The organism is Sphingomicrobium clamense, assembly GCF_019264355.1.
GTDB classification, from domain to species: domain Bacteria; phylum Pseudomonadota; class Alphaproteobacteria; order Sphingomonadales; family Sphingomonadaceae; genus Sphingomicrobium; species Sphingomicrobium clamense.
On record NZ_JAHVAH010000001.1, the window covers coordinates 724,358 to 780,139 of the forward strand.

Sequence of the window (55,782 nt, forward strand, 5' to 3'; positions counted from 1 at the left end):
ATTATCCTTTCTGGATCGCCCGCAAGTGTTCCTGCCGCGGAGAGCCCTAGGGCTCCGCAGATGTTGTTCGACAGCGGGCTGCCGATCCTGGGCATCTGTTACGGACAACAGGTGATGAGCCACCAGCTGGGCGGCGAAGTGCGCCCCGGCCACGAGACGGGCGAGGGCGGCGAATTCGGCCGCGCTTTCCTGACCGTGACCGAGGACTGCGCGCTGTTCGACGGGCTGTGGAAGAAAGGCGAGCGGCACCAGGTGTGGATGAGCCACGGCGACAAGGTTACGCAGTTTGCTGACGGGTTCGAGATCGTCGCGGTGAGCGACGGCGCGCCCTTCGCGGTGATCGCCGATGAAAGCCGCAAATATTACGGCACGCAATTCCACCCCGAGGTCCACCACACGCCCGACGGGGCCAAGCTGATCGCCAACTTCGTGCGGCATGTTTGCGGGCTCAAGGGCGACTGGACCATGGGCGCCTATCGCGATGCCAAGATCGCCGAGATCCGCGAACAGGTGGGCGACGGCAAGGTCATTTGCGGGCTGTCGGGCGGGGTCGACAGCAGTGTCGCTGCGATCCTCATCCACGAGGCGATCGGCGACCAGCTGACCTGCGTGTTCGTCGATCACGGGCTGCTGCGCCTCAACGAGCGCGAACAGGTCGAGACGCTGTTTCGCGATCACTACAACATCCCGCTGGTGGTGGTGGACGCCGAAGAGCGCTTCATGAACGGGCTCGAGGGCGTCACCGATCCCGAGAAAAAGCGCAAGTTCATCGGCGCCGAATTCATCGCGGTGTTCGAGGAAGAGGCGAAGAAGCTGGGCGGGGCAGATTTCCTCGCGCAGGGCACACTCTATCCCGACGTGATCGAAAGTGTGAGTTTTACCGGCGGGCCGTCGGTGACGATCAAGAGCCACCACAATGTCGGTGGCCTCCCCGAGCGGATGAACATGAAGTTGGTCGAGCCGCTGCGCGAACTGTTCAAGGACGAGGTGCGCGACCTGGGGCGCGAGCTGGGACTAAACGACCAGTTCGTCGGGCGTCATCCCTTCCCCGGCCCGGGACTTGCGATCCGCATCCCGGGCGAGGTGACCAAGAAGCGTTGCGACATCTTGCGCAAGGCGGACGCCATCTATCTCGACGAAATCCGCAAGGCGGGGCTGTACGATGCTATCTGGCAGGCGTTCGCGGTGCTGCTGCCCGTGCGTACGGTGGGCGTGATGGGAGATTACCGCACCTATGACAGCGTCTGCGGCCTGCGCGCGGTGACCAGCGTCGATGGCATGACCGCCGACGTTTACCCGTTCGAAAGTCAGTTCCTGCAGGACGTCGCGACGCGCATCGTCAACGAGGTGCAGGGGGTCAATCGCGTCGTCTACGACTATACTTCGAAACCGCCGGGCACGATCGAGTGGGAGTAAGCGGGAAGCGCTTCGAGGGGCGGCGCCATAGCGGTCCGCGGCGGCTGGCGGCGATGCTGGTCAATCGCGTCAATCATGGACGCGCGGCACGCCACCTCAAATCCCGTCCGCAACTTGCCATATTCGCGTTCGATCATATCGGGCTGCGCATCAACCTGTTCGGTCGCTACGAGGCGGATATCCTCGAACTGGTCGGCGACTTCCTGCGCGAGGGGGTGAAGGTCGATCGCTCCACGACCGCGCTCGATATCGGCGCGAATATCGGCAACCACAGCGTCTTCCTGTCGGAGATTTTCGCGCGCGTGCTGGCGTTCGAACCCAATCCGCGCACGTTCAAGCTGCTCGATTTCAATGCCGAAGGGCGGGCGATCGAGGCGTTCAACTTCGGAGCCAGCGACGCGGATGGCCGCGCTGGGCTGGCCGTCGACGAGGACAATGTCGGCGGCGCGCATGTTACGCGAGAGGGGGAGGCGGCCAACGTCGCGATCGAGCTGCGCCGGCTGGACGACGTCGCAGCGGTGCGCGAGGCGCGCATCGGCTTCATCAAGATCGATGTCGAAGGGCATGAGTTGGCCGCGCTGCGCGGGGCGGAGCGGGTCATCGACACGCAGCGCCCGATCGTGATGTTCGAGCAGGACGAAGGTGAGATCGCGGGCGGCACGTCGCCCGTGATCGAATATCTGAGGTCCAAGGACTATCGCTTCATGACGGTCGAGGATGTGGTGCCCAGGGTGCCGCGCGCGATCCGGCGCGGGTTCAATGCGGCGTGGCAGGGCCTGTTCGGCTTCCGCAAGGCGCTGGTCCCCGCCGAGACGTTCGAGAAGCGCTTCCATTACGCTATCCTCGCCATTCCGGATGAGCGCTAGGACCTGATGGCCACTTCCCCCGCCAAGCTGGTGACCGGGTCGATCCCGGGGCATCTGGTCAGCCAGACGCTGCCGATGATGATCGGCGGAGCGGCGCTCATGAGCATCGGCATCATCGACGCCTATTTCGTCGGGCAGCTGGGCGCGGATGCGCTGGCGGCGATCAGCTTCATCTTCCCGATCACGGTCGCATTGTCCTCGCTCGGCGTCGGCGTGATCGCGGGCATTTCGAGCGTGGTCAGCCGCGCACTGGGCGAAGGCGACGAGGAGCGCGCGCGCCGACGCGGCAATATGGGCATCGTGCTCGCCGCAAGCTTCGGGCTGGTGGCAGGACTGGCGCTGTGGGCGCTGCGCATCCCGCTGTTCCGGCTGATGCAGGCGGACGAGGCGCTGCTGCCGCTGATCGACGCCTATATGGGACCATTTGCGCTCGGCTTTCCGCTGCTGCTGGTCGGCATGGGCATCAATGGCTGCCTACGCGGGCAGGGGCTGGCGAAACGGTCCTCGAGCGTGCTGATCGCGATGGCGGCGGCCAACTGGGTGCTCGACCCGATCCTGATCACCGGCGCGTTCGGCTTTCCCGGCTTGGGGATTTCGGGCGCGGCGTGGGCGACGGTTGGCGGCTGGGCGGTGGCGCTGGTCGCGGGCTTTACCTTCCTGCAGAAAAGCGACCTGCCGTTCGCGGCACGAACGCTGCCCGAATGCAATTGGCGCGAGGGAACGCGGGCGATCGCCAAGGTCGCGGGGCCGGCGGCTTTTTCCAACTCGATCAACCCGATCGGCCTGTCGGTGCTGACCGCTTTCCTGGCCGCGCAGGCTGGCGAGGCGGCGGTCGCGGGCTTCGGGACTGGCGGGCGGCTGCAAAGCTTTGCGGTTGTGCCGCTGCTTGGCCTGTCGGCATCGATCGGCGCGATCGTCGGGCAGAATTGGGGTGCGAAGGAGTATGGCCGCGTGCGCCAGGCATTGCTCTACGCGGGCGGCTTATGCGTGGTCTACGGGCTTGGCATAGGCGCCTTGCTGGTGCTGTTCCGCGAGCCCCTGGGCGGGCTATTCACCGAGGAGCCACAGGTGATCGAGGCGATGTCGCGCTACCTGATGATCGCGGCGTGGGGCTATGCCGGATACGGCGTGCTGATCGTTGCCAACGGGGCCTTGAACGCGCTCGACTTTGCCGGCAACGCGCTGGTCCAAAGCGTGGTGCGCGTGCTGCTGGTGATGGTGCCGGTGGCGTGGCTGCTGGGCGATGCGTGGGGCGCGGATGCGATCTACGCGGCGGAGCTGGCCGCGAACCTTGCGGGTGGTCTCATTGCGGCCGGGATGATCTGGTGGGTGGTGCTTCGTCGGGGTACGTCGCAGGACGCTTGATCGACTACGCGCGCCGTGCTTAAGAGCGAGCCGAAATTCTCACCTATTTTCACGGAGTAAAGGCCATGGCTGCCACGTTGTACGGCATCCCCAACTGCGACACGGTCAAAAAGGCCCGCCAGTGGTTCGAAAAGCGCCAGATCCCCTACGCCTTCCACGACTATAAGAAGTCCGGGATCGACAAGGAAAAGCTCGAGATGTGGGTGCTCGAAAAGGGCTGGGAGCCGCTCTTGAACAAGCGCGGCACGACCTTCCGCCAGCTGCCCGACGTGCTCAAGCAGGATATCGATGCGGACAAGGCGATCATGCTGATGGTTGCACATCCCGAGATGATCAAGCGCCCGGTGGTCGAGCCCAATGACGGCACCGACCTCGTGATCGGTTACGACAGCACCGCCTACGAGACGCTGTTCACCTAAGCGGCGACCAGGTTCACCTGACGCCAAGGAACCATGACGCCTTCGCCGCGCTGGTGCGGCGAAGGAGACACTCATGGTCAAGGCAACATGGCACGGCGAGACTTTCGCCGAGAGCGACGACACGGTGGTCGTCGAAGGCAATCACTATTTCCCCCGCGATGCGGTGAAGATGGACCGGCTGGTGCCGTCCGACACGACCTCGCACTGCCCCTGGAAGGGCGATGCGAGCTATTTCAGCCTGCGCGCGGAGGGCATCACCAATGCCGACGCGGCGTGGACCTATGAAGACCCCAAGGACGAGGCCGCCGAAATCAAGGGCCGCATCGCCTTCTGGAAGGGCGTCGAGGTCGGCTAGGTCGCCTAGCTTTCGATCACCATGAACGGCGGTGGCGCGGCGACGGGCGCGACCGGGCGAAGCCGGATGCGATAGTCGCCAGGTTCGAGGTAGAGCGTGAAGTCGCCGTTGTCGGTGGCGTGGATGAGGAGGTGGTCGGCGGGGATGGCGCTGTCGGGCTCGCCCGCGCGGATCGCCTCGACCAGCGTCCAACCCTCGCCATGACGCCAGCTATCGGGAACGTTCACCGCCACCGCGCCTTCCGGACGGACGCGATAGTCGGCCGCGGGTGCGGTTTCGATGACCAGGTCGGTGCCTGTTTCGGCCCGGTGGCTGTCGGGCACGGGAATGACGCGAGGCGACCCGTCGGGGCCGCCGGTGCAGACAATCTGGCTGATCGTGAGCGGATCGATGCCGGTCGTCTCCTTAAGACGCGCGGCCATCCAGAGTTGCCCGTCGGCGGCGGGCTCTTCGCGCACATGGCTATGGCCGACATGGACGAGGATCTTGGCACTCGGATCGGCCTCGAGAATGGCCGCCAAATTGCTTGCCTGTGACGTCTCGCGCTTGGCGATGGCTTCGCGGCGCGGCAGTTGCATGTCGGCAGCGGTCGTGAACGCCTCATAGGCTGCGAGCGTGAAGCCGAGCCGCTTGGCCTGGCGCACCAATTGGCCGAAAACGGGCTCGAAATAGCTGCCGTCGGTGCGGCGGGCATAGGGCTCGTCGGCGTGAGCGACGATCGGATCGACGCCCTGATCCTCGCGCAGGTTCGCGAAGGCTTCGGCGGCGAAATGTGTGTAGCCGAGGTCGCGCAGCGGGGCGAGCATCGCCGCCGTCGTCGCGCGATGCCACGGGCTGACATGCGCTTCGTTGACGATGACGACGCGGGTCGAGGCTGCCCGTTCAAGCAGTGCCTCCCAGCTAAGCCTATTCGCGTCGGGTGCCTTGCAAGGCTTTCGCGCGTGAAAGCTTGAGGTGGCGGCGATCAGGTCGCTCCGCCCGTAATGGGCCAGTGGCTGGTGCATCATGTCGTCGGCCGCCGCGTCGCTTGCCGAAACCGGAGCGAGCTGGTTCAGGAAAAATTCGTTGGGCGCGGGACCCGACACGTCCCATTCGATATCGGTCAACGTGACGTTGTCCGGCGCCGCGGTCATCGCGGCAAGCATGGTCAGCAGCATCGGAAAGTCCCCCAGTTCAAATCCAGCGTCGTGTCGTCCGGCGGTAGTCGTCGTAATCGTCGCCGAACTTTGCCGAGAGATATTTCTCCTCGCGCAGGATGACTCCGCGATGAATTGTCACGAGCACGGGGACGAAGAGGCCGAGCAAGAGCAGGCAGCCGGCGATGACAGTGATGCCGGCGTAGATGCTGGCCATGCCCAGATACATCGGGTTGCGGGTAAGGCGGTAGACGCCGCTTTTGACGAAGGCGGTGGTTTCCTTCCACGGCTCGGGCGGGGTCTCGGCGGCGCGGAATCTGAGGATGGCGAGCATGATCAGCGTCGCGCCGAAGATGCACAGGATGGCGCCGCCGAACGCGCGGCCGGGCCAGTCCTGCGTGATGTCGAGCCCGAGGTTCTGCGCGTGGAGGACAAGCCCCACGACCAGCGTCACGCCGAAGATCAGCGGCGGTGGGGCAATGACGCCGGCGGTTTTCCCGTCTCCCATGGCGCGAGCCTAGCGCGGCGTCGCGCACCCCGCTAGAAGCTTGGCCCATGTCCAAGATCACCATCGATACCAATACCAGCCGCGCCCATCCCAACCCGGCCCCCGGCAAGCGCATGACCGTGCCCAAGATCCGCTCGATGAAGCGGGGCGAGGGCATCGCCATGGAGCCGCTGGTGATGCTCACCGCCTACACCACGCGCATGGCGCAGCTGATCGACCGCCACTGCGACATGATCCTGGTTGGCGACAGCCTGGGCAACGTCATCTACGGTCTTGACAGCACCGTGCCGGTGACGCTCGACATGATGATCGCGCATGGCGCTGCGGTGGTGCGCGGGAGCTGGCACGCGCAGGTCACGGTGGACATGCCCTTCGGCAGTTACGAACAGAGCCCCGAGCAGGCGTTCGCGTCGGCGAGCCGCATCCTGAAGGAAACGGGCGCTTCCGCGGTGAAGCTGGAGGGCGGCGAGGCGATGGCCGAGACCATCCACTTCCTCAATTCGCGCGGCGTTCCGGTGATCGGCCATGTCGGGCTGACCCCGCAGGCGATCAACGTGCTGGGCAGTTACCGCGCGCGCGGCCGCGACGACGCGGAAGCCGACAAGGTGATGAAGGATGCCAAAGCGGTCGCCGATGCCGGTGCCTTCTGCCTCGTCATCGAGGGGGTGATGGAGGACATTGCGACCGACATCACGCGGTCCGTGCCGATCCCGACCATCGGCATCGGCGCATCGGCCGAATGCGACGGACAGGTGCTGGTGACCGAAGACATGCTCGGCCTGTTCGAGCGGGTGCCGCGCTTCGTGAAGAAGTATCACGATCTCGCCGACCAGATCAGCGCGGCGGTCGAAGAATATGCCAACGAAGTGCGTTCGAACAGCTTCCCGCGCGAGGAGCAAATGTACCGTCCCAAGACGTGAGCTTTGCCTTTCCCAAAGGGGCGCGCTAGGGGGTGATCATCCACCGTTCAGGGAGGGAGCGGCAGGCTCCTTCGACCACAAGTTTTTCAGAGGTAACCCTTGGCCCTACCGCCCAATGAAATCGGCAGCTTCGAACGCGAAGTCGACGAGAATTACCGCCGCGACCGTGCCGCGGATTTCGCCAGGACCTATGGCAAGTGGATCGCGATCGGCGTGATCGCCATCCTCGCGGTCGTCGCGGCCTTCCTCTTCTGGCAGAACCAGCAGGCGCAGAAGGCCGGCGAACAGGTCGAGGAACTGGCCAAGGTCATGACCGACTTCGTCGACGGCGAGCGCGTCGGCCTCGACGAGCGGCTCCAGGCGGTCGCGAGCGACAGCGACGGGGCGACCAAGGCCGCCGCGCTGATGACCGAAGCGGCGCTGGCGATGGATGCGGGGGACCGCACCAAGGCGACCGAAATCTATCGCGCGGTCGCTGCCGACGGCGACCTGCCGCAGCCGTTCCGCGACGTGGCGGTGATCCGCGACGTCCAGCTGACCTTCGACACCGCCGAGCCTGCCGACATCATCGCCAAGCTCCAGCCGCTCGCCCAGCCGGGCAAACCCTTTTACGGCAGCGCGGGCGAACTGACCGCCGCCGCCATGCTCAAGATGGGACGCGAACAGGAAGCCGGGCAGATCTTCGCCCAGCTCGCCAATGACAGCGTCGTCCCGCAAACCATCCAGACGCGCGCCGCGCAGATGGCGTCGTCGCTGGGGGTCGAAACCCCCGCGACCGTGACGGACCAGGAAGAAGAATAGGATGACGATGACCCTTCGCACGTTGCTTGTCGCGGCCGTTGCCGCCACCGCGCTTTCGGGCTGCGGCCTGATTAAGAAGAGCACCAAGACGACGCCGGTGCTGGGCGACCGGATCGCGGTCCTCAACGCCGAGAGCGAGATCGGGATCGACGCGACGACCGCGACGCTGCCGCTGGCGCTGCCTGCGCCGTCGGTCAACGCCGAGTGGGGCCAGTCGGGCGGTAACGCGCAGAAGTCGATGGGGCACCCCGCGCTGGCGTCGAACCTCTCGCTCGCCTGGTCGCGATCGATCGGCGAAGGATCGAGCGAAAGCGCACGCCTCACCAGCTCCCCGATCATCACCGGCGGCAAGGTCTACACGATCGACACGCAGGCGGTGGTGCGCAGCTTCGACGCGGCGACCGGCGCACCCGGCTGGTCGACGTCGGTGACCGGCACCAATGACGGCGAAGTGGTCGACCGCAACGCGCTCTACGGCGGCGGCGTCGCCTCGGGCGCGGGTCGCATCTATGCCTCCAACGGGCTCGGCTACGTCTATGCGCTCGACCCGACCAACGGCGGCATCCTGTGGCAGGTCAAACCGCTCGGTCCGATCCGCGGTGCGCCCAGCTATGCCAACGGCAATGTCTACGTGATGACGCAGGACAACCAGGTCGCGGCGCTCGACGCGGCGACCGGGGCGACGCAGTGGACTGCCGCTGCGGCGATGGAGATTGCCGGCGTGTTCGGCGCGGCCTCGCCTGCCGTGGGACGCGGGACGGTGATCGCGGGCTTCAGCTCGGGCGAGCTGGCCGCCTATCGCTACGAAAACGGGCGCGGCGTGTGGCAGGATACGCTCACGCGCACGCGCATCTCGACCTCGGTCTCCTCGCTGTCGGACATCGACGCCGACCCGGTGATCGACAATAACCAGGTCATCGCCATCGGGCAGGGCGGGCGCATGGTCGCGCTCGACATTCTCTCGGGCCAGCGCATGTGGGAACTCAACATCGCCGGCATGTCGACCCCGTGGGTCGCGGGCGAATGGGTGTTCGTGGTGACCGACGATGCGCAGGCGCTCGCGATCAGCCGCACGACCGGCCGCATCCGCTGGATCAACCAGCTGCCGCGCTGGGAGAATGAAAAGAAGAAGAAGGACCCAATCTTCTACGAGGGTCCGGTGCTCGCCAGCGGGCGGCTCGTCTTCGTCGGCTCGAATGGCGCGATGGTGGAGATCGATGCCGATACGGGCAGCTACATCACCCAGCGCAGCGTCGGCGACAGCGTGACGCTGCAGCCGGTGATCGCGAACCAGACCCTCTATCTCATCACCGACAGCGGGCAATTGCAGGCTTACAGGTAGAGCGCGCGCGCGCGACTCTTCTTGACGGGAACCTTTGGTGCGGGCAGGGCGCTGCCCGATCATGGGAAAACCTGTCGTTGCCATTGTCGGACGCCCCAATGTGGGCAAGTCCACCCTGTTCAACCGTCTCGTCGGCAAGCGCGTTGCGCTGGTCGATGACCGGCCGGGGGTGACGCGCGACCGGCGCGAGGGCGACGCGCACCTGCTGGGGCTCGACTTCAAGCTGATCGACACGGCCGGCTTCGAGGACGAGGACGAGCAGTCGCTGCCAGGGCGCATGCGCAAGCAGACCGAGGCCGCAGTGGCCGAGGCCGATGTCGCCTTGTTCGTGGTCGATGCCAAATCGGGCATCACCCCGCTCGACGAGGAAATTGCGCGCTGGCTGCGCGGAAGCGACACGCCGATCGTGGTCGCCGCCAACAAGGCCGAGGGCAAGCTCGGCATGGAAGGCGCGATGGAAGCCTACACGCTGGGGCTGGGCGACCCGTTCGCGCTGTCGGCCGAGCATGGCGAGGGCATCGTCGACCTGTTCGACGCGCTGCGCCCGCATATCGAGCGTGACGAGGATGCCGAGCCCGAACGGCAAGAAGAGGAAGATCCCTTCAAGCCGGCGACGGGTCCGCTCAAGCTGGCGATCGTGGGTCGCCCCAATGCGGGCAAGTCGACGCTGGTCAATCAGATGATCGGCGAGGACCGGCTGATTACCGGACCCGAAGCTGGGATTACCCGCGACAGCATCACGCTCAACTGGGAGTGGCAGGGGCACAAGGTCGAGCTGGTCGATACGGCGGGCCTTCGCAAACGTGCCAAGGTCGACGACAAGCTGGAAAAGCTGTCGGCGATGGACACCAAGCGGTCGATCGACATGGCCGAAGTCGTGATCCTGCTGCTCGACGCGACCCGCGGGCTCGAGGCGCAGGACCTGCGCATTGCCGACCAGGTGATCCAGGAGGGTCGCGCGCTGATGATCGCGATCAACAAGTGGGACATTGCCGAGGGCGCGAGCGCGCTGTTCAACGGGGTCAAGGCGGCGCTCGAAGAGGGGCTCAGCCAGATCAAGAATATCCCGCTCTTCGCCGTGTCGGCCAAGACCGGCAAGGGCATCGACCAGATGATCGAGGCGGCGTTCTTGCTGCGCGAACAATGGTCGCGGCGCGTGTCGACGGGCGAGCTCAACCGCTGGTTCGACGATGCGATCGACGCGCACAACCCGCCTGCGCCCAAGGGGCAGCGGATCAAGCTGCGCTACATCACGCAGGTGAAGTCGCGCCCGCCGACCTTCGTCATCTTCGGCAACCGGCTCGACATGCTGCCCGCCAGCTACGTCCGCTATCTCGAAAACAGCCTGCGCAAGGACCTCAAGATGGGGCCGGTGCCGCTGCGCATCAATCTGCGCATGCAGTCCAACCCCTATCACCAGCGCGCCCGCAAGGCGGGGCCGCCCCGGAGCGAACGGTCAACCTAATCTTTACGCTTCGCGCATAATCCGGGTGGGGTAGATTGGCCCTTCGCGTCGAAGGGCGCTGGAGACGGGTGAACGGGTGGATCAAGGCCACGACATCATCGACTGGGCGTATTTCGAGGAAACGCGCAACACGCTGGGGCCCGGCTTTATCCGGATTCTCGGCTATTTTCGCGAGGACGGGCAGGAAAGCCTGCGCAAGATCGAAGAAGCGATGCACAGCCATGACACGGCGGCGCTGGTGATCCCGGCGCATACGCTGAAAGGCGAGTCGCGCCAGTTCGGCGCAGAGCCGCTGGCCGAAGTCGCCGAGAAGATCGAAATGACCGCGCGCCACTGCATCGAGGTCGGGCGCTTTCCCGACGAGCTGATCCCCGACGTCGTGGAGCTCAAGAAACTGTTCAGGGACACGATCGCCGCCTTCGACGCTGCGGTCAGCCCCCTGAAGCAGCGCCAGAAGCCCGGCGGCTTCGGCAACAAGGTCGCCAACACCGGTTTCGGTCGCGCGGGAAGTTGACGCGGGGCGTCATTGCGAGGAGCGCAGCGACGCGGCAATCCACCGCACTGCCATGGACTGCCGCGCTACGATCGCAGTGACGAAAGAAAAAGGGCGCCTCGCGGGGCGCCCTTTCCTTTATGCGGCTTCGAGAGCCGGTGCTTGTCGCTTGAGCATCGGCTGCGGCTTGAGCCGTGCGAGGCTGCGCCAGAGCCATTCGAGCGGGCCGTAATGGAAGCGTTCGAGCCATGGTTTCGACCAGAGCAGGATCGCGATCCACATGCCGATCACGAAAATGTTGAGCGCGAACCGCTCATACTCGGCATATTGGTTGAGGCCGTAGCCGTAAAAGATCGTGGTCATCACGATCGACGTGCCCAGATAGTTGGTGAAGGCCATGCGCCCCGCAGCCGCGAGACGGGTGGCGAGCGCGCCATCCATCCCCTTCTTGGCGAAGAGGATGATCAGCGCCGCCCAGCCGACCGCACTGACGATCTGGAAGGGGCCGTTGGCGGTCATCGCGAGCGCCATCGCGCCAAACGAGAAGTCCGAGCTCATGATGTAATAAGCGAGCAGCGCCGAACCGAGCGAGCCGATGCCAAGGCACCACATGGCGACCTTCTTGTAGCGCGCGCTTTCCCATGCGCCGGTCAGGAAGCCATTGCGGAACAGCCACATGCCGATGAGCATGATGCCGATCGACATGGGCAGGCCCTGCGCCGAGAAGCCGAGCATCTTCCAGCGATGCTCGTTGAAGCGCCAATCCATGATGCCGGCATAGTCGCCCTTGTGGCGCGCGATTTCTGCCGCGACGCCCGACGTGTCGGTGCCCATGAACACCTTCATGACCTGCATCTGCTCCATCAGATCGGCATATTCGTCGGCAGGCATCATCGAGGGGTTGCTCATCACCGCCATCAGGCCGCCCATCTGGACGAGGCCGAAGAGCGTCATGATCGTGAGCAAGGCGATGCCCCAGTTTCGCAACACCTTCGCGCTATTCTTGCGCCAGAGGAACAGGAATAGGCCGCTCATCGCGTAAAGCGCGAGAATGTCGCCCCACCAGATGAACCAGTAGTGGATCATCCCGAAGGCGAAGAGCCACAGCATGCGGCTGTAATGGGTGAAGGCCGGGCTCTTTTCCTTGGCCATTGCGCGTTCGACCACGAGCAGCGCCGAGGCACCGAACAGGATCGAGAAGAGGCCGCGCATCTTGCCGTCGACCAGCACATAGTCGACGAACCAGGTGGCAAGGTTGATGCCACTATCGCCGCCATAGACGGTCGGGTTGAAATAGGCACCGAGCGGCAGCCCGAATGCGTAGATATTCATTGCCAGGATGCCCATCACCGCGACACCGCGAACGATGTCGAGGGTCAGGATCCGGGTCCGTGTCGTGGTCGCCATGGTGGCGTTCCCCCCCCTTGCTGAAATGTTTCCCCTATGACGCCACCGACGCCGTCTTGCGCATCGGTTGGACCTGCCAGCGCGACAGCGAGCGCCAGACCCACTCTAGCGGGCCATAGCGGTAGCGGTCGAGCCACCATTTGCTGAACAGCAGCATGGCGAGCCACATGGCGGGTACAAAGTAGAGCCAGGCCGTGCCGCGGGTCAGTTCCCCGAACAGCCCGAAACCGAAGCCGAACATGATCGGCGTCATGATCAGCGTCATGCCGAGATAGTTGGTGAAGGCCATCCGCCCCGCCGCGGCGATGCGCGTCGAGAGCCAATTCATGCCGCCGCGCGACCACAGGATCAGGATCGCGGCATAGCCCATCGCCATCAGCGCCCGCGTCCATGGCGTCAGCGCGTTGCGCGCCATGCCGGCATACATGAAGTCGTAATTGCCCGAGACCACCCAGGCAGCGACCGCGGCCGAATAGAGCGCCAGTGCGCCAAAGCCCCAGATCGCCCACTTGCGATAGGTGGCGTGCGATTCTTCGCCGGTCAGGAAGCCCGAGCGATAAAGCCCCATGCCGAGCAACATCAGCCCGAGCGTTTCGGGCAGCAGGAAGACCGAGACCATGAAAGGCTGGAACGGGTTGTTGGACAGCTGCGCCTGAAGGTGCGTCATCGGCGTTTGATGCTTGGCCTTGGCCTGCTCGAACACTTCGGGCGGGGGACCTCGGCGTTCGGGCTCGGCCTCGACCACCGCATCGGGATCGGCGGTGGCGGCGGCATCGCCGTCGGTCGCTTCGGCGGCGGCTTCGGCTTCGGCAGCGGCTTCCTCGGCCGCCTCTGCCTCTTGCTGTTGCTGCTGCTGATACTGGCCGTAGGCCTGGCTCACCGGCATCGCGATATAAGCGATGAAGAGGAGGATGGCCGACCAGATGAAGAGCACCTTGACGCTGCGCTTCCACCACAGATAGGCGAGCGCGCCGATCATGGCGTAGTGCGAGAGGATGTCGCCCCACCACAGGATGTAATAATGGGCGAGGCCGATCACGAGCAGCCAGAAGATGCGCGGGTAATGGACGCGCCACCCGGCCTTGCCTGCCGCGACCGCGCGGTCGACGACCAGCAGCATCGAGGCGCCGAAGAGCATCGAGAAGAGCGCGCGCAGCTTGCCGTCGACGAGGATGAGGTTGGCAAGATACATGACCTTGTCTCCCAGCCCGTCGAAGCCCTGCAGGATCGGCTGGAAGTAGACGCCCTGCATAAAAGACATGCCGATGATGTTGACCGAAAAGATGCCGAGCACGGCAAAGCCGCGGATCAGATCGAGGCTGACGATCCGGTCGGGTGATGTGGTGGCCATGGGTCGCGTCCCTCCCCCAGAGTAGGTGTATTAGACGCGCATAACACTGAAACAGGGAAAGTAAAGATCGTTTCGACGGCAGGACGAACGGCGGAATGTCACAGCCAGGTGGTGATCTGCTCGAGCGGCTTCTTGATCGTGGCGTGGACGGGCACGGTGGCATCGTCGGTGGGCAGGCCTGCCACGATGATCATCACCGGCTTCTCGTCCGCGGGGCGACCGCAAATCTCGCGCAGGAAACCCATGGGCGAGGGCGTGTGGGTGAGGGTCGCCAGCCCGGCCTTGTGGAGTGCGGTCAGCAGCATGCCGCAGGCGATGCCGCAGCTTTCGGTGACGTAGTAATTCTGCTTCCTGTCGCCCAGTTCGATCCCGCCCTTGCGCTGGCCGAAGACGACGATGTGCCACGGCGCGACGTCGAGATAGGATTTGTCGTCGTCGGTGCCGATGGGGGCGAGCGCCTCGAGCCATTCCTGGCCCGCCTTGCCCGCATAGAACTCCTGCTCTTCCTTTTCCGCCGCTAGCCGGATGCGGTGCTTGATGTCGGGATCGGAGACGACGACGAAGTGCCACGGCTGGTGGTTTGCGCCGTTAGGCGCGGTGCCGGCGGCAAGGATCGCTTTCTCGATCACTTCGCGCGGCACGGGCTTGTCGGAGAACATGCGGCAGGAGCGACGCTCCTTGATTTCCTCGTAGAACTTTTGTGCGGCTGCAACTCTTTCCTCGTCGGAAAGATCGGGCAGGTCCGTGTAGGGGACCGAAGGCACATCCTTCATGGGGCTCGACTACTCCTCGTCGGCGGGCTTGGACTGGAGCTGGATGTAATTTTGCAGCCCCATCGATGCGATCATGTCGAGCTGGGTTTCGATCTCGTCGACATGATTCTCTTCGCTTTCGAGGATTTCGGCGAAAAGGTTACGGCTGACATAGTCGCGGACTTCCTCGCAGTGCGCGATCGCGACGCGCAGCTGGTCGAGCGCTTCCATTTCGAGCGCGAGGTCGGCCTTGAGGACTTCCTCGACATTCTCGCCGATGCGCAGCTGGCCGATCGCCTGGAAGTTGGGGAGCCCGTCGAGCATCAGGATGCGCTCGGCAAGCTGGTCGGCATGCTTCATCTCGTCGATCGACTCTTCGCGCTCGTGCGCGGCGAGGCGGGCCATGCCCCAATTGTCGAGCATGCGGTAATGCAGCCAATACTGGTTGGTCGCGGTCAGCTCGTTACGAAGCGTTTCGTTGAGCAGTTCGATGACGCGCGCGTCGCCCTTCATCATGGTCTCCCTTTGGTGTGGGGACCTCATAAGCGTGCGACTCCGGCCAAGGCCAGTGAAAGCGACTCGCAATTAGGGAAGGGGGCTTTACGCAGCGCGAACGTCGCGCGGGGCGAGCAGCTTCTCGCGCTCCTCGGCGACGAGATCGTCGGCATGATCCTCACAGCTGCCGCAGTCGAACGTGCAACCCATCGAGCGATAGGCGGTCTCGGCATCCGGACACCCACGACGCGCCGCGGCGCGGATGTCACGCTCCCGAATCACATTACAGCTGCATACGATCATGGGCTGATTGTACGCTAATGCGAATGATTTGCAATTAGAAAGTGTAGGAGCGGCTATAGCTCGCCCTGCATGAGCTCGGGGAAGAAGCTCTCATGGGCCTCGCGCAGCGCCGCAAGCGTGACCTTGCCGCCGGCAATGTCGATGCTCGGATCGGGCGAAACGGTGCCGCACACGTCGTAGCTCGCGCCGGCCTCGGCCAGCTTGCCCTTCACCTGTTCGAGCAGCCCGGTCGAGACGACATAGCAGGCCTGGCTCTCGGCGAACCAGTCGGCGGGCGTGTCGCCGATATCGGGCTGGAGCCGGGCGCCGCGACCTGCGGCGAGCGCCATCTCGGCGATCGCGACCAGCGGGCCGCCGTCGGAGATATCGTGCACGCCCGAGACGAGACCGTGGTCGATGAGATCGCGGATCAGTGAAGCGTTGCGCTTCTCCGCGTCGAGGTCGACGCGCGGCGGCAGGCCGTCGCGGCGGTCGTGGCAGACGCGCAGCCATTCGCTCTGGCCGAGATCTTCGTGGCGGCGGGTGCCGATGATGACGATGTCCTCGCCGATCGCGCCCAGTGCCGAGCCCATCGAGTGGCTCCATTCCTTGAGCAGGCCGACGCCGCCGATGGCGGGGGTGGGGAGGATCGCGCTGCCGCCGCCGGTCGCCTTGCTCTCGTTGTAGAGCGAGACGTTGCCCGAGACGATCGGGAAATCGAGCGCGCGGCAGGCTTCGCCCATGCCCTCGAGACAGCCGACGAACTGCGCCATGATTTCGGGGCGCTCGGGATTGCCGAAATTGAGGCAGTTGGTGACCGCGAGCGGGGTGCCGCCGACCGCGGAAATGTTGCGATAGGCCTCGGCGATGGCCTGCTTGCCGCCCTCGACCGGGTCGGCATAGCAATAGCGCGGGGTGCAGTCGGTCGAGATGGCGATCGCTTTCTCGGTGCCGTGGATACGTACCACCGCAGCGTCGCCGCCGGGCTTCTGCACCGTATTGCCGCCGACCTGGCTGTCATACTGCTCGTAGATCCAGCGGCGCGAGGCGATGTTGGGCGAGCCGATCAGTTTGAGGAGGTCGCCGGTGAGGTCGACATCGCCCGGCAGGTCGCCGAGCGGCTCGATGCCCGCCCAGGCGCGATACTCGTCCTGATTCAGATGCGGGCGCTGATATTCGGGCGCGTCGTCGGCGAGGGGCCCGAGCGGGATATCGCACACGACGTCGCCCTGCCATTCGAGGATCATGCGCTGCGTGTCGGTGACCTCGCCGATGACCGCGAAGTCGAGCTCCCACTTGGTGAAGATCTCTTCCGCCATCTTCTCCTTGCCGGGCTTCAAGACCATGAGCATGCGCTCCTGGCTTTCGCTCAGCATCATCTCGTAGGGCGTCATGCCCTCTTCGCGCTGCGGCACCTTGTCCATGTCGATGCGCAGGCCCGTCTCGCCATTGGTCGCCATTTCGACCGAGGAAGAGGTAAGACCCGCCGCGCCCATGTCCTGAATCGCGACGATCGCGTCGGTCGCCATCAATTCGAGGCAGGCCTCGATCAGCAGCTTTTCGGTGAAGGGATCGCCGACCTGGACGGTGGGGCGTTTTTCCTCCGTGTCGTCGGAGAAATCGGTCGAGGCCATGGTCGCGCCGTGAATGCCGTCGCGCCCGGTTTTCGACCCGACATAGACGATCGGATTGCCGACGCCGGTGGCGGCCGAATAGAAGATCTTGTCGCTGCGCGCGTGGCCGACAGTCATCGCGTTGACGAGGATGTTGCCGTCATAGGCCTTGTCGAAATTCACTTCGCCGCCGACAGTCGGCACGCCGACGCAATTGCCGTAGCCGCCGATGCCGGCGACCACGCCCGCGATCAGGTGGCGCATCTTGGGATGGTCGGGACGGCCGAAGCGCAGCGCGTTCATGTTGGCGATCGGGCGCGCGCCCATGGTGAAGACGTCGCGCAGGATGCCGCCCACGCCCGTCGCTGCGCCCTGGTAGGGTTCGATATAGGACGGGTGGTTGTGGCTCTCCATCTTGAACACGGCGGCATCGCCGTCACCGATGTCGATCACGCCGGCATTCTCGCCCGGGCCCTGGATCACCCACTCGGCCTCGGTCGGCAGCTTCTTCAGGTGAAAGCGCGAGCTCTTGTAGGAGCAATGCTCCGACCACATCACCGAGAAGATGCCGAGTTCGACGAGGTTGGGCTCACGGCCCAGCGCGGCGAGGATGCGGTCATACTCCTCGGGGGAGAGACCATGTTCGGCGACGGTTTCCTGGGTGATGGGCTGGTCGGTCATGAGGCACGCTCTAGAGGGCAATGGGGGATAAAAAAAGCCCCCGCTGGCGTGATGCTGCGGGGGCTGTGAAATTCAGTTCTTCGTCGGCGCTTACTTGCGGCAGGTCGCCCCGTTGAAGGTGACGCTGTCGCTGGTCGGCGAACCGGTCAGCGTGTTGTCGCCGCCATCGGTATAGGCTCCGCCATCGCCCTGGATGAGGGTGACGCCAGCCTCACCCTGCGGGGTGACGCGCGCACTCATCTGTTCGCCGGTCTTGATCCAGTCGATCACAAGCAGCAGGTTCGAGCCCGAGCAGCGATAATCGTCGCCGCCCACGCGCATCGGCACGGTCGCGGGATCGATCGGTTCGGCTTCGGCGAGTTCCTTTGCCTGCGGATCGACGACGCCGCCGACCACTTCGGGTTCCTTCTGCGGCCCGCAGGCCGAAAGCGCGAGCGCCGCAAGCGCGGCAGGAGCAAAAATCTTGTAGGTCATGATGGGGGCGTCCTTTCGCTTTTGTGCAACGCAAGGTCAAGGGATGATTGCGAGATTTCGACCAACTGCCTACACTCCGACGAATGCAGATTATCGGACCAGGACGCGGGCGCGGCGAAGGAATGCAGCGCATTCGCATCGGGGTGACGGGGCTCGCCTTCGTCTTCCTGCTGGTCCTGCTCGGCACCGCGATCGGCACCCAGCGCGCGGACCAGCCGGAGGTCGAGGACGATCTTTCCGTGTTCGTCGAAGAGGCTCCTTCCGAACCCGCAGAGCCGCTCGCCGAGCTCGGCGCGGCGCCCGGCCAGGCGTCGAGCGAGCCCGAGGCCGACGTCCCGCCCGATCCCTCGATCGACAGTGAGAGCGACGTCATCCTCGACGAACTGGCGAGGCCGTCGGGCGGCTGATGCGAATGCTCGTCGGGCCTGTCGCCCTCCTCCTTAGCGCCTGCGCGCCCGCGCCCGAGGCGACGACCGCCGACAAGCCGGTGCTGGGACTGGTCACCACCCTGCCGCTGATGTTCGCGCCGACCTTTTCGCTCGAGGGTGGGTCGCTGCTCGTGAGCGCGCTCGAGGAGCGTTACGAAGTGCGCGGGGTCGCGGCCACCGACGCGGACAGCCTCGCCGGGATCGACCAGCTGCTGATGGCGCACGCGCTGCCGCAGACGGCGGAAAATCTCGTCGCGCTCGACGAATGGGTGCGCGGCGGGGGCGAGGTCGTGCTGCTCGCCGATCCGCAGCTCGAATGGAATGTCGGACTGCCGCTCGGCCATCCGCAGGCACCGCCATATTATTTCGGCGACACCGGGCTGCTCGCCCATTGGGGGCTGTCGCTCGAAGGGCCCTTCGACGGCGAGGAGGTTGGCGGGGTCGCGGTGCGCGGCGCCGGTCGCCTGTCGAGCAATAGTGAGAATTGCGCCATCGAGGCGGCCGGGCTGGCGGCGATGTGCAGCGTGGGCGAGGGGCGCGCCTTCGTCATCGCAGACGCCGACTTTCTCGACGCCGATCCCGAACAAGCCAACGTGCTAATCATGGACGCGCTCGAGCGGCTCGCGCGCTAATAACCCTTTAACCTCAAGGGACTCGGCACAAGTCCGGGATGCCCACAAACTTATCCACAGGCTTACCCACCCATCGTTTCGGAGGGCATACCCATCCGATCCCGTCCAAGATTCCGCCTATTTCCGCGAAAACCCATTGAAACCCATGAAATGGCATGAAAACCCATTGTATCCCTGTCTGACATAGGTTACTCACAATGAAATGGAGCGCGGGGGCATCCCCCCGAGTCGGGACGAATCTTCAAGGCCGAGCGAAGGGAAGCGCACAGGCCATTGGGAAGATGGGATTTTTCGCCACCGCGCACGTGAGGTGGGCTGAAACGAACCGTGACGCTAGAGCATCTATTTCAGGGAAGCGCGCTCAACGCGGTAGACGCGAAGGGTCGCGTCTCTGTGCCCGCTTTCCTGCGCTCGGTGATCGAACGGCGCGGCGATGCCCGCACCATCGTCCTCGCCAAGAACGCGATCTTCCCCTGTCTCGACGCCTATGACCCGGCCTACGCCGCGCTGAAGCATAGCAAGATGGAGCGCCGCGCGGAGAAGAACGAGACCGCGATCGGCTCCGACCTCGATTACATGCAGGCCAATCTGATGGCCTTCGCCGCCACCGAAGAAGTGCCCTACGACAAGTCGGGGCGCATCGTGCTGCCGCCGATGATGCGCATGAAGGGCAAGATCGAGGAGCTCGCATTGTTCCTTGGCACCGGCGAGACCTTCCAGGTCTGGAACCCCGAACTCTTCCTCGCCGAGGAGCGCATCCCCGAGGATCTCAAGGACATCGCCCGCTATCGTCTCAACGAGCGGGGGATTACGCTATGAGCGCGTCCATCGTTCCCCCCACCAGCGATCATATTCCTGTGCTGATCGATGAGGTGGTGGACGCGCTCGCTATTTCCGAAGACGACGTGATCGTCGACGGCACATTCGGGGCCGGCGGTTATACGTCGGCAATCTTTTCAGCGGGGGCGGGGCGCGTGATCGGCTTCGATCGCGATCCGGACGCGGTGCGCGCCGGGCCGGCACGCGTCCCCCATGCTGGGCTGACCCTCATCGAGGCACCTTTCTCGACCATGGATGACGAGCTCGAAGCGCGTGACCTCGCTCCGGTCGACGGGGTGGTGCTCGATATCGGCGTCTCCTCGATGCAGCTCGACCAGGCCGAGCGCGGCTTCTCCTTCCGCGAGGACGGACCGCTCGACATGCGCATGAGCCAGGCAGGCGAGACCGCCGCCGACTTCCTCAACGAAGCGCCCGAGGCCGAGATTGCCCGCGTCATCAAGACCTATGGCGAAGAGCCGCGCGCCCGCCGCGTCGCCGCCGCCATCGTCAAGGCGCGCCCGCTCACGCGGACCAGCGAGTTGGCCGACGTGGTGCGCGGGGCGCTTGGCTACCACAGGGGCATGAAGACCGATCCGTCGACCAAGACGTTCCAGGCGATCCGCATCCATCTCAACGCCGAGCTCGACGAGCTTGAGGCAGGGCTGCGCGCGGCCGAAAAAGTCTTGAAGCCCGGCGGGCGCCTCGCGGTCGTGACCTTTCATTCGCTCGAGGATCGCATCGTCAAGCGCTTCCTGCGCGACCGGTCGGGCAATCGCCCGGGCACGTCGCGCCACCTTCCCGAGCGTCATGACGGTCCCGAGCCGACCTTCGAAAATGTCTCCAAGCCGGTATCGCCCAGCGAGGCCGAGCTTGCCCGTAACCCGCGCGCGCGTTCGGCGCGCCTCCGCATGGGAGTGCGCACCGCGGCGCCCGCGTGGGACCAGGAGATGGCGGCATGAGCGCGCGTACCCGCAGCTTCCGCCCGATCATTCTCGCGGCCCTCGTGCTGGTCGCGAGCCTGTCCTGCTACCTCATCTCGCTGCGCGTCGCCTCCGAACGCGCGGCGCTGGAAGGGGTCGAACGCGACATCGCCATGGTCACCCGCGACATCCGCACGCTCGAGACCGAAATCGGCACGCGTGGACGCCTCGCGCAGCTCGAGCGCTGGAATGCGCGCTTCCTGCGGCTCAGCGCGCCGCGCGCCGACCAGTTCGTCGACACCGGCTTCCACCTCGCCAACCTCGTGACGCCGCAAGAGCAGCCCGCGCTCGAAGCGCCGGTGGTGCTGGCCTCGGCCGATGCGCCCGCGCGCGAAGACGTGATCGAAACGCCCGCGACCAAGCCGGCGGCCGAGATGCTGCAGCTGGCCTCGCTCGAGCGCACCGTCGCGCCCAAGCCGGCGGCAAAACCAGCCAAGCCGGTCGTCGACAGCCTCGCACCGCAAGGCGGCGACGATGACGTGCGCGATCCGCTCGCTCCAATCGAGGTCGGCGCCTCCCGATGAACGCGCATAGTCCCGACCTCGTCACCCACGAACGCGTGAGACTGGTCGGTGAGAAGCGTCGCCTGCTGGCGATTACCCACCAGCGTCTGATGCTCGGCCTGCTGCTGTTCGTCGGCGGCATCGCGCTGATCACGCTGCGTATCGGCTGGCTCACCGCGTTCGGCGATGAAAGCGACGGCGGGCGGCTGGCGGCTTCCTATCTTCCCTCGCGCGGGGACATCGTCGATCGCGAGGGCGAAACGCTCGCCCGCACGATCGACGCCTGGACCATCGCGCTTCAGCCCAAGAAGGTGATCGGCAACAAGCTCGACCTCGCGCGCAAGCTCGCCTCGCTCATGCCCGAAAAGGACGAGGCCGATTATCTGGAGATGCTCCAGGGCGACAAGAACTTCATCTACCTGCGCCGCCGTGCATCGCCGCGACTGGTCGAAGCGGTCAACGCCATTGGCGAACCCGGCATCAACTTGAGCCGTGAACCCGACCGGCTCTACCCGCAGCTGAGCCTCGGCGCGCACGTCATCGGCTATACCGATGTCGACGGCAAAGGCGTGGCCGGGGCCGAGCGCGCCTTCCAGGGCCGCCTTGCCGACAGCGCGATGCGCGGCGAGCCGGTGCAACTTTCCATCTCCAGCCGGATCCAGCAGGCGCTAGAGCATGAGCTGCAGGCGGCGGTCGACGAATTCTCCGCGATTGGCGCGGCGGGCGTCATCATGGACATCCATACCGGCGAAGTGCTGGCGATGACCTCGCTGCCGCAGCTCAATCCGAACGTGGCGGGCGAAGGGAGCGTCGAGCAGCGCTTTAACCGCGCCGCGCTCGGCGTCTACGAACTGGGCTCGACCTTCAAGCCGTTCACCGTCGCGATGGCGATGGACGCGGGGCATATCCGCTCGATGGGGCAGATGTACGCCTGTCCCGAGAAGCTCAAGGTCGGCAATCGCACGATCAGCGACACGCATCCCTTCGGGCGCGCCTGCTCGGTCGCCGAAATCATGATGGAAAGCTCCAACATTGGCACCGCGCAGATCGCGATGGAGCTGGGGGCGGAGAAGCAGCGCGAGTTTCTCGAGGCGATGGGCTTCATGAAGCGCTCCGAACTCGAACTGCTCGAACGCGCACGTCCGCTCACTCCGCCGGGCAATCCGTGGAGCGAAATCTCGACCGTGACGGTAGGCTATGGCCACGGCATCGCGGTGACCCCGCTGCACCTCGCAAGCGGTTACGCGACGCTGCTCAATGGCGGGCTCTATCGTCCTCCGACCATCCTCAAGATCCCCGAGGGCCAAGCTGCACCGGCGGGCGAGCGGGTGTTCAGCGAACAGACCAGCTACCGCATGCGCTCGCTGCTGCGGCTGGTAGTGACCGAAGGCACGGGTCGCAAGGCCGATGCGCCGGGTTACCGCGTGGGCGGCAAGACGGGCACGGCGGAAAAACTGGTCAACGGGCGCTATTCCAAGCGGCTGGTCACCAATAGCTTTGCAGGGGTGTTCCCGATGGACGAGCCTCGCTATGTCGCGGTCGTGATGCTCGATGAACCCAAAGGGACCAAGGAAACGTTCGGTTTTCGAACGGCAGGCTGGAACGTGGCCCCGGTGGTCTCGCGTACCATCTCGCGCATAGCGCCCATGCTGGGCGTGCGGCCGAACATGGGACGCGAACCCGACATGAGCGAAGTCCTGCCCTACGTGTTCGAAGACGAATAGGAATTTTCATGCGCCTGTCCGAACTCACCTCGCGCGGGAGCGAGGTCGAAGTCACCGGATTCTCGATCGACAATCGCAAGGTCGAACCCGGCCACGTGTTCGGCGCCTTTCGCGGTGCGGTCCATAATGGCGAGGACTTTATCGAGGACGCGGTCGAACGCGGCGCGGTCGCGGTCGTGTGCCGTGACGGAATCGGCACCTTCAAGGCGCAGCGCATCGCCTCCGACAATCCGCGCGAGACCTTTGCCGAAATGGCGGCGAAATTTTACGGACCCTATCCCGAAAATGTCGTCGCGGTCACCGGTACCAACGGCAAGACCTCGACCGTCGAGATGTGCCGCCAGATGTGGCGCATGATGGGCAAGCGCTCGGCCTCGATCGGGACGCTGGGCGTGACGACGTCGGACGACCAGGTGAAAACCGGGTTGACCACGCCCGACATCGTCACCTTCCTCAACAATATGGCCGGCCTCAAACGCATGGGGATCAGCCATGTCGCTTACGAGACTTCCAGCCACGGGCTCGACCAGCATCGCGCCGAGGGCGTGCCGCTGAAAGCTGCTGCTTTCACCAATTTCTCGCGCGACCATCTCGACTATCACGAGACGATGGAGGCCTATTTCGAGGCCAAGATGCGGTTGTTCGATGAGCTTTTGCCCGAGGACGGCACCGCGGTGGTGTGGACCGACGACGAATATTCCGATGCGGTGATCGCGCGGGTCAAGCAGCGCGGCCTCAAGCTGCTGACGGTGGGAGAGCGGGGCGAGACGATCCGGCTCGGCGACCGTCGCTCGACCGCGCTCGGCCAGGCGATGGCGATCACGCACGATGGCGAGACGCACCTGCTCAAGCTGCCGTTGATCGGCGGCTACCAGGCGGCCAACGTGATGACCGCGGCGGGGCTGATGCTCGCCACCGGCAGCGGGTTTGGCGACGTCTTCGCCGCGATGGGGCGGGTCAGTCCGGTACGCGGGCGGCTCGAACGCGCGGTGATCACCAAGAAGGGTGCGCCCATCTATGTCGACTATGCCCACACGCCCGACGCGCTGGTCGCGGCGATCGAGGCGCTGCGCCCGCATGTCGAGAAGAAGCTGATCACCGTGTTCGGCGCTGGCGGCGACCGCGACCGCGGTAAGCGCGCCCCGATGGGCATGGTCGCTGCCGAGGCAAGCGACATCGTCATCGTCACCGACGACAATCCTCGTAGCGAGGACCCGGCCACGATCCGCGCCGAAATCCTCGAAGGCGCGCCCGATGCCATCGAGGTCGAAGGCCGCCGCGCCGCGATCGAAAAGGCGATCGCGCTGGCCGAGGCGGGTGACATCGTCCTTCTGGCGGGCAAGGGCCACGAGCAGGGCCAGATCATCGGCGACGTCACCCATCCCTTCGACGACGGCGAAGTCGCTCGGGAGTGCGCCGCGTGAGCCTGTGGACCTCCGACGAAATCGCCGCCGCGACCGGCGGCACGGCGAGCGCCGAATTCGAGGTTAGCGGCGTCGCCTTCGACAGCCGCGAGATCGAGCCCGGCCACCTGTTCGTCGCGATGCCCGGGACGCAGTTTGACGGGCACGATTTTGTAGGAAAGGCGATCGAAAACGGCGCAACCGCGCTGCTCGTCAGCAAACCGCAGCAGCATCCGCACGTCCTCGTCGACGACGTCGCCGCCGCGCTCGAAGCGCTGGCCAAGGCGGCGCGCGCGCGGCTGTCGGACGAGGCGGTGGTCATCGGCGTGACCGGGTCGGTGGGAAAGACCTCGACCAAGGAAGCGCTCTACGCAGCGCTCGACCGCGCAAGCCTCGGCAAGGCGCACCGCTCGGTGAAGAGCTACAACAACCATACGGGCGTCCCGCTCAGCCTCGCGCGCATGCCCCGCGACACCAGATATGGCGTGTTCGAGATGGGGATGAACCATGCCGGCGAAATCGCTGCGCTGACCAAGCTCGTGCGCCCGCACATCGCGATGGTCACCACCATCGCCCCCGCGCATATCGAAAATCTGGGCACCATCGAAGCGATCGCCGATGCCAAGGCGGAAATCTTCGAGGGTCTCGAAGAGGGCGGCACCGCGATCGTTCCCGAGGACGTCCACCAGCGCGACCAGCTGGTGAAGGCGGCGCGCAAGCATGCGGCGCGCACGCTGACCTTCGGCTCGGGCGAGGCGGATGCGGCGGTGATCCACTCGGTCCCGGCGCGCGCGGGCGGCTCGCTGGTGACCGCGCGGCTGCCGGGGCGCGAGGTGACCTTCACCATCGCGCAACCGGGCGCGCACTGGGTCATGAACGCGCTCGCCGTGCTGGCGGCGGTCGGCGAGGCGGGCGCGGACGTCGCGGTCGCGGGGCTCGCGCTGGCCGATATGGGCGGACTTGCGGGACGCGGCGCGCGCCACCGGATCAAGGTCAATGGCGGCGAAGCGCTGCTGATCGATGAAAGCTACAACGCCAACTCGGCCTCGATGGCGGCGACGCTGGCAACCTTGGGCGCCGAGAAGGGCCGCAAGGTCGCGGTGCTGGGCGCGATGAAGGAGCTGGGCGAGGAAAGCGAGCGACTTCACGCCGAGCTGGCGGGCCCGGTGCGCGAGGCAGGGGTCGAACAGCTGATCCTCGTGGGCGACGAGATGGCCGCGCTCGAGGCGGCGCTGCTCGGCGAAATCCCGATCACGCGGGTCGAGAATGTCGAGCTCGCCACGCAGGCGCTGCAGCAGACCATCCGCATGGGCGACGCGGTGCTGGTCAAGGCGTCGAACAGCGTCGGGCTTGCAAAGCTGGTGAGCGCGATGGCAGGGGGGCGCTGATGTTATATCTGATTGCCGAATGGCTCGACTTTGCGGGGCCTTTGAACCTCATTCGCTACATCACCTTCCGTGCTGGCGCGACGACTGCGACGGCGCTGCTCATCGGGCTGCTGCTCGGCCCCAAATTCATCAACTGGCTGCGCAAGACGCAGGGCAAGGGCCAGCCGATCCGTGCCGACGGGCCGCAGAGCCATCTCGCCAAGCGCGGGACGCCGACGATGGGCGGACTGCTGATCCTCGTGTCGCTGGGCATTTCGGTGCTGCTGTGGATGGACCTTACCAACGTCTATGTCTGGTCGGTGCTGCTGGTCATCGCGGGCTTCGGGCTGATCGGATTTCTCGACGATTACGACAAGGTGAAGAAGGCGCATCATGCGGGGCTTTCGGCCAAATTCCGCCTGCTGCTCGAGTTCGCGATCGGCGGGCTCGCGACCTGGCTGATGGTGCGCGTGAGCGGGACCGATCTGCACCTGCCCTTCATCCAGGGGTCGGTGATCGATCTCGGCTGGCTCTACATCCCCTTCGGCGCGTTCGTGATCGTCGCGTTCGGCAATGCGGTAAACCTTACTGACGGGCTTGACGGGCTGGCGACCATGCCGGTGATCATCGCCAGCGTGGCCTTCGCGCTGATTGCCTACCTCGTCGGCAACGCGGTGTTCGCGGAATATCTCGGCATCCCCCACGTGCTGGGGGTGGGCGACCTTACCGTCGTGCTGCTCGGCATCGTCGGGGCGGGGCTCGCCTTCCTGTGGTTCAACGCGCCGCCCGCCGCCGTGTTCATGGGCGACACGGGCAGTCTCGCGCTGGGCGGCGGACTGGGCGCGATCGCGGTCGCGACGCACCATGAATTCGTGCTGGCGATCATCGGTGGGCTGTTCGTGCTCGAAGCGGTCAGCGTGATCGTGCAGGTCTTCTTCTACAAACGCACGGGCAAGCGCGTCTTCAAGATGGCGCCGATCCACCATCATTTCGAACATCTCGGCTGGAGCGAGCCGACGGTGGTGATCCGCTTCTGGATCATCAGCTTCGTGCTGGCGCTCGCGGGCCTTTCGACGCTCAAACTGCGGTGATCCTCTCCGAAGCCTGGCAGGGAAAGCGTTACGCCGTCTACGGCCTCGCCCGCTCCGGCCTGGCGAGCGTCGAAGCGCTGGTGCGCTCGGGCGCGAAGGTCGCCTGCTGGGACGACAAGGAAGAGGCAAGGAACGCCGCGTCGCCCTTTGCCGAGCGGATCGATTTTCTCGAGGCGGGGCTGGAAGGCTTCGACGCGCTGGTCGTCTCGCCGGGCGTGCCGCTCAACCGCCATCCGATCCGTGAGCTGGCCGAGAAGGCCGGGTGCGAGATCATCGGCGACGTAGAGCTGTTCGCGCGAGCGCGGGGGACGCTGCCCGAGCATAGTGTGGTCGGCATCACCGGCACCAACGGCAAGTCGACCACGACCGCGCTGATCACGCATATCCTGAAAGAGTCGGGCGTGCCGGCGACGATGAGCGGGAATATCGGCGTGCCGATCCTGTCGCAGGATCCGCTGCCCGCAGGCGGGGTCTATGTGCTCGAACTATCGAGTTACCAGATCGACATTACGAAAAGCCTCGATTGCGAGGTTGCCGTGCTACTCAACGTAACGCCCGATCATCTCGATCGCTATGACGGGTTCGAGGCCTATCGCGACAGCAAGCTCCGGCTGTTCGAGATGCAGGGCGAGACCCGGGTCGAGATCGACATGCGCGACATGAAACTGGCCTTTGACGGGACGCCCGGGGGGTGGAGCGCTTCCTTGGCAGGGCCGCACAATTTCGAGAACGCCACTGCAGCCATTTTGGCCTGCTCTGCGCTGGGGCTGGAGCGTGACCAGATCGAAACGGGCCTCGCCAGCTTTGCCGGCCTCCCGCACCGGATGGAGCAGGTGGCGGAGAAAGACGGCGTCCGCTTCGTCAACGACAGCAAGGCGACCAACCCGGCATCCGCCGCCCCCGCGCTGGCGGCCTACGACAAGGTGCGCTGGATCGTGGGCGGGCAGGCGAAGACCGAGAGCCTCGACGAGCTCGAGCCGCAGTTGGGGCATGTCGTCAAAGCCTATCTGATCGGCGAGAGCGAAGACTTGTGGGCGCGGCTGCTCGACGGGAAGGTCGAAACGGTGCGCTGCGGGACGCTCGAAGAGGCCGTGAAGGTTGCCGCTGCAGACGCGAGCGCAGGAGAAGTCGTGCTTTTGTCGCCGGCTTGTGCTTCTTTCGACCAGTTCGCGCATTTCGAGGCGCGCGGGGACGCATTTCGGGAGGCGGTCGAGCGACTGTGAGCAAGGCAAAGGGGCAGGTCTCCACGCGTTACGGCCGCGCCGACCGCTCGGCGCTCGGGCGCTGGTTCTGGGAAGTCGACAAGGTGCTGATGCTGCTGGTCGCGGTGCTGATCGGCTTCGGCCTGATCGCGGTCGCGGCGGCGAGCCCGGCGGCGGCGCAGCGCTATTCGGGTGCGGCCTTCACCTTCCCCGAACTCTATTTCTTCACCCGCCAGCTCTTCTGGATCGCGCTGAGCGTACCGCTCATCGTGCTGATCTCGATGCTCGACCGCAAGACTGCGCTGCGCCTGTCGCTGATCGGCGGGGCGATCACCCTCTTCGCGCTGTCGCTGGTGCCGCTGGTCGGGTTCGAGCGGAACGGCGCGCAGCGCTGGATCGATCTCGGTATCGCCGGCTTCCAGCCGTCCGAATTTTTGAAGCCCTTCTACATCATCGTGCTGGCCTGGCTGCTGACCGAGAAGAAGGGGCCGGGCGCGGTCGTCGTCTCGGGGCTGCTGGTCGCGCTCATCTCCGCCTTGCTGATGCTCCAGCCCGACTTCGGATCGACCATCATCTTCGTCGCCATGTGGGTGGTGATGCTGGCGCTGTCGGGGGTCAATATCCGCATCCTCGCGGGGCTGGGCGTCGCGGGGATCGTCGGGATCATCGCCGCCTATTTTCTCTACGATGTCGCGACGGTGCGCATCGACGCCTTCCTGTTCGGCGAAGGCGACAATTTCCAGACCGAGAATGCGATGCGGACGCTGACCGCGGGTGGACTGTTCGGGGTCGGGCCGGGGGCGGGGACGCGCAAATTCTCGCTGCCTGAGCCGCATACGGATTATATCTATTCGGTGATCGGGGAGGAGTTCGGGCTGGTCGCCTGCCTCGTTATCGCCATCCTCTATCTCGTGATTGTCGCGCGCGTGCTGATCCGCTTGCTCGACGAGGAAAATCGCATGGCGATCCTGGCCGGTGCGGGGCTGGTGCTGATGTTCGGGCTGCAGGCCTTAATCAACATGGCGGTGAACGTGCAGATCGCGCCGTCGAAAGGCATGACGCTGCCCTTCATTTCCTATGGCGGTTCGTCCATGATCGCGCTGTCGATCACGATGGGATTGCTGCTCGCCTTCACGCGCGCCAACCCCTATCTCAATCGCAGTCCGTACGTCGTTCGCTGGAGCCGCCGATGAACATCACCCTCGCCGCAGGAGGCACCGGAGGTCACATGACCCCCGCGCAGGCGCTCGCCGACGAGCTGAAGCGGCGCGGTCATGGCGTGATGCTGGTGACCGACGCGCGCGGCGCGGCCTATCCGGCATTGTTTGAAGAGTTTCCGGTCGAGCAGCTGCCCGCGGGGCGCATGGGCGGTGGGCTGTTCGGGATGATCCGCGCCTTTTTCAGCGTGCTCAAAGGGCGCAAGGCGGCGCGCGAACTGTATCGCGACTTTACTCCCGACGTGGTGGTGGGTTTTGGCGGTTATCCCGCATTCCCCGCGTTGCTCGCGGCGCGCGCGGAGGGCATTCCGACCGTGCTGCACGAACAGAATGCGGTGCTGGGGCGGGTCAATCGCCTGCTCGCGGGCAAGGCCAAGGCGGTGGCGACCAGCTACAAACATGTCGCGCGGCTCAAGGACACATCAAAGGCGGTGCATGTCGGCAATCCGGTGCGCGACGAGGTCAAGAGGCTGGGCGAGATGCCTTTCCCGAGCTTCGACGACAGCGCGCCGCTCAACATTCTGGTCACCGGCGGCAGCCAAGGGGCGACCATCCTTGCCGACGTCGTGCCCGAGGGCATGGCGCTGCTTGAACCGTCGCTGCGCCACCGGCTCAACATGGTCCAGCAGTGCCGCGAGGGCGATATCGAGCGGGTGCGTGCGCGCTATGCCGAGCTCGACATCCCGGCCAAGGTCACGACCTATATCGAGGACATGGCGAGCGAGCTGGCCGAGGCGCATCTTTTCATCGGGCGCGCGGGTGCGTCGACCATTGCCGAACTGACTGCGGCGGGGCGTCCGGCGATCCTCGTGCCGTTGCCGATCGCGACCGACGATCACCAGACTGCCAATGCGCGCGAGCTGCACGAGGCAGGCGGCGGACGCTCGATCCCGCAGGGTAATTTTACCGCGCAAGAACTGGCGGCGCAGGTCGAAGCGATCTGCAGCGATCCCGAAGCGTTGAGCAATGCGGCCAATCGCGCGTTGGGGCTGGGCAAGCCGCGCGCGGCCGAAGAACTGGCCGACCTCGTGCTGCGGGTGGGGGCCGGTGACAATCCGTTGCCGACCGACCCCGTCGCGCGGGCGGTACCGAGAGCGAAACCGAGTGGAATGGGAGTGCCTGCATGAAGGCGTTGGGACGCGATCTTGGGACGATTCACTTCGTCGGGATCGGTGGTATCGGCATGTCGGGCATCGCCGAAGTGATGCACCAGCTGGGCTATAAGGTGCAGGGCAGCGATTTGAAGGACGGGCCGGTCGTGCAGAAGCTGCGCGACGCCGGCATCACCGTCCATGTCGGACACGATCCGGATAACCTCGGCGATGCCGAAGTGGTCGTCTGCTCGACCGCCGTCCGCCGCACCAACCCCGAAGTGCAGGCCGCCTCCGAAAAGCGCCTTCCGCTGGTCAAGCGTAGCGAAATGCTCGCCGAGCTGATGCGCATGCAGCAAACCGTCGCTGTCGCCGGCACGCACGGCAAGACGACGACGACCTCGATGGTCGCCGCGCTGCTGGATGCGGGCGGGATCGACCCGACCGTCATCAATGGCGGGATCATCAATCGCTACGGCTCGAACGCGCGGCTGGGCAAGTCGGACTGGATGGTGGTCGAGGCGGACGAGAGCGACGGCAGCTTCCTGCGCCTCGACGGGACAATCGCGATCGTCACCAATATCGATCCGGAACATCTCGATCATTATGGCGGCTTCGAGGAGGTGAAGGCGGCCTTCTGCCAGTTCGTCGAGAACGTGCCTTTCTATGGCCTGGCGGTGATGTGCATCGACCATCCCGAGGTGCAGAATGTCATCGGGCAGGTGCAGGACCGGCGCATTCGTACCTACGGCTTTTCCGCTCAGGCGGACCTTCGTGCGGACAATCTGCAGCCCAAGCTCGGCGGGACCTGTTTCGACGTGGTCCACACCGACCGCGACGGCAATGTCCATACGATGGAGAATATCTGGGTGCCGATCCCGGGCCGGCATAATGTGCAGAACGCGCTGGCGGCGATCGGGGCGGCGATGGAGCTGGGGGTCAGCGAGGAACAGATCCGCGACGGCTTCAAGAGCTTCGACGGGGTCAAGCGGCGCTTTTCCAAGGTTGGCGAAGTGGGCGGCGCGGTGGTCATCGACGACTATGCGCACCACCCGGTCGAGATCAAAGCGGCGCTTCAGGCGGCGCGCGACGCGGTGCCCGAGGGCGGACGCGTCATCGCGGTGGCGCAGCCGCATCGCTACACCCGCTTGCGCGACCTGATGGACGAATTCCAGACCGCCTTTAACGAGGCCGATATCGTGATGGTCACGCCGGTCTACGAAGCGGGCGAGGACCCGATCGAGGGGGTCGGTGCCAAGGCGCTGGTCGACGGCCTGCGCGATCGCGGGCACCGCATGGCGCGCACCGTCGAGGACGAGGCGGATCTCGCCGAGGCGCTGCGCGACATCGCGGCCGAGGGCGACATCATCCTGTGCATGGGCGCGGGCGACATTACTGGCTGGGCAGCGCGGCTCGCCGAGGGCATCGAGCAAGCGAGGGCAGCCAAGTGACATCGATGCCAGCCGTGCGCGGCAAGCTGACGCAGGACGCACCCATCGCCAAGCTGACCTGGTTCAAGGTGGGCGGGGCGGCCGACTGGCTGTTCGAACCCGCCGATGTCGAGGATTTGCAGCATTTCCTGCGCGAGCTGGACCCCGAGGTGCCCGTCATGGGGCTCGGGCTCGGGTCCAACATGATCGTGCGCGATGGCGGGGTGCCGGGCGTGGTGATCAAGCTGGGCAAGCCGTTCGCGACCGTCAGCGAGGAAGGCGAGCATCGCCTTCGCTGCGGCGGCGCGGCGCACGGGATCCTCGTTTCCTCGGCGGCGCGCGATGCGGGTATTTCGGGGCTTGAATTCATGCGCTCCATTCCCGGAACGGTCGGCGGCTATGTCCGGATGAACGGCGGCGCCTACGGGACCGAGACGTGCGACGTGCTGATCGAGGCCGAAGTCGTGCTGCGCGACGGGACGCCCAAGACGCTGTCGTGTGAGGATCTCGGCTACTCCTACCGGCACAGCGAACTGCCCGAGGGTGCGATCGTGGTGTCGGCGCTGTTCGAAGGCGCGGCGGGCGACCCCGAAGCCATTCAGGCCGAGATGGATCGCATCGCGGAGGCACGCGAGCAGTCGCAGCCGCTGCGCACCAAGACCGGCGGATCGACATTCAAGAACCCCGAGGGCACGAGCGCTTGGAAAGAAGTCGACGCGGCCGGCTGTCGCGGGCTGAAAAATGGCGGCGCGCAGGTGAGCGAAAAGCACACCAACTTCCTGATCAATACGGGCGATGCGACCGCCGCTGATATCGAAGGGCTGGGCGACGAAGTGCGGCGGCGCGTGAAAGAGCATTCGGGTGTTGAACTCGAATGGGAAATCCAGAGAGTGGGGCGTAAGGAAAAGAAAGCGTGAGCGTGGACAAGGACATCCATATCGTCGTGCTGATGGGCGGCTGGTCGGCGGAGCGCGATGTGTCGCTTTCCTCGGGCGAGGGCGTGGTGAAGGCACTGCGCGAGCGGGGCTTTTCCAACGTCACGCCGGTCGACATGGATCGCAAGGTCGCTACCGTGCTCACCGGACTGCGCCCCGATGTCGTATTCAATGCGCTCCACGGGACGCCGGGCGAGGATGGCAGCGTGCAGGGCATGCTCGACCTGATGGACATTCCCTACACCCATTCGGGCGTGACGACCTCGGCCGTCGCGATCGACAAGCAGCTGACCAAGGCGGTGCTCGAACCGCATGGCATCCCGATGCCGCCGGGAAAAATCGTCGAGAGCGAGAGCCTGTATGACGGCGACCCGATGCCGCGACCGTTCGTGCTCAAGCCCGTCGACGAAGGGTCGTCGGTGGGTGTCGCAATTGTGACCGAAGAGAGCAATTACGGGTCGCCCATCGCGCGTGATGCGAAGGGGCCGTGGCAGGATTTCGATCGACTGCTCGCCGAGGAATTTATTGCCGGGCACGAGCTGACGGTGGCGGTGCTGGGCGACGAGGCGCTTGAGGTGACCGAGCTAAAGATCGAGAGCGGCTGGTACGACTACGAGCATAAATATACGGACGGGCAGACGGTCCACGAATGTCCCGCCGACGTGCCCCCCGAGATTGCCGAGGCGATGAAGAACTATGCGCTCGAGGCGCATCGCGTGCTCGGCTGCAAGGGCTGTTCGCGCTCCGACTTCCGTTGGGATGACACGCGCGGGCTGAACGGGCTCTTCCTGCTCGAAACCAATACGCAGCCCGGCATGACGCCGCTCAGCCTCGTGCCCGAACAGGCCAAGGCGCGCGGCATTTCCTATGGCGAATTGTGCGAGCGGCTGATCGAGGAGGCGCTGGCCCGGTGAGCGCCAAGCACGTCAAACGCGCCGCGCCCAAGCGCAAGGCGGCCAAGCCCAGGGGCAAGACCAAGGCGGCGACCAAGAAGGTTGCCAAGGCGGTCGGCACCAGCCAGGCCAACGCCGACCGCGTGGCACGCGGGGCGTTAGTCGCGCTGGTTGCGGTGGTCGTGATCGCGGTGCTGTTCGCCATGGGCGTGCCGGCGCAGGCGGGACGCGCGGCGGGCGAAGCGATCGGCGACATGGGGTTCAGGGTCGACCGGGTCGATGTGGTCGGGATCGAACAGATGGATTCGGCGCCCGTCTATGCACTTGCGTTCAGGACACGCGACCGCAATCCCGCGCTGCCGCTGGTCGATGTCGACGGGATCCGCGAACAATTGTTGAGCGAGGGATGGGTCAAGGATGCGCGCGTGTCGCGCCGCTATCCCGACACGCTGGTGATCGACATCGTGGAGCGCACGCCCGCGGCATTGTGGCAGGGGCAGCGCAGCCTGTTCCTGATCGACGAGGAAGGCGTGCTGCTCGACCGCGTGCCGATCGCCGAGATGCCCGACCTGCCGCTGCTGATGGGCGAGGGGGCCAACCGCCAATATCCCGCGCTGCGTCGCCTGCTCGACGAAGAGCCGGGGTTGAACGCGCAATTGGCCTCGGCGCGATGGGTCGGCGGACGACGTTGGGACTTGAATGTCCAGACGGGCGAGATATTGGCGCTGCCCGAGGGCGAGGCCCAGGCCGCCGACGCCCTCGAAAAATTCATGCGCCAGGACCGCGCGACCCCGCTGCTGGGGATCGGGGTCGAGCGCTACGACTTGAGGATCGATGGACAGATGATCGCCCGCAGCCCAGCTCTCACGCAAGAGGCCGCGCGATAATGGCGGACGATCGCGACCTCATCGCCGCGCTCGACATTGGTTCGTCCAAAGTGTCGGCGCTGATTTGCGAAAAAGACGACGAAGGCAATCTGCGAGTGCTCGGCACGGGGCAGCGCGAAAGCCGCGGGGTCAAGCGCGGCGCGATCGTCGACATGGACCTGTCCGAAGTCGCGGTGCGCGAGGCGGTCGACCTCGCCGAACGCATGAGCGGGGTCACGATCGACGACGTCTGGGCGAGCTTTGCTGCAGGCGGGCTGACCAGCGACCTGGTCGAGGTCGATGTCGAACTGGGCGGGCATCCGGTCGAACAAGGCGATATCGAACGACTGTTGGCGGCGGGGCGCGAGGCGACCGACCGCGAGGATCAGGTCACGCTTCACGCGCATCCCGCGCTTTACACGATCGATGGGGTGCAGGGGGTCAAGAACCCGCTCGGCCTCCACGCCGACCGGCTGGGCGTCGATATTCACGTCATCGCTGCCGACGAAGCGCCGCTTAAGAATGTCGATTTCGCGATCCGCTCGGCGCATCTGGGCGTCGGCGCGATCATCGCGGCGCCGGCCGCGAGCGCTCATGCCTGTCTCAGCGAGGACGAGCGCGATCTTGGCGTGGCGCTGGTCGAGCTGGGCGCGGATATCACCAATGTGTCGCTCCATGCGGGCGGGATGCTGGTCGGGCTGCACACCATCCCGATCGGTGCGCGCGACGTGAGCGAGGATATCGCGATGGCGTTCGGCGTGCCGCGCCGCGATGCCGAGCGGATGAAATGCTACTACGGCAGCGCGATGCAGTCGCCGCGCGACAATGCCGAGATGATCGACGCGCTGGTCGGCGAGGGGCAGGAGCCCGTTCGCATCACCCGCGCGCAGCTGGTCAACGTCATCCGCCAGCGGATCGAGGAAATTTCGGGGCTGGTCGATGGGGCGCTCAAGGACATGGGCTTTTCGGGGCCGGTCGGACGGCAGGTGGTCATCACCGGCGGCGGCGCGGACCTCAAGAACATGGCCGATTACATGCAGGGCGTGCTCGGACGGAACGTGCGGGTCGGTCGGCCCAAGGGGCTTCCGGGCCTGCCCGAGGCGATGCAGGGGCCCGGCTTCTCGACGCTGGTCGGGCTGGCGCGGCTTGCCGCGCGCGACCGCAGCGACGTGCGCGACCTGGCGCTCGGTGCGCTCGAGGAACAGCGCAAAGGCGGGCTTTTGGCGCGGCTGGTGAGAGTACTTCGCCAGGGCAGCTGAATCGGGACGGAACCGTTCCGATGTGTGCCATAATGAATCACTGATTCACTTTTTTGGACTCGTTAACATTTTTTGCTTTGTCCGCGAGTCGCGATGTGTCAGAATCAGCCTAGTTTGAAGCAGTTGTGAGGGAATGGGGGATCTTATGAGCATTGACCTGATGCGGCCGGAAGTCGACGAGCTTCGTCCTCGGATCAGTGTCATCGGCGTCGGTGGCGCGGGCGGAAACGCCATTGCGAACATGATGAATGCGGACGTCCAGGGCGTCGAATTCCTCGTGGCGAATACCGATGCGCAGGCGCTCAACGCCTCGGATGCAGACACGCGCATCCAGCTGGGCATGAAGATCACCCAGGGTCTGGGCGCGGGTTCGCGTCCCGAAATCGGTCGCGCCGCGGCCGAAGAGACGATGGAAGAGATCGAGAAGACCCTTGAAGGCTCGCACATGTGCTTCATCGCCGCAGGCATGGGCGGCGGCACCGGCACGGGCGCCGCGCCGGTCATCGCCAAGGCTGCGCGCGACAAGGGGATCCTGACCGTCGGTGTCGTGACCAAGCCCTTCGCCTTCGAAGGCGCGCGCCGCATGCGCTCGGCCGAAAGCGGGCTCGAAGAGCTGCAGAAGCATGTCGACACGCTGATCGTCATTCCCAACCAGAATCTGTTCCGCCTCGCGACCGCCGACACCACCTTCAAGGAAGCCTTTGAAATGGCCGACGAGGTGCTGCAGCAGGGCGTGCGCGGCATCACCGACCTGATGGTCATGCCGGGCCTGATCAACCTCGACTTCGCCGACGTTCGCTCGGTAATGGGCGAGATGGGCAAGGCGATGATGGGCACCGGCGAGGCCGAGGGCGACAATCGCGCCATCGAAGCCGCCGAGAAGGCCATCTCCAACCCGTTGCTCGACGGGGTGAGCATGAAGGGCGCCAAGGGCGTCATCATCTCAATCACCGGCGGCATGGACATGAAGCTGATGGAAGTCGACGAGGCGGCCAGCCACATCAAGGAACTGGTCGACGACGACGCCAACATCATCTGGGGCAGCGCCTTCAACGACGACCTCGACGGCAAGATCCGCGTGAGCGTGGTCGCGACGGGTATCGACGGGCAGGCGGCGGCGATGCCGACGGGTGCGACCACGGCGACCGCAACGACCACGGGCGGCTCGATGAGCGGTTCGATGGGTGCGGGCAAGGTCTTCGCCTTCCCGGGCAAAGCTATGGGCGGCGCCGAGACGCCCACCACGCCGACCACCGAGGCCGACACCGACATGGACGACGAGGACGAGGCGCTCGACCTGACCCAGGAGGCGGCCGACGACGAGGACGAGCTGCTGCTAGGCCAGGAAGATGCAGTGACCACGCCGCCGATCGCCACGCCCGAAGCCAATGACGAGGACGACAACGTCCCCAATGCCGGGTTCAGCGGCGTGAAGGGCGAAGTCGAAAGCGGGACGCTATTCGAGCGGATGAGCTCGATCGCGCGGGGCGCTGCGACGGCGGAAGCCAAGGACGGCGAAGAAGCGCGCGATGCCATTGATATTCCGCGCTTTTTGAACCGCCAGAACAACCAGTAGGCCAATTTGGGTTAGTCGATGGGGGCCGTTCGTCGCACTGGCGGGGCGGCTCACCCTTAACGCGTTAGGAGTCAGCTACGCGCAAGGACTTGTCTGGCATGAGGGCTGTCATGCGACATGAAATGATTCGCCGCGCGCGCGGGGCGCTCTGTGCTGCCGCTGCGACGCTGGCCGTGACACTTGCCTTGCCCGTAGCTGCCCAGCAGGCCGACCCTGCAGCGACGCTGACCGCCAATTTGCGGACGCTCGACCGCGATCCGAACAATTTTGCCGCGCTGATCGCGGCGGGTGACGCAGCGGTCGACGTGGGCGACCTGCGCACCGCGACGGGCCTGTTCGGGCGCGCCGCCGAGCGGTCGCCGAGCGCGTGGGAGCCGCAGGCGGGGTTCGGGCGCATTGCCGCCGCGCAGGGCGACCCGATGCCTGCCATGGGCTATTTCACCGAAGCGGTGCGCCGCGGGGGCGACGTGACACGCTTCGCGGTCGATCGCGGGCTGGCAAAGGACCTGCTGGGCGACACGGCGGGTGCGCAGGCCGATTACCGGATGGGGCTTGGCCGCGAAGACGACGCCACCGCGCGTCGTCGCCTTGCCCTGAGCCTGGCGATCGACGGTGAACGCACGGCGGCGCTGGCCTTTCTCCAGCCGCTGATCAACGCCGGCGACCCTGCGGCGCGGCGCGTGCGAGCGTTCGTGCTGGCGCTGACGGGGGATCTCGACGGCGCGCGCAATGCGATCGAGCGCGAGATGCCGGGCGCGTCGGCGCAATTGACGCCGTTCTTGCAGAAGCTGCCGATCATCTCGCCCGCGCAGAAGGCTGCGGCGGTGCATCTGGGCATGTTCCCCGAAACCAGCGAAATCCGTCTGGCCGAGCGTCGAGCCAATGTCGCTGCGCCTTCGATCAGGCCGCCGGCCGCGCCGCAGGCGCAGGTGCAGGCGCAACGCAACGACACGCGTCGTAACGATCGGCGTTCCAGGCGCGGGCGCACTGCCGAGACCAAGGTCGAGCGCAATCTCGAAGTCACTTACGAGCCGGTCGAACGCCCGGCGCTCACGGTCGAATATGAGCCGCTCGAGCGCGCGACGACCGCGCCGCCGGCCGAGGCGGTTCGCGACGTGGCGCTCCCGGCGGCGCGCGAGAGCCAGCTGTCGACCGTGGTTCAGGAGCAAAGGCCGACCAATGAGGGGCGCAGCGGAGAGCGGCTGGCCAGCATCGACCAGCTGCTGACCCAGCCGGCGTCCGCGACCACGCCGCCGCCCTCGCAACCGCGCTACGAGGCGCCGCCACCCTCGCGCCCCAAATTCGAGGCCACGCCGCAGCCCAAGGTGGAGGAAGAGGCTCCGCCGCCGCCGCCCAAGCCCAAACCCGCGCCGCCCAAGCCGGACATCGGCACCGAGGGCACCTGGTGGGTGCAACTGGCGGGCGGCTCGCGCGCCGACGGGATGAGCCGCGAATGGCGCCGCCTCAAGGGTGAGGCCGGATCGCTGCTCAACGGGCAGACCCCGTATGTTACCGATGGTGTGCGTTATTTCCGCCTGCTGGTCGGGCCCTTTTCTTCCCGTGACAAAGCGCAGGAATTGACCAATAAGCTGCGCGGCAATGGCATCGACGTCTTCACCTATCGGCGCAATCCCGCCGCGCTCAAGATCACGCCACTCTAGGCTCGCCGCCGACCCTGCGTCGGCCCGGCGCGTCCATGCGGAAGACGATCGCGGACCACGCGGCCCGCGCGACGCCTTCCAGCGCGATCGCGACCGCATCATTCACTCGGTGGCTTTCCGTAGGCTGCGGCACAAGACGCAGGTCTTCGTCGCGCCCGACGGCGATCATTACCGCGTCCGCCTGACCCACAGCCTGGAGGTCGCGCAGATCGGCCGCGCAATGGCGCGCGCGCTGGGGCTGAACGAGGACCTGACCGAGGCATTGTGCCTGGCGCACGACCTGGGTCATCCGCCCTTCGGACATGGCGGCGAGGATGCGCTCGATCGCAAGCTGGAGACGGCCGGTGGCTTTGATCATAACGGCCACTCGCTGCGCATCGTGACGCTGCTCGAGGCGCCCTATCCGGGGTTTGACGGGCTCAACCTGTCGGATGCTACACTGGACGGGCTGGCCAAGCATAACGGGCCGGTCGCCAACCCCGAATGGGCGATGGCGGAGGCGGCCAACGCCAATGGCATCGACCTTTCCGGCTGGCCGAGCCTGGAAGCGCAGGTCGCGGCAATCGCCGACGACATCGCCTACGACAATCACGACATCGATGACGGGCTGCGCGCGGGTATCCTCGACCTCGACACGTTGCTTGGGCTGCCGATGGTTGGCGAGCATTGGGAAGCGATCGAGGCGCGTCACCCGGGGCTCGACGCCGACCGCAAGCAATGCGCGCTGGTGCGTGACCAGATCGGCACGATGGTCGGTGACGTGCTCGATGAAACGCGGCGGCGGATTGACTCGGCCGGGGTGGAGACGGCGGACGACGTGCGCGCGCATGACGCGCCGCTGGTCGGCTTCTCCAGCGACATGGCGGCGAACGAGCGGGCGCTCAAGAAGCATATGTACAAGCATCTCTACGACAGCGCTGCGCTGCGTCCGATCCGGCGCAAGGCGCAGGAGATCGTCGGCAATCTCGCCAGCGCCTTCATCGAGGGAGACGCGCCGCTTCCCGACGGATGGCAGCGCCACGATGACGAGCGAGGACGCCTGCGCGGTATCGGCGACTATATCGCCGGGATGACCGACCCGTTCGCGATCAGCGCGCACGAGAAATTGGTGGGTCCGGCGAGCCTGCCCAAGGACCGTTTTTGAGATGCCGCGCGCGGCGATCATCGGGGCGACCGGGCTGATCGGGTCCGAGTTCGTCAAGCGCTGGCCGGAGAGCGAACCGCTGTTGGCGCTGGGGCGCAAGGGCAGTCTTCCCGATCATTCCGATTGGCGGATCAAATATGGCGGGATGGATGAGTGGCCGCGCCTGCTGGAGGGTGAGCAGGTCGACGTCGCCATCGCCACCATCGGCACGACCTGGGCCAAGGTCGGCAACTGGGACAGGTTCGAAGCGATCGACCGCCACGCGGTGACCGGCTTTTTGCGTGCGGCCAAGGAAGCTGGCGCACGCCATGCGATCGTCGTGTCCTCGACCATGGCCGATGCCGACAGTCGCAATCAGTATCTGGCGATCAAGGGGCGAATGGAGGCCGATGCGAAGGCATTGGGCTTTGCGCGGCTCGACATCGTGCGGCCCGGCCTGCTGCGCGGGCAGCGTGGGGCGGAACGCCGTTGGAAGGAGCGGCTGGGTATTCTTGTGTCGCCACTGGTCAATGCGCTGCTCCACGGACGCCTGCACAAATATCGCGCGATCGATGCCGCCGTCGTGGCCGCAGCGATGGTCCGCCTAGCGCTTGGCGAAGGCGATGGAACGCGCGTTCTGCACAACCGCGACCTGATGGAACTGGCCGAAAACGGGACGGCCTGATCCCCGCGATTTCCCGAATCGATTAACTTTTGGTATACCACGCTCGTACTGAGTGAGGGGTGAGCTCCATGTCGTTACTGATTGCGGCGCTGTTGATGGTTGCCGGGACGGAGGGTTCCGACAAGGAATCGCCGACCGACTTCGGTGTGCGCGAGGTCAATGTGACCAGCCACGGTTTCAAGGCCGTCAATATGCCGCCGGTGATCACGCCGCTGGCTGGCGCAGCATTCAACATGTCGTCGGCTGCCGCGCTCGGCGCGCGGTTCGGCATTGTCACCTCGACCTATCGCAACCCCGCGCATAACCGCCGCGTCGGCGGTGCACCCAACAGTTACCACCTGCGCAATCGCGCGATCGACATTGCGCGGCGCCCGGGTGTCACGCATCGCCAGATCGATGCCGCCTATCGCGCGGCGGGCTATCGCCTGGTCGAGAGCCTCGATGAAGGCGACCACAGCCATTTCGCCTTTGCGGGGCGGGGCGAGGATAGCGTGGTGCAGACCATCGCGACCGCGCCGGTCGTCGCCCAAACGCCGGGCGCGACGATGGTGCCGACCGGTGACAAGCCCACCGACTTCCGCATCGTGTTCGCGCCCAAGTCGTCCGACTAGCCCTCCTTCTTAGCCACCAGCAGCAACTCCATCCGCTTGAGCTGACGCTCGAGCCGGTTGATGTGCATTTGCGGCCAGAAGGTCAGCTTCATGGTCAGCGAGGCAAGAAAGGCGACGGCGGCGGGTAGGCCCCAGCGCAAGGCTTCGAGCTCGGTCTCGGCGCGGAAAAAGTGAATCGCGGCCCAGACCGAAACCAGAAACAGCGCGAACTGGACGATGAAGAGAATGGTCGCCGCCCACCAAGTATTGCCCTTGAAGATCGAGAAAGCCTGCTCGAAATAGCCGGGCTCTTCCAGCCCATCCCAGTCGGCGACCAGGTCGCGTTCCTCGGCCTCGAGCGCGGCGCGGATGCGTTCGTCGATGTTGGTCATGTATTTTCTCCTTCGAACTGTTCGCGCAATTTCTGGCGCGCATGCATGAGGCGGGTCTTGGCAGTCCCCACCGGAATATCGAGTGCGGCCGCCACCTCGGCGACCGAAAAGCCCTCCAGGTAGAAGAGGGCGATGGCGGCGCGCTGGCCGGGCGGGAGCGCGGCGATGGCCTCGCGCAACTCGCCATGCTCGGCTGCCGTATCGGGCGCTCTCGGTGCGTCCGGCTCGGGCAATTTCTCGTCGCGGCGGCGGTCGGCCATCTCGCGGCGCATCATGCGCCCGGCCTTTCCGGTGACGATGCGATAGGCCCAGGCGCGAAAGGCGCGCGGATCCTTCAATCGGTCGAGCCGCGCGAAAATCTCGCGCCAGGCACCCTGCACCGCATCCTCGGCATCGGCATGGTTGCCGGTCAGGCGCAGCGCATGGGCCATCATCGGACGATGGTGCGCCTCGACCAATTGCCGCGCGGCCTTGCGGTCGCCGTCGAGGGTGGCGGTGACGAGCCAGTCGTCCAATAGTCGTGCAGGCTGGCTCACGGCGCTCCCCCTTTTTCAAATGTCACCCTAGAGGTGCCCGGAGCGGCGCAAAAGGTTCATCGCATCTCGTGCGTGACCTCGCTGGGTCGCTGCGCTAGAGGGCTGCAACCGCTGATTTGCATGAAAGAAAAATCGTGTCGCTCTACGCCCGTTTCACCGCCCAGCTCGACGCCATCCTCGACGCGCTTGTCGCCGAAGGGACGATCCCCGCCGATGCGCAGCGCCGCGGCGTGACGGTCGAGCCGCCGCGCGATCCATCGCATGGCGATCTCGCGACCAATGCGGCGATGGTGCTGGCCAAGCAGGCGAAGACCAATCCCCGCGCGCTGGCCGAAGCGATCGGGCCCAAGCTCGAGGCGCTCGAGGACGTAAAGAGCGTCGAGATAGCGGGGCCCGGCTTCATCAACATCCGGCTGGTCGACGATGTCTGGACCAAGGAACTGGCCGACATTCTAGATAGCGGCGAGGCCTATGGCCGCGCGACCGAGCCCAAGGGCGAGACGATCAATATCGAATATGTCTCGGCCAACCCGACCGGGCCGATGCACATGGGGCATAGCCGCGGTGCGGTGGTGGGCGACGCGCTCGCGCGCCTGCTCGCCTTTGCGGGCTATGACGTGGTCAAGGAATATTACGTCAACGATGCCGGGGCGCAGGTCGATACGCTCGCCCGTTCGGCGCACCTGCGCTACCGCGAGGCGCTGGGCGAAGAGATTGGCGAAATTCCCGAAGGCCTCTATCCGGGCGACTATCTGGTGCCGGTCGGCAAGGCGCTCGCGGAAGAATTTGGCGACCGCTATGTCGATGCGCCCGAAAGCGAATGGCTCGACACGTTCAAGGTGAAGGCGGCCAACGCGATGATGGACCTCGTGCGCGCGGACCTTGCGCTGCTCGGGGTCGAGCATGACGCCTTCGCCTCCGAAGCCGAGCTGCAGGCGTCGGGGCAGGTCGATGCGGCCTATGACGAGCTGCGCGCAAAGGGGCTGGTCTACGAAGGCGTGCTCGAAGCGCCCAAGGGTGAAACGCCCGACGATTGGGAGCCGGTCGAGCTGACCCTGTTCAAGTCGACCGAATATGGCGACGACCAGGATCGGCCGATGAAGAAATCGGACGGCAGCTGGACCTATTTCGGCGCCGACGCCGCTTATCATCGCGCAAAGGTCGAGGGCTGGGCGTCGGGCAAGGAAGCCGACCACCTGGTCAATATCTGGGGCGCGGATCATGCCGGGACTGTCAAGCGCGTCCAGTCGGCGGTGAAGGCGCTGACCGACGGCAAGGTCGATCTCGACGTCAAGCTGGTGCAGATGGTGCGGCTGTTCCGTGCGGGCGAGCCGATCAAGATGTCGAAGCGTGCGGGCAATTTCGTAACGCTGGCCGACATGGTGCGCGAGGTCGGCAAGGACGTCGTGCGTTTCATGATGCTGACGCGCAAGGCTGACGCCCCGCTCGACTTCGACTTCGCCAAGGTGGTCGAGGCGTCGAAGGACAACCCCGTTTTCTACGTCCAATATGCGCATGCGCGGATCAGCTCGGTCATGCGCAAGGCGAAGGCCGAGGGCGTGTCGCTCGACGATGCCGACCTGTCGCTGCTCGACGAGGAAGAGCTGGGCCTGGTCAAGCTCGCTTCGACCTTCCCGCGGGTGGTCGAGCAGGCGGCGCACGCGCACGAGCCGCACCGCATCGCCTTCTATCTCTACGACCTTGCCGCCGCCTTCCACGCGGCATGGAATCGCGGCAATGACGACCCCGCCAAGCGCTTCATCATCGAAGGCGAGCCGCAGCTCACCGCAGCACGGCTGGAACTCGCGCGCGCGATCGGGCAGGTATTGAAAAACGGCCTGTCCATCATGGGGGTGGAAGCCGCCGAGGAGATGCGTTGATGGCGGAAGAGGAGCGGCTTCCCTGGCTCGAAGCGGTCGAGGACGAAGACGCGCCGAGCGGGATTTCGACGACCAAGATGGCGACCGCGATCGGCGTCGTACTAGTCGCCGCCGTGGGGGTCGCGGGGACCATGTACTGGGTCGGGCAGCAGTCGCCCACGGGCACTGGCGCGCCGACGCTGATCGAAGCGCCCGACAGTCCCTACAAGGTGCGCCCTGCCGATCCGGGCGGGCTCGACATTGCCGGCGAGAGCGAGACGGCGTTCGCGACCTCGGCGGGCGAGGATCCCGACGCGCAGCTCGACCCTGACGGGCTTGAGGAAGCGCCGCGTATCGCGGTCGAGGAACCGACGCCGGCTCCTGCGCCGACGCCCACGCCCACGCCCGCGCCTGCGCCGCGCACCGATCCGCTGGCGCCGACACCCACGCCGGCGCCGACGCCCGCACCCGCGCCAGCCGCGGTGCCCTCGGGCCCCAAGGTCCAGCTGGGCAGCTTCACCAACCGCGCGCAGGCCGAGGCCGCGTGGGTACTGCTCTCGTCTAACTATTCTGAGATCGGCGCGATGACCAAGTCGATCGAGGAAGCACGCGTCAACGGGCGGACCTATTATCGCGTTCGTGGCCTGGCCGCCGACCGCAACGCGGCCCGAGCCGCCTGCGAAGCGCTCAAGGCGGCGGGCGAAGTCTGCGTGGTCGTGAACTGATGCAGGCTTGCATTTACGGCCTGTCGGGCGAGCGCCTGACCGACGACGAGCGCGAATTCTTCAAGGACGCCAACCCCGCAGGCTATATCCTGTTTGGGCGTAATACGGTGTCGAAGGAGCCGTTGAAGGCGCTCACAGCCGAGCTGAAGGAGCTGCACGGGCGCGACGACGTCCCGATCCTGATCGATCAGGAAGGCGGGCGCGTGGCGCGCATGCGCGAACCCGAATGGGTCAATTTCCCGGCGATGGACAAGTTCGAGGACCTTTACGAAATCGCCCCGTCGAGCGCGATCGAAGCGGCGCGGGTCAATGCGCGCGCGATCGGGCTGATGCTCGCCGAACACGGCATCAACGTCGATGCCATGCCGGTGCTCGACGTGCGCCAGCCGGGCGCGAGCCGGATCGTCGGCGACCGCAGCTTCGGACCCGACCCGCTGCGCGTGGCTTCGCTAGGCCGCGCGGTGATTGCGGGGCTGCACTCGGCGGGTGTGGTGAGCATCATCAAGCATATTCCGGGGCATGGCCGCGCGACGGTCGACAGCCACAAGGCACGTCCGTTTGTGAGCGCCAACGCAGTCGAGCTGGACGACGATCTCTATCCGTTCGAGCGATTGCACGACGCGCCGATGGGAATGGTCGCGCATGTCGTCTACGAAGCGTGGGATTCCGACCATGTCGCCAGCCAGTCAGCGACCGTGGTGCAGGAAATCATCCGCGGCCGGATCGGCTTCGACGGCTTCCTGATGAGCGACGATCTCAACATGGCCGCGCTTGAGGGGCCGGTCGCCGAACGCGCGGTGGGCGTGCTCTACGCGGGCTGCGACGTTGCGCTCCACTGCTCGGGCAAGATGGAGGAAATGGTCGAGGTGGCGAAAATCTGCCCCGAAATGACCAGCCGCGCGAAAGAGCGGATGGACGAGGCGATGCAAGCAGTCCGCGAACGTGACGACGGCGACCTCGATTTTGCCGAGGCGATCAAGAAGCGCGATCAACTCTTGGCGCTGGCCTGACCTGCGACTAGGCTCCCCATATGGGGGAACGACTCTTCAACAAGCCCGAAGACGATGCGGAGATGCTCCACGTCGATGTCGAGGGCTGGGAAGGACCGCTCGACCTACTGCTGAGCCTTGCGCGCAACCAGAAGGTCGACCTCAAGCAGATCTCGATCCTGGCGCTGACCGAGCAATATCTCGACTATATCGAGAATGCCCGCGCGCTGAAGCTCGAGCTCGCGGCCGACTATCTCGTGATGGCGGCCTGGCTCGCTTATCTCAAATCCTGCCTGCTTTTGCCCAAGGATCCCGAACAGGACCCGAGCCCCGAGGAGCTGGCGCTGCGGCTGCAGCAGCGGCTGATGCGGCTCGATGCGATGCGCGAGGCAGGGGCGCGGCTGATGGGTCGCGACCGGCTGGGCCGCGACGTCTTCGTGCGCGCAAATGCCGAGGGCCTGCGCGTCACGCGCAAGACCGCCTGGCAGGCCAACGCCTTCGATCTCTACGCCGCCTATGGTCGTGTGCGCGCGCGCACCCAGCCGGCGATGCATGTCGTCCATGACCGGCGCGTGATGACGCTCGAAGATGCGATCCATCGGGTGGCCGGACTGCTCGGCACCGCGATCGAGTGGACCACGCTCGAGGCGTTCCTGCCCGCGACCGACGATCCCGCATTCCGCAAGTCCTGCCTCGCTTCCTCCTTCCTAGCCGCGCTCGAACTGGCGCGGCAGGGCCGACTGGAGCTGCAGCAGGAAGAGGCGTTCGACGATATCAGGATCAAGGCGGCATGATCGACGACTTCGTTCGCGCCGTCGAGGCGATCCTGTTCGCCAGCGACGAGCCGCTGACTGTTGAGGAAATCGAGGGCCATGCGGGCGAGGGTGACGTGAAGGCGGCGCTCGAGGAGCTGGTGTCGCATTATGACGGGCGCGGAGTCGAACTGGTCGAGCGCGGCAAGCGCTGGCATTTCCAGACCGCGCCCGATCTCGCGCATCATCTGCGCCGCGAGCGCGAGGAACCACGCCGCCTGTCGCGCGCTGCGACCGAGACGCTGGCCATCATCGCCTATCATGAGCCCGTCAGTCGTGCCGAAATCGAGGCGATCCGCGGGGTGCAGATTTCCAAAGGCACGCTCGACGTGCTGATGGAGGCGGGCTGGGTACGCACCGGCAAGCGGCGCGAGACGCCGGGCCGGCCACTGACCTACCTGACGACGGCGGAATTCCTGACCCATTTCGGGCTCGAAAGCCGGCGCGACCTGCCGGGGATCGACGACCTCAAGGCGGCCGGCCTGCTCGATCCGCTCGACGAGGAAGCGCTGCAATTGGCGCTCGATGGCGACGAGGAACCCGCAGAAGAGGTGGAATCCGACGAAGAAGACGCCTAAGTCTAAGGCGAAACGACTTTTCGGAGACCTTCCATGGGCAATATCGGCCTTCCCGGCATCCTCCTGATCGCGCTGATCATCCTGCTACTGTTCGGGCGCAATCGCTTTTCCAACATGATGGGCGACCTCGCCAAGGGCGTGAAGAACTTCAAGAAGGGCATGGCCGATGAAGAGGCCGAGCGCCCCGCCGAGCCGCGCCAGCTGCCGCGCGAGGACACGGTCGACGTCGAGGCGCGCCGCGACACGACCAGGGACGAAACGCGCTAGTCCACCATGTTTGGTGTCGACGGGGCCGAATTGCTGGTCGTGGCGATCGCCGCGCTCATCTTCATCGGCCCCAAACAGCTCCCCGTCGCGATGCGCACGGTCGGCCGCTGGGTCGGCAAGATCCGCGGCTATGCGCGTCACTTCAACGCCGGCATCGAGAGCGTGATGCGCGAGGCCGAGCTGGAGGCGATGGAAAAGGAATGGCGCGAGCAGAATGCGCGCATCATGGCGCAATACCCCAACGCCGACGCGCAGCCGCCGATGGTCGAGCCCAAGTCGACCGAACAGGGTGATGAGCCCGACGCCAAGCCCGAGCGGGACCTGCCGTGAAGGATATTGACGACACCGAAGCGCCGCTGCTGGATCACCTGATCGAATTGAGGAAGCGCTTGTTGCTGGTGGTGGGCACGCTGTTCGTGACCTTCTTCGCCTGCCTCTATTTCGCCAAGCCGATCTTTGCCGTGCTGGTGCAGCCGCTGCTCGATGCGGGCGAGGGTCGTTTGGTCTTCATCGACCTGTTCGAGGCCTTTTTCGTCGAGATGAAGGTCGCCTTTTTCGCGGCGCTGATGATCACCTTCCCGGTACTCGCGACCCAGTTGTGGCGGTTCGTCGCACCGGGTCTCTACGCCAAGGAAAAGCGCGCTTTCCTGCCCTTCCTGCTGCTGACTCCGGTCTTCTTCGCGGCCGGGGCATCCTTCGCCTATTTCATCGCCATGCCGTGGGCGCTCAATTTCCTGCTCGGCTTCGAAGGGCAGGTTGGCGGGGTGCAGCGCGAAGCACTGCCCGGCGTGGGCAACTATCTCTCTTTCGTGACGCGTTTCCTGTTTGGGTTCGGCGTTGCCTTCCTGCTCCCGATCCTGCTGCTGGTACTCGAGCGCGCGGGCATCGTGACGCGCGAGCAGCTGATCGCCGGTCGTCGTTATGCGATTGTCGCAGCCTTCCTGTTCGGTGCCGTCCTGACCCCGCCCGACGCGGTCAGCCAGGTCATGCTCGCTTTGCCGCTCTACGCGCTTTACGAAGGCGCGATCCTAGCCATTCGCCTGACCCGTCGTCCCGCCGAAGAGGCGGACGAAGCCGGTGTCGATTCCGCCCACAAAAAAGCCCCCGCAGATGCGGAGGCCGAAAATCATGTGGGCCCGGAAACGCCACCGGGGGGGGGGAGGGTTGGCGGTTCCGGGCCCATTTGATCGGATAGCGAGAGCGGGGGGGCAAAAGGTCACTATCCAAAGACTCAAACGCCCCTTGGAGAGCCCGGTTCCTGCCCGATGCGGTTTTTTTCAAAATTGTTGATGCGGCGCCGTAACGTCCTCAATTTTCCGGGAAAATCGGAAGCTCCACCGAGTAGCTCCCCACCCGACGGTCGAGCGCCGAACGGAGCTGGCGCGCGAGTCCGTCGACCACGCGGTCGAACTGCTTGCGCTCGTCGGGGTCGGTTTCGGATTGTTCGATCAGGCCCTCGCTGCTGACCGACAATCTTGCGGTCAGCTCACTGGTACGGCGCAAGGCAATCTCGATCGCCGTATCGGGCGCGTGGTTCATCACATATTCGACGATTTCGGTGATCAGGAAGGCGGCGGCAACCGCCGTGTCCTGCGTGGTCGATGCGCTGTCGAGGTCGAGCTGCATCGCTGCCGCCTGGCCCTCCGGCGCGCTTGCCCGAAGGCCCGAAGAAAGTTCGGTGATGAGCGGACGGAGCTGGATGCCGCGGCTTTCCTCGACCTCGGCGAAATGATTGCGGTGGACGACCGCCAGCGCTTCGACGCGGCGACCGATCCCGGCATAGGCCTGCTGCGCTTCCTCGCCGACCGCAGTGCGCGAATGAATGTTGAGCAGGCTCGCGACGACCTGGAGGTTGTTCTTAACGCGGTGATGGACCTCGCGCACGAGGCGTCGCTGTCCGTCGAGGGCGTTGACGAGCTGCTCTTCGCTCTCCTCGATCCGCCCAAACGTATCGACGAAGGCCTCGCCCAGGTCGCGCACTTCACTGGCTGCGCCGCGCTGGTCGGGGAGGTGGAAGTCTTCGCCCACGGGGTCGTAGTCGACGACCGCGCGGCGCAACCGGCGGATTGGCCGGGTCAAGATAAGTTCGACCAGCGCCCACGCGATCCCGGCGGCAAGCAGCCACATTAGGATGGGCAGAAGAACGAGTTGGCGATCCTGCCAGTCGACGATGCGCACCGGCATCGCCGCCCCGGCCTCGAGCCGCCCGCCGGCAATGTCGAGGGTCAGTCGTTCGATGTCTTCGCCCGCGGAAAGCGGCGCATTGCCGAACAGGCGGAGCTGTTGCCGACCATCGTCAAGATGGAAATTTTCGATGTCGGGGCTGACGTCGCGCACCGCGTTGCTGAGTTCTTCGGCGGCGATGAGGCTGGTCGCAGTGCCATCGGCGACACCGACGCGCACGACGAGGCCATCATTGTCGGGTGCAATCCACATGCGCACGCCGCCCGGCCGCACCGCATCGCCTTCAGGCGCGTCGGGCCGGGCATCGCCACAAATCTGCGTGCCGTCGGCGCCGGTAATGGCGAAGTCGCGAGACAGGGCCGGGGCGATCTCAACGGCCTCGCGGGCGACCTCGCACGGGTCTTCATTTCCCGCGATGAGCGCGCCATTGGCCGCCACGCGAAGCGCGAGGGCATTGCGGGCGACCAGCGCCTCGACTGCGCGTGCGCCGGCAAGCATTTCGCCCGCCGCCTGGCCGCGCCGGGTTTCGTGACCGCGATCGATCTCCTGGATCGCCGCATAGACGAACAGCCCCCCGATCGGCGCGAGCGCGACCAGCAGCACGAAGAATAGCGTGACCGGGGTGGGGAGAGGGAATGAGGAGGAGCGGCTCACGCGCGCAACTCCGCGCGGCTATTTGAGCTTGCCGAGCAGATCCTTGAATTCGTCGGGGACGTCTTCACGAAGCGTTTCGTCATAAACCGTCTTGAGCGCGCGACCGAAATGATCGTCTTTCGAGCGCTTACTCTGCTTTTCGGCGTTGCGCTCATGATTTTCCTTGCCTGCGGGCATGGTTCGACACTCACGTCCTTGTATTCCATCGCGTGGGTGCTCACGCGCCATAAGCAAAACTCCATACTCGCCGACAAGCTGGACAACTTCACCGTCCAAACCGGTGCGGCACAGCACCTATCGTGACCGCCAACGATCCGTCAACCAAGGCCTTATGGTGAACATGTCCCCTTTCGGGAAGCATGGGTATTCCCCCGGGCCCCGACCGCTTTTTCGTCATTGCGGACGATGAGGGTGAAACCAAAGTCGCAATGCTTTGTTCCACACATTGAAACACGGAGCGGGAGCCTGTCGCTAAAACGTCACTCTTGACGCCATGCGGCCCCTTCTCCGACTTGCGCAACGAACGATACGGGTTCACAACGAGCGCCCGGTCGAACAGGAGTTATTTATGTCGCTTGGAGACGATCTCGCCCCGCATCTTCCCTTCCTCCGCCGCTATGCGCGCGCGCTGACGGGAAGCCAGAGCCACGGCGACAACTTCGTCCGCACCACGCTGGAGACCATCGTCGACAATCCGGAAGAATTTCCCAAGGACGTCGATCCGCGCCTCGGCCTCTACCGGACGTTCCACGCGATCTGGTCGACCGCCAATATCGAGGAAGACGTCGATCCGGCTGGCAATAACGAGGCGGAAAGCATCGCGCAGGCGCGCCTGTCGAAGATCACGCCGCTGTCGCGCCAGGCGCTGCTGCTGACCAGCCTCGAAGGCTTTTCGAACGAAGATACGGCCTATCTGATCGACGTGCCGAGCGACGACGTCGAAACGCTCGTCAACGAGGCGATGGGCGAGATCGAGCGCCAGACGCGCGCCGACGTGCTGATCATCGAGGACGAGCCGATCATCGCGATGGATATCGAGACCATCGTGCGTGACCTTGGTCACAACGTCACCGGCGTTGCCGTCACGCGCGACGAAGCGGTTGCCCAGGCGCACAGCCAGACGCCGAGCCTCGTGCTTGCCGACATCCAGTTGGCAGACGACAGTTCGGGTATCGATGCGGTCAAGGACATCCTGCAGGACTTCAAGGTGCCGGTGATCTTCATCACCGCCTTCCCCGAGCGCCTGCTGACCGGCTCGCGGCCCGAACCGACCTTCCTGATCACCAAGCCGTTCCAGCGGGCGACCGTGAAAGCGGCGATCAGCCAGGCGCTGTTCTTCGACGCAGCGACCGTGCCGGCCTGACACGCAGCCGTAACAATCAGAGGGCAAGCTTGTAGGGCGCGTAGAAGAGTCCTACATTGGGAATGCGTTACGACCTCGGCGGTGCAGCCGTCGCACCCGGGGCAGCAATGGTGACGGTTGGGTGAATTGGGGGACGTTTCGTGGCAAAGGGCAGGAAGGACGAGCCACCGGCAGAAAGCCGGCCGGATCCGGTGCCGCTGCCGGACGACGAGTTCAAGGACCAGCTCGCGCAGGTCATTCCCCATCTTCGCGCCTTCGGTCGTTCGCTTTCGGGCAATCGCGACATGGCCGACGATCTGGTGCAGGAAACGCTGCTCAAGGCGTGGGCCGCGCGCAAGCGCTTCCAGGCGGGCACCAACATGCGCGCCTGGACCTTCATCATCCTGCGCAACCTGTTTCTGAGCCAGATGCGCCGCGCCCGCTTCAAGGGCGAATGGGACGAAATCACCGCCGCGAAAATCCTGTCGGCTCCGGCCGAGCAGGACAAGCATGTCGATCTTGGCGATATGCAGCGCGCACTTCTCGAACTACCGCAGCCGCAACGTGAGGCGCTGATCCTCGTCGGTGCGGGTGGGTTTGCTTATGAAGAAGCCGCGCAAATCTGTGGTTGTGCCGTGGGCACGATCAAGAGCCGCGTCGCACGCGGGCGCGTCGCGCTCGAAAATCTCATGCAGTCGGACCAGCTCCCCTCGCGTCGCCAGCACAAGACGAATCCCGAAAAATCGGCGCTCGAGGAAATCATGGGCGAAGTCGACGATCTCAGCCAGGACTGAGCGCCGAACGTCATCAAAATATCGGAATTTCGCTAGTTGAGGCGCTGAAGTAGCGCTTCGAACTGATCGTCATTGTCATTCGAGGAAGGTGCACCTTCTTCAAACGCGCGGCGCAAGGCAGCGACGATACCGGCATGGGCAGCAGGATACTCGACCTGGATGAGACGGCGATTACTGGTCACATCATCATTCTTACTGCCCGCCTTCGAGGCGGGATTGTTGCTCATTTGCTGGATAAACGGCCAAATGGCTGATGGGTTGCGAAACTGCCGACAAAATGCCGTAGTGACACGATGAACCGCATCGGAGCCAATCGTCCGGAAGCGCTCGAAAGAGCGAAGGCGCATAGCCCCTTCCTGAGGCGGTTATGCGAGCAGCGTGAAAGCCTCGTGGCGACCTTTTTAGAAGAGGGCAGTGAGGCCGCAATCAGCGAAGCGCTGGACGTGCGCGACGAGGACGTCGTGCGCGCGCTTCGCCGGCAGCGAGGCGGGCTTGCCCTGACGGTCGCGCTGGGAGACCTGGCGGGTGAATTGTCGCTCGAGGAAGTCACTCGGCATCTCTCCGACTTCGCCGACCGCGCCATCGACCAGGCGCTCGCCGCTGCCCTTTCGGAACGGTGCGAAGGGGCTGCGCTGCAAGGCATCTCGGTCATCTCGCTCGGCAAGCTTGGCAGCCGCGAGCTCAATTATTCCTCCGATGTCGATTTGATCCTCATCTATGATCCCGACCGACTGCCGGTGCGCGAGGGACGCGACGTGGCGGAAGAGGCGGTGCGGATCGGCCAGCGCTTCGTAAAGATCCTGCAGGAGCGCACCCCCGACGGCTATGTCGTGCGGGTGGACCTGCGCTTGCGCCCGGCGAGCGAAGTCACGCCCATCGTCTTGCCGGTCGATGCAGCAATTTCGCACTATGAGAGCCAGGCGATGGGCTGGGAGCGTGCCGCATTCATCCGTGCTCGTGTCGGGGGCGGGGATCCCGTGCTCGGCCAACGCTTCCTCGATGCGGTCCAACCCTTCGTGTGGCGCCGCGCGATCGACTTTGGCGCGGTTGAAGAGATTCGCGCCGTCGGCGCCCGCATCCGCGCCCATTACGCCGAAGGACAGCATTTCGGCCCGGGATACGACCTCAAGCGCGGGCGTGGCGGCATCCGCGAAGTCGAGTTCTACGTCCAGGCGCAGCAGCTGATCCATGGCGGACGCGCGCCCGAATTGCGCGTTCCCGCGACGCTCGACGCGATCGCGGCGCTCAGTGTCGCCGGCCATTTCGACGAGACCACCGCGACCGTGCTCGCCGACGCCTATCGCGACCTGCGCACCGCGGAACACCGCGTCCAGATGATCGACGATCGCCAGACCCACGATATTCCCGAGCAGGCCGAAGCGCTCGAACAAGTCGCGGCGCTCGCCGGGGCGTCGAGCGAGGCATGGCTTGGCTCGCTCGAGCCGCACACGGGTCGCGTCGGGGCGCTGTTTGACGATCTTGCGGGCGACGAACGCCGCCTGCCGCGTGACGCCGCCAAGCTGGAGCGGACGCTCGACAAGCTCGGCTTCGACGATGCCCGCTCCGCTGCCCGACTGATTGGCGAGTGGCGCACGGGACGCGCGCGCTCCCTGCGCTCGATGCCCGCCCGCCGCGCGTTCGAGGCGATGTTGCCGGGGCTGGTCGAGGCGATCGCCGAGGCGCCGCACCCCAACCACGCACTCAACCGCTTCGCCGACCTCGTCGACCGGCTGCCTAGCGGCATCAACATTTATCGCCTCCTTGAGGCGCGGCCCGACCTGGCGCAGCAGCTCGCGCTCATCCTGAGCCTCGCACCCGCGCTGGCCGACCAGTTGGCGCGGCGACCGGTGCTGTTCGACGGGCTCGTCGACCGCTCGGCGCTCGGGTCGCCGGGGTCCGCCGCCGACATGGCCGAAGCCCTCACGGAAGAGATGGAGCCGCTCGATTATGACGTGGCGCTCGATCGCGCGCGCCGGTCGATCAACGAAAAGCGTTTCGGTGTTGGCGTCCAGCTCATCTCGGGCCGCGTCGATCCGCTCGAGGCGGCGCGGCGATATGCTGTCATCGCCGAAGGCGCGGTGCGCGCGCTTGCGGCGCGGACGGTGCGCGAATTCGAGCTGATCCGCGGGCGTTTTCCCGAGGGAGGGGGGCTGGTCATCCTCGGGCTCGGGCGGTTGGGCGGCGAGGCGCTGACCCACGCTTCGGACCTCGATATCATCTTCCTCTATGACGTCTTGTCCGAAGGCCGTTCCAACGGTGCGCGCCCGCTCGGTCCGGGCGACTATTACAACCGGCTCGCCAATCGCGTGTCCGCCGCCCTGTCGGTGCCGACCGCGGCAGGGCCGCTCTACGAGGTCGACACGCGCCTTCGCCCCGAAGGAAAGAATGGCCCGCTGGCTGTCTCGATCGACGCCTTTCTCGACTATCAGCGCAACGATGCCTGGACGTGGGAGCATATGGCGATGGCACGCGCGCGGGTCGTCTATGGCGACCCCAAATCGGCAGCAACCGTGATGGACGGGCTGCACGACATCCTGACTGCCGAGCGCGATGGCGAGGACACGCTCGAGGCGGTGCGCGCGATGCGGCGCCAGATGCGCGAGCACAAACCACCCAAGGGGCCACACGATCTCAAACTGTCCGAGGGCGGGCTGGTGGACCTCGAATTCGGGGTGCACGCGCGGCAACTGCTTGCGGGCGACCATTTCCACCCGGACCTCAACAAGGCTGTCGACGCCCTGGTAGGAGCGGGGCTCGCACCCGATACGCTGGTCGAAGACCATAGGCTGCTGACCCGCGCGCTGGTGGCGATGCGGCTGGTCGCGCCCGATGACGGCCAACCTTCGCGCGCCGCGCGGGGTTGGCTGGCCAAGGAGTTGAACAAGCAGGACTGGGATAGCCTCCTTGCGGCCTTGGACGCGGCACGGCAAAGGGTGGCCGAGTTTTGGCAATCGACCGGAGAGACGACATGATGGGAGTGGGCGACAAGGTACCGAGCCTCAAGGTGGAGCCGGTTGGGGGCGAGCCGCTCGAC

General features: G+C 65.5%; 58 protein-coding genes (2 of these 58 only partly in view). 44 read left to right on the forward strand and 14 right to left on the reverse strand.

Annotation, left to right across the window (positions count from 1 at the left end):
- The 5 genes from guaA to KTQ36_RS03590 all read left to right on the forward strand — a co-directional run.
- Positions 1 to 1,416, forward strand: the 3' portion of a protein-coding gene (gene guaA / locus KTQ36_RS03570; protein ID WP_218632373.1) for a glutamine-hydrolyzing GMP synthase. The gene continues 156 nt to the left of window position 1, outside the view; the window shows 1,416 of its 1,572 coding nt (coding positions 157-1,572); its start codon lies beyond the left edge, outside the window; it ends in the stop codon at positions 1,414 to 1,416.
- On the forward strand, positions 1,407 to 2,282 hold the full coding sequence (locus KTQ36_RS03575; protein ID WP_218632374.1) for an FkbM family methyltransferase: 876 nt from the start codon (positions 1,407 to 1,409) through the stop codon (positions 2,280 to 2,282). The genes guaA and KTQ36_RS03575 overlap by 10 nt, the downstream gene beginning before the upstream one ends.
- A 6-nt stretch (positions 2,283 to 2,288) precedes the next feature.
- Entirely contained in the window at positions 2,289 to 3,647 is a 1,359-nt protein-coding gene (locus KTQ36_RS03580; RefSeq protein WP_218632375.1) for an MATE family efflux transporter, read from the forward strand.
- A gap of 65 nt (positions 3,648 to 3,712) precedes the next feature.
- Positions 3,713 to 4,066: an ArsC family reductase gene (locus KTQ36_RS03585; RefSeq protein ID WP_218632376.1), complete on the forward strand. Its 354-nt coding sequence runs from the start codon at positions 3,713 to 3,715 to the stop codon at positions 4,064 to 4,066.
- A gap of 73 nt (positions 4,067 to 4,139) precedes the next feature.
- Entirely contained in the window at positions 4,140 to 4,421 is a 282-nt protein-coding gene (locus KTQ36_RS03590) for a DUF427 domain-containing protein (protein WP_218632377.1), read from the forward strand.
- 5 nt (positions 4,422 to 4,426) lie between these two features.
- Here KTQ36_RS03590 and KTQ36_RS03595 read toward each other — a convergent pair whose 3' ends face one another.
- Entirely contained in the window at positions 4,427 to 5,578 is a 1,152-nt protein-coding gene (locus KTQ36_RS03595; protein WP_218632378.1) for a hypothetical protein, read from the reverse strand.
- Positions 5,579 to 5,594: 16 nt separating this feature from the next.
- Positions 5,595 to 6,065: a methyltransferase family protein gene (locus tag KTQ36_RS03600; protein WP_218632379.1), complete on the reverse strand. Its 471-nt coding sequence runs from the start codon at positions 6,063 to 6,065 to the stop codon at positions 5,595 to 5,597.
- A 47-nt stretch (positions 6,066 to 6,112) separates the two neighbouring features.
- Between KTQ36_RS03600 and panB the strand changes: the two genes are divergently transcribed.
- The 5 genes from panB (at position 6,113) to KTQ36_RS03625 (ending at position 11,107) form a co-directional block, all read left to right on the forward strand.
- Positions 6,113 to 6,985 (forward strand): 3-methyl-2-oxobutanoate hydroxymethyltransferase, encoded by an 873-nt coding sequence (gene panB / locus KTQ36_RS03605; RefSeq protein WP_218632380.1) that lies wholly within the window; start codon positions 6,113 to 6,115, stop codon positions 6,983 to 6,985.
- Positions 6,986 to 7,084: 99 nt separating this feature from the next.
- Positions 7,085 to 7,786, forward strand: coding sequence for a tetratricopeptide repeat protein (locus KTQ36_RS03610; protein ID WP_218632381.1), 702 nt, complete (start codon positions 7,085 to 7,087; stop codon positions 7,784 to 7,786).
- Position 7,787: 1 nt separating this feature from the next.
- Complete coding sequence (locus KTQ36_RS03615; protein WP_218632382.1) at positions 7,788 to 9,128, forward strand: PQQ-like beta-propeller repeat protein; 1,341 nt, start codon at positions 7,788 to 7,790, stop codon at positions 9,126 to 9,128.
- 61 nt (positions 9,129 to 9,189) lie between these two features.
- Positions 9,190 to 10,593: a ribosome biogenesis GTPase Der gene (gene der, locus KTQ36_RS03620; protein WP_218632383.1), complete on the forward strand. Its 1,404-nt coding sequence runs from the start codon at positions 9,190 to 9,192 to the stop codon at positions 10,591 to 10,593.
- A gap of 76 nt (positions 10,594 to 10,669) precedes the next feature.
- Positions 10,670 to 11,107 carry an Hpt domain-containing protein gene (locus KTQ36_RS03625; RefSeq protein ID WP_345777656.1) on the forward strand — a complete coding sequence of 146 codons (438 nt, stop codon included), beginning with the start codon at positions 10,670 to 10,672 and terminating at the stop codon, positions 11,105 to 11,107.
- Between the two features lie 117 nt (positions 11,108 to 11,224).
- On the opposite strand, the gene KTQ36_RS03630 is transcribed toward KTQ36_RS03625, so the two are convergent.
- From KTQ36_RS03630 to KTQ36_RS03660, 7 genes are all read right to left on the reverse strand, one after another.
- Positions 11,225 to 12,493 (reverse strand): DUF418 domain-containing protein, encoded by a 1,269-nt coding sequence (locus KTQ36_RS03630; protein WP_218632384.1) that lies wholly within the window; start codon positions 12,491 to 12,493, stop codon positions 11,225 to 11,227.
- 34 nt (positions 12,494 to 12,527) lie between these two features.
- On the reverse strand, positions 12,528 to 13,844 hold the full coding sequence (locus tag KTQ36_RS03635) for a DUF418 domain-containing protein (protein WP_218632385.1): 1,317 nt from the start codon (positions 13,842 to 13,844) through the stop codon (positions 12,528 to 12,530).
- Positions 13,845 to 13,942: 98 nt separating this feature from the next.
- Positions 13,943 to 14,617, reverse strand: a complete 675-nt coding sequence (locus KTQ36_RS03640; RefSeq protein ID WP_218632386.1) for a nitroreductase family protein — start codon at positions 14,615 to 14,617, stop codon at positions 13,943 to 13,945.
- A gap of 9 nt (positions 14,618 to 14,626) precedes the next feature.
- Complete coding sequence (gene bfr, locus KTQ36_RS03645; RefSeq protein WP_218633807.1) at positions 14,627 to 15,109, reverse strand: bacterioferritin; 483 nt, start codon at positions 15,107 to 15,109, stop codon at positions 14,627 to 14,629.
- Positions 15,110 to 15,196: 87 nt separating this feature from the next.
- Positions 15,197 to 15,394, reverse strand: coding sequence for a (2Fe-2S)-binding protein (locus KTQ36_RS03650; protein WP_218632387.1), 198 nt, complete (start codon positions 15,392 to 15,394; stop codon positions 15,197 to 15,199).
- Between the two features lie 53 nt (positions 15,395 to 15,447).
- Positions 15,448 to 17,667 carry a phosphoribosylformylglycinamidine synthase subunit PurL gene (gene purL / locus KTQ36_RS03655; RefSeq protein WP_218632388.1) on the reverse strand — a complete coding sequence of 740 codons (2,220 nt, stop codon included), beginning with the start codon at positions 17,665 to 17,667 and terminating at the stop codon, positions 15,448 to 15,450.
- Positions 17,668 to 17,757: 90 nt separating this feature from the next.
- Positions 17,758 to 18,141 carry a hypothetical protein gene (locus tag KTQ36_RS03660; RefSeq protein ID WP_218632389.1) on the reverse strand — a complete coding sequence of 128 codons (384 nt, stop codon included), beginning with the start codon at positions 18,139 to 18,141 and terminating at the stop codon, positions 17,758 to 17,760.
- 122 nt (positions 18,142 to 18,263) lie between these two features.
- On the opposite strand from KTQ36_RS03660, the gene KTQ36_RS03665 reads away from it, so the two are divergent.
- The 22 genes from KTQ36_RS03665 (at position 18,264) to KTQ36_RS03770 (ending at position 41,637) form a co-directional block, all read left to right on the forward strand.
- Positions 18,264 to 18,548 carry a hypothetical protein gene (locus tag KTQ36_RS03665; protein WP_218632390.1) on the forward strand — a complete coding sequence of 95 codons (285 nt, stop codon included), beginning with the start codon at positions 18,264 to 18,266 and terminating at the stop codon, positions 18,546 to 18,548.
- Positions 18,548 to 19,201: a motility-associated ABC transporter substrate-binding family protein gene (locus KTQ36_RS03670; protein ID WP_218632391.1), complete on the forward strand. Its 654-nt coding sequence runs from the start codon at positions 18,548 to 18,550 to the stop codon at positions 19,199 to 19,201. The genes KTQ36_RS03665 and KTQ36_RS03670 overlap by 1 nt, the downstream gene beginning before the upstream one ends.
- Positions 19,202 to 19,594: 393 nt before the next feature.
- Entirely contained in the window at positions 19,595 to 20,020 is a 426-nt protein-coding gene (locus KTQ36_RS11470) for a division/cell wall cluster transcriptional repressor MraZ (protein WP_218632392.1), read from the forward strand.
- Positions 20,017 to 20,979, forward strand: coding sequence for a 16S rRNA (cytosine(1402)-N(4))-methyltransferase RsmH (gene rsmH / locus KTQ36_RS03680; RefSeq protein WP_218632393.1), 963 nt, complete (start codon positions 20,017 to 20,019; stop codon positions 20,977 to 20,979). The genes KTQ36_RS11470 and rsmH overlap by 4 nt, the downstream gene beginning before the upstream one ends.
- Entirely contained in the window at positions 20,976 to 21,524 is a 549-nt protein-coding gene (locus KTQ36_RS03685; protein WP_218632394.1) for a hypothetical protein, read from the forward strand. Before rsmH ends, KTQ36_RS03685 begins: the two co-directional genes overlap by 4 nt.
- The gene (locus tag KTQ36_RS03690; RefSeq protein WP_218632395.1) at positions 21,521 to 23,227 is read left to right on the forward strand and encodes a peptidoglycan D,D-transpeptidase FtsI family protein; all 1,707 of its coding nucleotides are present in this window, start codon (positions 21,521 to 21,523) and stop codon (positions 23,225 to 23,227) included. Before KTQ36_RS03685 ends, KTQ36_RS03690 begins: the two co-directional genes overlap by 4 nt.
- Before the next feature lie 8 nt (positions 23,228 to 23,235).
- Positions 23,236 to 24,651, forward strand: coding sequence for a UDP-N-acetylmuramoyl-L-alanyl-D-glutamate--2,6-diaminopimelate ligase (locus tag KTQ36_RS03695; RefSeq protein ID WP_218632396.1), 1,416 nt, complete (start codon positions 23,236 to 23,238; stop codon positions 24,649 to 24,651).
- On the forward strand, positions 24,648 to 26,018 hold the full coding sequence (locus tag KTQ36_RS03700; RefSeq protein WP_218632397.1) for a UDP-N-acetylmuramoyl-tripeptide--D-alanyl-D-alanine ligase: 1,371 nt from the start codon (positions 24,648 to 24,650) through the stop codon (positions 26,016 to 26,018). The genes KTQ36_RS03695 and KTQ36_RS03700 overlap by 4 nt, the downstream gene beginning before the upstream one ends.
- A complete protein-coding gene (mraY, locus tag KTQ36_RS03705) occupies positions 26,018 to 27,088 on the forward strand; it encodes a phospho-N-acetylmuramoyl-pentapeptide-transferase (protein WP_218632398.1) in 1,071 nt (356 codons plus the stop codon). Before KTQ36_RS03700 ends, mraY begins: the two co-directional genes overlap by 1 nt.
- Positions 27,085 to 28,311 carry a Mur ligase family protein gene (locus KTQ36_RS03710; RefSeq protein WP_218632399.1) on the forward strand — a complete coding sequence of 409 codons (1,227 nt, stop codon included), beginning with the start codon at positions 27,085 to 27,087 and terminating at the stop codon, positions 28,309 to 28,311. Before mraY ends, KTQ36_RS03710 begins: the two co-directional genes overlap by 4 nt.
- The gene (locus KTQ36_RS03715) at positions 28,308 to 29,483 is read left to right on the forward strand and encodes an FtsW/RodA/SpoVE family cell cycle protein (RefSeq protein WP_345777657.1); all 1,176 of its coding nucleotides are present in this window, start codon (positions 28,308 to 28,310) and stop codon (positions 29,481 to 29,483) included. Before KTQ36_RS03710 ends, KTQ36_RS03715 begins: the two co-directional genes overlap by 4 nt.
- A complete protein-coding gene (gene murG, locus KTQ36_RS03720; protein ID WP_218632400.1) occupies positions 29,480 to 30,634 on the forward strand; it encodes an undecaprenyldiphospho-muramoylpentapeptide beta-N-acetylglucosaminyltransferase in 1,155 nt (384 codons plus the stop codon). The genes KTQ36_RS03715 and murG overlap by 4 nt, the downstream gene beginning before the upstream one ends.
- Entirely contained in the window at positions 30,631 to 32,049 is a 1,419-nt protein-coding gene (gene murC / locus KTQ36_RS03725; protein ID WP_218632401.1) for a UDP-N-acetylmuramate--L-alanine ligase, read from the forward strand. The genes murG and murC overlap by 4 nt, the downstream gene beginning before the upstream one ends.
- A gap of 5 nt (positions 32,050 to 32,054) precedes the next feature.
- Complete coding sequence (gene murB, locus KTQ36_RS03730) at positions 32,055 to 32,945, forward strand: UDP-N-acetylmuramate dehydrogenase (RefSeq protein ID WP_218633809.1); 891 nt, start codon at positions 32,055 to 32,057, stop codon at positions 32,943 to 32,945.
- Entirely contained in the window at positions 32,942 to 33,877 is a 936-nt protein-coding gene (locus KTQ36_RS03735; RefSeq protein WP_218632402.1) for a D-alanine--D-alanine ligase, read from the forward strand. Before murB ends, KTQ36_RS03735 begins: the two co-directional genes overlap by 4 nt.
- Positions 33,874 to 34,743, forward strand: coding sequence for a cell division protein FtsQ/DivIB (locus KTQ36_RS03740; RefSeq protein ID WP_218632403.1), 870 nt, complete (start codon positions 33,874 to 33,876; stop codon positions 34,741 to 34,743). Before KTQ36_RS03735 ends, KTQ36_RS03740 begins: the two co-directional genes overlap by 4 nt.
- Positions 34,743 to 35,981 (forward strand): cell division protein FtsA, encoded by a 1,239-nt coding sequence (gene ftsA / locus KTQ36_RS03745; protein ID WP_218632404.1) that lies wholly within the window; start codon positions 34,743 to 34,745, stop codon positions 35,979 to 35,981. Before KTQ36_RS03740 ends, ftsA begins: the two co-directional genes overlap by 1 nt.
- Positions 35,982 to 36,126: 145 nt before the next feature.
- Positions 36,127 to 37,557, forward strand: coding sequence for a cell division protein FtsZ (gene ftsZ, locus KTQ36_RS03750; RefSeq protein ID WP_218632405.1), 1,431 nt, complete (start codon positions 36,127 to 36,129; stop codon positions 37,555 to 37,557).
- A 110-nt stretch (positions 37,558 to 37,667) separates the two neighbouring features.
- Entirely contained in the window at positions 37,668 to 39,218 is a 1,551-nt protein-coding gene (locus KTQ36_RS03755; RefSeq protein ID WP_218632406.1) for an SPOR domain-containing protein, read from the forward strand.
- Positions 39,157 to 40,362 carry a deoxyguanosinetriphosphate triphosphohydrolase gene (locus KTQ36_RS03760; protein WP_218632407.1) on the forward strand — a complete coding sequence of 402 codons (1,206 nt, stop codon included), beginning with the start codon at positions 39,157 to 39,159 and terminating at the stop codon, positions 40,360 to 40,362. Before KTQ36_RS03755 ends, KTQ36_RS03760 begins: the two co-directional genes overlap by 62 nt.
- Position 40,363: 1 nt before the next feature.
- Positions 40,364 to 41,026 carry a Rossmann-fold NAD(P)-binding domain-containing protein gene (locus tag KTQ36_RS03765; protein WP_218632408.1) on the forward strand — a complete coding sequence of 221 codons (663 nt, stop codon included), beginning with the start codon at positions 40,364 to 40,366 and terminating at the stop codon, positions 41,024 to 41,026.
- 68 nt (positions 41,027 to 41,094) lie between these two features.
- The gene (locus KTQ36_RS03770; RefSeq protein ID WP_218632409.1) at positions 41,095 to 41,637 is read left to right on the forward strand and encodes a D-Ala-D-Ala carboxypeptidase family metallohydrolase; all 543 of its coding nucleotides are present in this window, start codon (positions 41,095 to 41,097) and stop codon (positions 41,635 to 41,637) included.
- Here KTQ36_RS03770 and KTQ36_RS11315 read toward each other — a convergent pair.
- Positions 41,634 to 42,008, reverse strand: coding sequence for a DUF6768 family protein (locus KTQ36_RS11315; RefSeq protein WP_255554202.1), 375 nt, complete (start codon positions 42,006 to 42,008; stop codon positions 41,634 to 41,636). The genes KTQ36_RS03770 and KTQ36_RS11315 overlap by 4 nt on opposite strands.
- The gene (locus tag KTQ36_RS03780; protein ID WP_218632410.1) at positions 42,005 to 42,544 is read right to left on the reverse strand and encodes an RNA polymerase sigma factor; all 540 of its coding nucleotides are present in this window, start codon (positions 42,542 to 42,544) and stop codon (positions 42,005 to 42,007) included. The genes KTQ36_RS11315 and KTQ36_RS03780 overlap by 4 nt, the downstream gene beginning before the upstream one ends.
- A gap of 134 nt (positions 42,545 to 42,678) precedes the next feature.
- Between KTQ36_RS03780 and argS the strand changes: the two genes are divergently transcribed.
- From argS to tatC, 8 genes are read left to right on the forward strand one after another with little or no spacing between them, the layout of a single operon-like run.
- The gene (gene argS, locus KTQ36_RS03785; protein WP_218632411.1) at positions 42,679 to 44,424 is read left to right on the forward strand and encodes an arginine--tRNA ligase; all 1,746 of its coding nucleotides are present in this window, start codon (positions 42,679 to 42,681) and stop codon (positions 44,422 to 44,424) included.
- On the forward strand, positions 44,424 to 45,128 hold the full coding sequence (locus tag KTQ36_RS03790; protein WP_255554723.1) for an SPOR domain-containing protein: 705 nt from the start codon (positions 44,424 to 44,426) through the stop codon (positions 45,126 to 45,128). Before argS ends, KTQ36_RS03790 begins: the two co-directional genes overlap by 1 nt.
- Positions 45,128 to 46,138: a beta-N-acetylhexosaminidase gene (gene nagZ / locus KTQ36_RS03795; protein ID WP_218632413.1), complete on the forward strand. Its 1,011-nt coding sequence runs from the start codon at positions 45,128 to 45,130 to the stop codon at positions 46,136 to 46,138. The genes KTQ36_RS03790 and nagZ overlap by 1 nt, the downstream gene beginning before the upstream one ends.
- 20 nt (positions 46,139 to 46,158) lie before the next feature.
- Positions 46,159 to 46,911 (forward strand): segregation and condensation protein A, encoded by a 753-nt coding sequence (locus tag KTQ36_RS03800; protein WP_218632414.1) that lies wholly within the window; start codon positions 46,159 to 46,161, stop codon positions 46,909 to 46,911.
- On the forward strand, positions 46,908 to 47,507 hold the full coding sequence (gene scpB, locus KTQ36_RS03805) for an SMC-Scp complex subunit ScpB (RefSeq protein WP_218632415.1): 600 nt from the start codon (positions 46,908 to 46,910) through the stop codon (positions 47,505 to 47,507). Before KTQ36_RS03800 ends, scpB begins: the two co-directional genes overlap by 4 nt.
- Positions 47,508 to 47,540: 33 nt before the next feature.
- Positions 47,541 to 47,774: a twin-arginine translocase TatA/TatE family subunit gene (gene tatA / locus KTQ36_RS03810; protein WP_218632416.1), complete on the forward strand. Its 234-nt coding sequence runs from the start codon at positions 47,541 to 47,543 to the stop codon at positions 47,772 to 47,774.
- A gap of 6 nt (positions 47,775 to 47,780) precedes the next feature.
- Positions 47,781 to 48,104, forward strand: a complete 324-nt coding sequence (gene tatB / locus KTQ36_RS03815) for a Sec-independent protein translocase protein TatB (RefSeq protein ID WP_218632417.1) — start codon at positions 47,781 to 47,783, stop codon at positions 48,102 to 48,104.
- Positions 48,101 to 48,961: a twin-arginine translocase subunit TatC gene (tatC, locus tag KTQ36_RS03820; protein ID WP_218632418.1), complete on the forward strand. Its 861-nt coding sequence runs from the start codon at positions 48,101 to 48,103 to the stop codon at positions 48,959 to 48,961. The genes tatB and tatC overlap by 4 nt, the downstream gene beginning before the upstream one ends.
- 121 nt (positions 48,962 to 49,082) lie before the next feature.
- Here the strand turns inward: tatC and KTQ36_RS11475 are convergent, their stop codons facing one another.
- Both KTQ36_RS11475 and KTQ36_RS03830 read right to left on the reverse strand, forming a co-directional pair.
- A complete protein-coding gene (locus KTQ36_RS11475) occupies positions 49,083 to 50,612 on the reverse strand; it encodes a sensor histidine kinase (RefSeq protein ID WP_218632419.1) in 1,530 nt (509 codons plus the stop codon).
- 18 nt (positions 50,613 to 50,630) lie between these two features.
- Positions 50,631 to 50,789, reverse strand: a complete 159-nt coding sequence (locus tag KTQ36_RS03830; protein ID WP_218632420.1) for a NepR family anti-sigma factor — start codon at positions 50,787 to 50,789, stop codon at positions 50,631 to 50,633.
- Between the two features lie 391 nt (positions 50,790 to 51,180).
- On the opposite strand from KTQ36_RS03830, the gene KTQ36_RS03835 reads away from it, so the two are divergent.
- Both KTQ36_RS03835 and KTQ36_RS03840 read left to right on the forward strand, forming a co-directional pair.
- Positions 51,181 to 51,975, forward strand: a complete 795-nt coding sequence (locus tag KTQ36_RS03835) for a response regulator (protein WP_218632421.1) — start codon at positions 51,181 to 51,183, stop codon at positions 51,973 to 51,975.
- 140 nt (positions 51,976 to 52,115) lie between these two features.
- Positions 52,116 to 52,748 (forward strand): sigma-70 family RNA polymerase sigma factor, encoded by a 633-nt coding sequence (locus tag KTQ36_RS03840; RefSeq protein WP_218632422.1) that lies wholly within the window; start codon positions 52,116 to 52,118, stop codon positions 52,746 to 52,748.
- A gap of 32 nt (positions 52,749 to 52,780) precedes the next feature.
- On the opposite strand, the gene KTQ36_RS03845 is transcribed toward KTQ36_RS03840, so the two are convergent.
- Positions 52,781 to 52,975: a hypothetical protein gene (locus KTQ36_RS03845; RefSeq protein WP_218632423.1), complete on the reverse strand. Its 195-nt coding sequence runs from the start codon at positions 52,973 to 52,975 to the stop codon at positions 52,781 to 52,783.
- A 66-nt stretch (positions 52,976 to 53,041) separates the two neighbouring features.
- On the opposite strand from KTQ36_RS03845, the gene glnE reads away from it, so the two are divergent.
- Together glnE and KTQ36_RS03855 are read left to right on the forward strand one after the other, a co-directional pair.
- Complete coding sequence (glnE, locus tag KTQ36_RS03850; protein ID WP_218632424.1) at positions 53,042 to 55,720, forward strand: bifunctional [glutamate--ammonia ligase]-adenylyl-L-tyrosine phosphorylase/[glutamate--ammonia-ligase] adenylyltransferase; 2,679 nt, start codon at positions 53,042 to 53,044, stop codon at positions 55,718 to 55,720.
- On the forward strand, positions 55,717 to 55,782 hold the 5' end (the start) of the coding sequence (locus KTQ36_RS03855; RefSeq protein ID WP_218632425.1) for a peroxiredoxin. Its footprint extends 393 nt past the window's final position; 66 of the gene's 459 nt are visible here — the first part of the coding sequence; its start codon is at positions 55,717 to 55,719; its stop codon lies beyond the right edge, outside the window. Before glnE ends, KTQ36_RS03855 begins: the two co-directional genes overlap by 4 nt.

Bases quoted from the DNA above. Each gene is read 5' to 3' on its own strand.
- ftsA (WP_218632404.1), top strand. From the start codon at position 34,743: ATGGCGGACGATCGCGACCTCATCGCCGCGCTCGACATTGGTTCGTCC.
- bfr (WP_218633807.1), bottom strand. From the start codon at position 15,109: ATGAAGGGCGACGCGCGCGTCATCGAACTGCTCAACGAAACGCTTCGT.
- KTQ36_RS03830 (WP_218632420.1), bottom strand. From the start codon at position 50,789: ATGCCCGCAGGCAAGGAAAATCATGAGCGCAACGCCGAAAAGCAGAGT.
- KTQ36_RS03600 (WP_218632379.1), bottom strand. From the start codon at position 6,065: ATGGGAGACGGGAAAACCGCCGGCGTCATTGCCCCACCGCCGCTGATC.
- KTQ36_RS03590 (WP_218632377.1), top strand. From the start codon at position 4,140: ATGGTCAAGGCAACATGGCACGGCGAGACTTTCGCCGAGAGCGACGAC.
- rsmH (WP_218632393.1), top strand. From the start codon at position 20,017: ATGAGCGCGTCCATCGTTCCCCCCACCAGCGATCATATTCCTGTGCTG.
- KTQ36_RS03630 (WP_218632384.1), bottom strand. From the start codon at position 12,493: ATGGCGACCACGACACGGACCCGGATCCTGACCCTCGACATCGTTCGC.
- KTQ36_RS03695 (WP_218632396.1), top strand. From the start codon at position 23,236: ATGCGCCTGTCCGAACTCACCTCGCGCGGGAGCGAGGTCGAAGTCACC.
- KTQ36_RS03580 (WP_218632375.1), top strand. From the start codon at position 2,289: ATGGCCACTTCCCCCGCCAAGCTGGTGACCGGGTCGATCCCGGGGCAT.
- KTQ36_RS03835 (WP_218632421.1), top strand. From the start codon at position 51,181: ATGTCGCTTGGAGACGATCTCGCCCCGCATCTTCCCTTCCTCCGCCGC.
- KTQ36_RS03665 (WP_218632390.1), top strand. From the start codon at position 18,264: ATGCAGCGCATTCGCATCGGGGTGACGGGGCTCGCCTTCGTCTTCCTG.
- KTQ36_RS03670 (WP_218632391.1), top strand. From the start codon at position 18,548: ATGCGAATGCTCGTCGGGCCTGTCGCCCTCCTCCTTAGCGCCTGCGCG.
- KTQ36_RS03765 (WP_218632408.1), top strand. From the start codon at position 40,364: ATGCCGCGCGCGGCGATCATCGGGGCGACCGGGCTGATCGGGTCCGAG.
- KTQ36_RS03635 (WP_218632385.1), bottom strand. From the start codon at position 13,844: ATGGCCACCACATCACCCGACCGGATCGTCAGCCTCGATCTGATCCGC.
- KTQ36_RS03800 (WP_218632414.1), top strand. From the start codon at position 46,159: ATGGGGGAACGACTCTTCAACAAGCCCGAAGACGATGCGGAGATGCTC.
- KTQ36_RS03595 (WP_218632378.1), bottom strand. From the start codon at position 5,578: ATGCTGCTGACCATGCTTGCCGCGATGACCGCGGCGCCGGACAACGTC.
- murC (WP_218632401.1), top strand. From the start codon at position 30,631: ATGAAGGCGTTGGGACGCGATCTTGGGACGATTCACTTCGTCGGGATC.
- tatB (WP_218632417.1), top strand. From the start codon at position 47,781: ATGTTTGGTGTCGACGGGGCCGAATTGCTGGTCGTGGCGATCGCCGCG.
- KTQ36_RS03615 (WP_218632382.1), top strand. From the start codon at position 7,788: ATGACGATGACCCTTCGCACGTTGCTTGTCGCGGCCGTTGCCGCCACC.
- KTQ36_RS03790 (WP_255554723.1), top strand. From the start codon at position 44,424: ATGGCGGAAGAGGAGCGGCTTCCCTGGCTCGAAGCGGTCGAGGACGAA.
- KTQ36_RS03685 (WP_218632394.1), top strand. From the start codon at position 20,976: ATGAGCGCGCGTACCCGCAGCTTCCGCCCGATCATTCTCGCGGCCCTC.
- panB (WP_218632380.1), top strand. From the start codon at position 6,113: ATGTCCAAGATCACCATCGATACCAATACCAGCCGCGCCCATCCCAAC.
- scpB (WP_218632415.1), top strand. From the start codon at position 46,908: ATGATCGACGACTTCGTTCGCGCCGTCGAGGCGATCCTGTTCGCCAGC.
- glnE (WP_218632424.1), top strand. From the start codon at position 53,042: ATGAACCGCATCGGAGCCAATCGTCCGGAAGCGCTCGAAAGAGCGAAG.
- murG (WP_218632400.1), top strand. From the start codon at position 29,480: ATGAACATCACCCTCGCCGCAGGAGGCACCGGAGGTCACATGACCCCC.
- KTQ36_RS03760 (WP_218632407.1), top strand. From the start codon at position 39,157: ATGGCATCGACGTCTTCACCTATCGGCGCAATCCCGCCGCGCTCAAGA.
- KTQ36_RS03660 (WP_218632389.1), bottom strand. From the start codon at position 18,141: ATGACCTACAAGATTTTTGCTCCTGCCGCGCTTGCGGCGCTCGCGCTT.
- murB (WP_218633809.1), top strand. From the start codon at position 32,055: ATGCCAGCCGTGCGCGGCAAGCTGACGCAGGACGCACCCATCGCCAAG.
- nagZ (WP_218632413.1), top strand. From the start codon at position 45,128: ATGCAGGCTTGCATTTACGGCCTGTCGGGCGAGCGCCTGACCGACGAC.
- tatA (WP_218632416.1), top strand. From the start codon at position 47,541: ATGGGCAATATCGGCCTTCCCGGCATCCTCCTGATCGCGCTGATCATC.
- ftsZ (WP_218632405.1), top strand. From the start codon at position 36,127: ATGAGCATTGACCTGATGCGGCCGGAAGTCGACGAGCTTCGTCCTCGG.
- KTQ36_RS03845 (WP_218632423.1), bottom strand. From the start codon at position 52,975: ATGAGCAACAATCCCGCCTCGAAGGCGGGCAGTAAGAATGATGATGTG.
- der (WP_218632383.1), top strand. From the start codon at position 9,190: ATGGGAAAACCTGTCGTTGCCATTGTCGGACGCCCCAATGTGGGCAAG.
- KTQ36_RS03755 (WP_218632406.1), top strand. From the start codon at position 37,668: ATGCGACATGAAATGATTCGCCGCGCGCGCGGGGCGCTCTGTGCTGCC.
- mraY (WP_218632398.1), top strand. From the start codon at position 26,018: ATGTTATATCTGATTGCCGAATGGCTCGACTTTGCGGGGCCTTTGAAC.
- KTQ36_RS11315 (WP_255554202.1), bottom strand. From the start codon at position 42,008: ATGACCAACATCGACGAACGCATCCGCGCCGCGCTCGAGGCCGAGGAA.
- KTQ36_RS03640 (WP_218632386.1), bottom strand. From the start codon at position 14,617: ATGAAGGATGTGCCTTCGGTCCCCTACACGGACCTGCCCGATCTTTCC.
- KTQ36_RS03770 (WP_218632409.1), top strand. From the start codon at position 41,095: ATGTCGTTACTGATTGCGGCGCTGTTGATGGTTGCCGGGACGGAGGGT.
- KTQ36_RS03650 (WP_218632387.1), bottom strand. From the start codon at position 15,394: ATGATCGTATGCAGCTGTAATGTGATTCGGGAGCGTGACATCCGCGCC.
- KTQ36_RS03690 (WP_218632395.1), top strand. From the start codon at position 21,521: ATGAACGCGCATAGTCCCGACCTCGTCACCCACGAACGCGTGAGACTG.
- purL (WP_218632388.1), bottom strand. From the start codon at position 17,667: ATGACCGACCAGCCCATCACCCAGGAAACCGTCGCCGAACATGGTCTC.
- KTQ36_RS03585 (WP_218632376.1), top strand. From the start codon at position 3,713: ATGGCTGCCACGTTGTACGGCATCCCCAACTGCGACACGGTCAAAAAG.